At 48.1% G+C, this 57671-nt stretch carries 46 protein-coding genes (2 of these 46 running past the window's edge); 7 read left to right on the top strand and 39 right to left on the bottom strand.

The window, feature by feature from the left end; translation table 11 throughout:
* The 3 genes from AAIH57_RS22725 to uvrB form a co-directional block, all read right to left on the bottom strand.
* A protein-coding gene (locus AAIH57_RS22725; protein WP_430023081.1) for a hypothetical protein crosses the window boundary here: on the bottom strand, nt 1-198 show its 5' portion. Its footprint begins 69 nt before the window's first position; the window shows 198 of its 267 coding nt (coding positions 1-198); it begins with the start codon at nt 196-198; its stop codon lies beyond the left edge, outside the window.
* 9 nt (nt 199-207) lie between these two features.
* Entirely contained in the window at nt 208-3066 is a 2859-nt protein-coding gene (gene uvrA, locus AAIH57_RS22720; protein WP_430023080.1) for an excinuclease ABC subunit UvrA, read from the bottom strand.
* 762 nt (nt 3067-3828) lie between these two features.
* Nucleotides 3829-5820, bottom strand: coding sequence for an excinuclease ABC subunit UvrB (uvrB, locus tag AAIH57_RS22715; protein WP_153980105.1), 1992 nt, complete (start codon nt 5818-5820; stop codon nt 3829-3831).
* A gap of 169 nt (nt 5821-5989) precedes the next feature.
* On the opposite strand from uvrB, the gene AAIH57_RS22710 reads away from it, so the two are divergent.
* On the top strand, nt 5990-6787 hold the full coding sequence (locus AAIH57_RS22710; protein WP_430023079.1) for a flagellar motor protein: 798 nt from the start codon (nt 5990-5992) through the stop codon (nt 6785-6787).
* Entirely contained in the window at nt 6771-7577 is an 807-nt protein-coding gene (locus AAIH57_RS22705; RefSeq protein ID WP_430023078.1) for a flagellar motor protein MotB, read from the top strand. The genes AAIH57_RS22710 and AAIH57_RS22705 overlap by 17 nt, the downstream gene beginning before the upstream one ends.
* Before the next feature lie 99 nt (nt 7578-7676).
* Here the strand turns inward: AAIH57_RS22705 and AAIH57_RS22700 are convergent, their stop codons facing one another.
* The 6 genes from AAIH57_RS22700 to AAIH57_RS22675 all read right to left on the bottom strand — a co-directional run bounded on the left by AAIH57_RS22700 (nt 7677) and on the right by AAIH57_RS22675 (nt 16384).
* Nucleotides 7677-8357 carry a DUF1266 domain-containing protein gene (locus tag AAIH57_RS22700; RefSeq protein ID WP_430023077.1) on the bottom strand — a complete coding sequence of 227 codons (681 nt, stop codon included), beginning with the start codon at nt 8355-8357 and terminating at the stop codon, nt 7677-7679.
* A gap of 16 nt (nt 8358-8373) precedes the next feature.
* On the bottom strand, nt 8374-11007 hold the full coding sequence (locus tag AAIH57_RS22695; protein WP_430023076.1) for a tetratricopeptide repeat protein: 2634 nt from the start codon (nt 11005-11007) through the stop codon (nt 8374-8376).
* A gap of 7 nt (nt 11008-11014) precedes the next feature.
* Nucleotides 11015-12712, bottom strand: a complete 1698-nt coding sequence (locus tag AAIH57_RS22690; RefSeq protein WP_430023075.1) for a molecular chaperone HscC — start codon at nt 12710-12712, stop codon at nt 11015-11017.
* A 344-nt stretch (nt 12713-13056) separates the two neighbouring features.
* Nucleotides 13057-14241, bottom strand: a complete 1185-nt coding sequence (locus AAIH57_RS22685) for an ABC transporter permease (protein ID WP_430023074.1) — start codon at nt 14239-14241, stop codon at nt 13057-13059.
* Nucleotides 14234-15436: an ABC transporter permease gene (locus AAIH57_RS22680; RefSeq protein WP_430023073.1), complete on the bottom strand. Its 1203-nt coding sequence runs from the start codon at nt 15434-15436 to the stop codon at nt 14234-14236. Before AAIH57_RS22680 ends, AAIH57_RS22685 begins: the two co-directional genes overlap by 8 nt.
* 12 nt (nt 15437-15448) lie before the next feature.
* Nucleotides 15449-16384, bottom strand: a complete 936-nt coding sequence (locus tag AAIH57_RS22675) for an ABC transporter ATP-binding protein (protein WP_217506333.1) — start codon at nt 16382-16384, stop codon at nt 15449-15451.
* Nucleotides 16385-16594: 210 nt separating this feature from the next.
* Between AAIH57_RS22675 and AAIH57_RS22670 the strand changes: the two genes are divergently transcribed.
* Nucleotides 16595-17869, top strand: coding sequence for a sensor histidine kinase (locus tag AAIH57_RS22670; protein WP_175394723.1), 1275 nt, complete (start codon nt 16595-16597; stop codon nt 17867-17869).
* Nucleotides 17870-17889: 20 nt separating this feature from the next.
* Nucleotides 17890-18579 carry a response regulator transcription factor gene (locus AAIH57_RS22665; RefSeq protein WP_175394722.1) on the top strand — a complete coding sequence of 230 codons (690 nt, stop codon included), beginning with the start codon at nt 17890-17892 and terminating at the stop codon, nt 18577-18579.
* Nucleotides 18580-18629: 50 nt separating this feature from the next.
* Here AAIH57_RS22665 and AAIH57_RS22660 read toward each other — a convergent pair whose 3' ends face one another.
* The 5 genes from AAIH57_RS22660 to ftsE form a co-directional block, all read right to left on the bottom strand.
* Nucleotides 18630-19955, bottom strand: coding sequence for a PDZ domain-containing protein (locus tag AAIH57_RS22660; protein ID WP_430023072.1), 1326 nt, complete (start codon nt 19953-19955; stop codon nt 18630-18632).
* A gap of 61 nt (nt 19956-20016) precedes the next feature.
* Entirely contained in the window at nt 20017-21489 is a 1473-nt protein-coding gene (locus AAIH57_RS22655; RefSeq protein WP_175394720.1) for a S41 family peptidase, read from the bottom strand.
* A gap of 136 nt (nt 21490-21625) precedes the next feature.
* Entirely contained in the window at nt 21626-22903 is a 1278-nt protein-coding gene (locus AAIH57_RS22650) for a murein hydrolase activator EnvC family protein (RefSeq protein ID WP_175394719.1), read from the bottom strand.
* A gap of 186 nt (nt 22904-23089) precedes the next feature.
* Entirely contained in the window at nt 23090-24007 is a 918-nt protein-coding gene (gene ftsX / locus AAIH57_RS22645; protein WP_430023071.1) for a permease-like cell division protein FtsX, read from the bottom strand.
* On the bottom strand, nt 23997-24683 hold the full coding sequence (gene ftsE / locus AAIH57_RS22640; protein WP_056693908.1) for a cell division ATP-binding protein FtsE: 687 nt from the start codon (nt 24681-24683) through the stop codon (nt 23997-23999). Before ftsE ends, ftsX begins: the two co-directional genes overlap by 11 nt.
* Before the next feature lie 253 nt (nt 24684-24936).
* Between ftsE and AAIH57_RS22635 the strand changes: the two genes are divergently transcribed.
* On the top strand, nt 24937-26370 hold the full coding sequence (locus AAIH57_RS22635) for a VanW family protein (protein WP_430023070.1): 1434 nt from the start codon (nt 24937-24939) through the stop codon (nt 26368-26370).
* A gap of 74 nt (nt 26371-26444) precedes the next feature.
* Here the strand turns inward: AAIH57_RS22635 and AAIH57_RS22630 are convergent, their stop codons facing one another.
* From AAIH57_RS22630 to AAIH57_RS22615, 4 genes are all read right to left on the bottom strand, one after another.
* Entirely contained in the window at nt 26445-28010 is a 1566-nt protein-coding gene (locus AAIH57_RS22630; protein WP_430023069.1) for an MDR family MFS transporter, read from the bottom strand.
* Between the two features lie 72 nt (nt 28011-28082).
* Nucleotides 28083-28775, bottom strand: coding sequence for a hypothetical protein (locus tag AAIH57_RS22625; protein ID WP_430023068.1), 693 nt, complete (start codon nt 28773-28775; stop codon nt 28083-28085).
* 32 nt (nt 28776-28807) lie between these two features.
* A complete protein-coding gene (locus AAIH57_RS22620; protein WP_430023067.1) occupies nt 28808-29533 on the bottom strand; it encodes a polymer-forming cytoskeletal protein in 726 nt (241 codons plus the stop codon).
* 14 nt (nt 29534-29547) lie between these two features.
* Nucleotides 29548-30171 carry a YhbD family protein gene (locus AAIH57_RS22615; RefSeq protein WP_430023066.1) on the bottom strand — a complete coding sequence of 208 codons (624 nt, stop codon included), beginning with the start codon at nt 30169-30171 and terminating at the stop codon, nt 29548-29550.
* Nucleotides 30172-30467: 296 nt separating this feature from the next.
* Here AAIH57_RS22615 and AAIH57_RS22610 point away from each other — a divergent pair, with 296 nt between their 5' ends.
* Nucleotides 30468-31247, top strand: a complete 780-nt coding sequence (locus tag AAIH57_RS22610) for an alpha/beta hydrolase (protein ID WP_430023065.1) — start codon at nt 30468-30470, stop codon at nt 31245-31247.
* 162 nt (nt 31248-31409) lie between these two features.
* Here the strand turns inward: AAIH57_RS22610 and argH are convergent, their stop codons facing one another.
* From argH to argC, 7 genes are all read right to left on the bottom strand, one after another.
* The gene (gene argH, locus AAIH57_RS22605; RefSeq protein ID WP_175394751.1) at nt 31410-32813 is read right to left on the bottom strand and encodes an argininosuccinate lyase; all 1404 of its coding nucleotides are present in this window, start codon (nt 32811-32813) and stop codon (nt 31410-31412) included.
* A gap of 108 nt (nt 32814-32921) precedes the next feature.
* The gene (locus tag AAIH57_RS22600) at nt 32922-34157 is read right to left on the bottom strand and encodes an argininosuccinate synthase (RefSeq protein WP_430023064.1); all 1236 of its coding nucleotides are present in this window, start codon (nt 34155-34157) and stop codon (nt 32922-32924) included.
* Nucleotides 34158-34673: 516 nt separating this feature from the next.
* Complete coding sequence (argF, locus tag AAIH57_RS22595) at nt 34674-35639, bottom strand: ornithine carbamoyltransferase (RefSeq protein ID WP_430023063.1); 966 nt, start codon at nt 35637-35639, stop codon at nt 34674-34676.
* 187 nt (nt 35640-35826) lie between these two features.
* Nucleotides 35827-37083 (bottom strand): aspartate aminotransferase family protein, encoded by a 1257-nt coding sequence (locus AAIH57_RS22590; protein ID WP_430023062.1) that lies wholly within the window; start codon nt 37081-37083, stop codon nt 35827-35829.
* A gap of 279 nt (nt 37084-37362) precedes the next feature.
* Complete coding sequence (gene argB / locus AAIH57_RS22585) at nt 37363-38202, bottom strand: acetylglutamate kinase (RefSeq protein WP_175394708.1); 840 nt, start codon at nt 38200-38202, stop codon at nt 37363-37365.
* Nucleotides 38203-38432: 230 nt separating this feature from the next.
* Nucleotides 38433-39671 carry a bifunctional glutamate N-acetyltransferase/amino-acid acetyltransferase ArgJ gene (gene argJ, locus AAIH57_RS22580; RefSeq protein ID WP_430023061.1) on the bottom strand — a complete coding sequence of 413 codons (1239 nt, stop codon included), beginning with the start codon at nt 39669-39671 and terminating at the stop codon, nt 38433-38435.
* A 117-nt stretch (nt 39672-39788) separates the two neighbouring features.
* The gene (gene argC / locus AAIH57_RS22575) at nt 39789-40838 is read right to left on the bottom strand and encodes an N-acetyl-gamma-glutamyl-phosphate reductase (RefSeq protein ID WP_430023060.1); all 1050 of its coding nucleotides are present in this window, start codon (nt 40836-40838) and stop codon (nt 39789-39791) included.
* 332 nt (nt 40839-41170) lie between these two features.
* On the opposite strand from argC, the gene cls reads away from it, so the two are divergent.
* Complete coding sequence (cls, locus tag AAIH57_RS22570; RefSeq protein WP_430023059.1) at nt 41171-42619, top strand: cardiolipin synthase; 1449 nt, start codon at nt 41171-41173, stop codon at nt 42617-42619.
* A gap of 119 nt (nt 42620-42738) precedes the next feature.
* Here the strand turns inward: cls and AAIH57_RS22565 are convergent, their stop codons facing one another.
* The 14 genes from AAIH57_RS22565 to AAIH57_RS22500 all read right to left on the bottom strand — a co-directional run.
* On the bottom strand, nt 42739-43644 hold the full coding sequence (locus AAIH57_RS22565; protein WP_175394704.1) for a YitT family protein: 906 nt from the start codon (nt 43642-43644) through the stop codon (nt 42739-42741).
* Between the two features lie 126 nt (nt 43645-43770).
* A protein-coding gene (prfB, locus tag AAIH57_RS22560) for a peptide chain release factor 2 (protein ID WP_337033151.1) occupies nt 43771-44884 on the bottom strand; the annotation gives its coding sequence in 2 pieces (ribosomal slippage) (nt 43771-44811 and nt 44813-44884; 1113 coding nt in all).
* 447 nt (nt 44885-45331) lie between these two features.
* Nucleotides 45332-47836, bottom strand: a complete 2505-nt coding sequence (secA, locus tag AAIH57_RS22555) for a preprotein translocase subunit SecA (protein ID WP_430023058.1) — start codon at nt 47834-47836, stop codon at nt 45332-45334.
* An 805-nt stretch (nt 47837-48641) separates the two neighbouring features.
* A complete protein-coding gene (gene hpf, locus AAIH57_RS22550) occupies nt 48642-49205 on the bottom strand; it encodes a ribosome hibernation-promoting factor, HPF/YfiA family (RefSeq protein WP_430023057.1) in 564 nt (187 codons plus the stop codon).
* A gap of 357 nt (nt 49206-49562) precedes the next feature.
* Nucleotides 49563-49760, bottom strand: a complete 198-nt coding sequence (locus tag AAIH57_RS22545) for a cold shock domain-containing protein (RefSeq protein ID WP_024631599.1) — start codon at nt 49758-49760, stop codon at nt 49563-49565.
* A gap of 694 nt (nt 49761-50454) precedes the next feature.
* Nucleotides 50455-50727, bottom strand: a complete 273-nt coding sequence (locus tag AAIH57_RS22540; RefSeq protein WP_430023056.1) for a hypothetical protein — start codon at nt 50725-50727, stop codon at nt 50455-50457.
* A complete protein-coding gene (locus tag AAIH57_RS22535) occupies nt 50724-50903 on the bottom strand; it encodes a hypothetical protein (protein WP_430023055.1) in 180 nt (59 codons plus the stop codon). The genes AAIH57_RS22540 and AAIH57_RS22535 overlap by 4 nt, the downstream gene beginning before the upstream one ends.
* Nucleotides 50904-51039: 136 nt before the next feature.
* Nucleotides 51040-52188 carry an aminotransferase class I/II-fold pyridoxal phosphate-dependent enzyme gene (locus AAIH57_RS22530; RefSeq protein ID WP_430023054.1) on the bottom strand — a complete coding sequence of 383 codons (1149 nt, stop codon included), beginning with the start codon at nt 52186-52188 and terminating at the stop codon, nt 51040-51042.
* 6 nt (nt 52189-52194) lie between these two features.
* Nucleotides 52195-52836: an acetyltransferase gene (locus tag AAIH57_RS22525; RefSeq protein ID WP_430023053.1), complete on the bottom strand. Its 642-nt coding sequence runs from the start codon at nt 52834-52836 to the stop codon at nt 52195-52197.
* A 50-nt stretch (nt 52837-52886) separates the two neighbouring features.
* On the bottom strand, nt 52887-54029 hold the full coding sequence (neuC, locus tag AAIH57_RS22520) for a UDP-N-acetylglucosamine 2-epimerase (protein ID WP_430023051.1): 1143 nt from the start codon (nt 54027-54029) through the stop codon (nt 52887-52889).
* The gene (gene neuB / locus AAIH57_RS22515) at nt 54026-55054 is read right to left on the bottom strand and encodes an N-acetylneuraminate synthase (protein WP_430023050.1); all 1029 of its coding nucleotides are present in this window, start codon (nt 55052-55054) and stop codon (nt 54026-54028) included. Before neuB ends, neuC begins: the two co-directional genes overlap by 4 nt.
* Nucleotides 55055-55091: 37 nt before the next feature.
* Entirely contained in the window at nt 55092-55793 is a 702-nt protein-coding gene (locus AAIH57_RS22510; protein ID WP_430023049.1) for a cytidylyltransferase domain-containing protein, read from the bottom strand.
* Nucleotides 55790-56809: a UDP-N-acetylglucosamine 4,6-dehydratase family protein gene (locus AAIH57_RS22505; RefSeq protein WP_430023048.1), complete on the bottom strand. Its 1020-nt coding sequence runs from the start codon at nt 56807-56809 to the stop codon at nt 55790-55792. The genes AAIH57_RS22510 and AAIH57_RS22505 overlap by 4 nt, the downstream gene beginning before the upstream one ends.
* Nucleotides 56810-56859: 50 nt before the next feature.
* A protein-coding gene (locus AAIH57_RS22500; protein WP_430023047.1) for a motility associated factor glycosyltransferase family protein crosses the window boundary here: on the bottom strand, nt 56860-57671 show its end. Its footprint extends 979 nt past the window's final position; only the last 812 of its 1791 coding nucleotides appear in the window; its start codon lies off the right edge, out of view; the stop codon is at nt 56860-56862.

The following is a 57671-nucleotide window of genomic DNA, read 5'->3' as shown; positions in this document are numbered from 1 at the left end:
AAACACTTTCAATAACACCACCATAATGCTCACTAAGGTGGCATAATTAAATGACCCCTCTTTTCGGAAGAGCAGGGCATTCATCGGAAAATCAATGCCTCGCCCTTCAACAAAAAGAAGGGTCATTGAATATAAATATGATCTACCCTGATCTGCCATGAGCAGGTTGTCAGGATATACATCATGGTTTCCATACATTCATACTGCCTACTCTGTCAATTGCAGCGTCTTGCTTCGTTCCGTGTCGCGTTCCAATACTGGTTTTAGGTACTTGCCTGTATAAGAGGCTTCCACCTTAATAATATCCTCCGGCGTACCCGTCGCAACGATGGTTCCGCCACCACTACCACCTTCAGGACCCAGATCCACGATATAATCGGCTGTTTTGATAACGTCCAGGTTATGCTCAATCACCAAAACCGATTCACCCGAATCCACCAGACGATGAAGTACATTCAGCAAACGGTCGATATCATCGACATGAAGACCCGTTGTAGGCTCGTCCAGAATATAAATGGTTTTGCCTGTACTGCGGCGGTACAACTCGGAAGCAAGCTTCACACGCTGGGCTTCACCACCGGACAATGTCGTTGCAGGTTGACCCAAGTTAATATAGCCAAGGCCTACATCAAGCAGTGTTTGCAATTTGCGATGAATTTTTGGAATGTTCTCGAAGAAATGCGTGGCATCCTCAACGGTCATTTCGAGTACATCGGCAATATTTTTGTTTTTATATTTCACTTCAAGCGTTTCCCGGTTGTACCGTTTGCCTTTGCAGACTTCACAAGGGACATAGACATCGGGCAGGAAGTGCATCTCAATCTTGATGATTCCATCCCCGCGGCAAGCCTCACAGCGTCCGCCTTTGATGTTGAAGCTGAACCGGCCTTTTTTATAGCCACGCACTTTCGCTTCATTCGTCTGGGCAAACAGATCACGGATATCATCAAAGACACCTGTGTACGTAGCCGGGTTGGAACGCGGTGTGCGGCCAATTGGCGACTGGTCAATATCGATGACCTTATCGATATGTTCGAGACCCCGGATCTCTTTATGCTGTCCAGGACGCACACGTGCACGGTTCAGATCGCGTGCGAGTGTTTTGTACAGAATTTCATTAATCAGTGTTGATTTACCTGAGCCGGATACACCCGTGACCGCCGTAAATACACCTACCGGAATTTTCACATTCAGGTTCTTCAGGTTATTCTCTTTGGCACCGCGCACTTCCAGCCAGCGGTCTCCCACGCTGCGGCGTTCAGTTCGTACCGGGATAAACTTGCGTCCACTTAAGTACTGGCCTGTCAATGAGTTTTCGTCATTCATAATCTCTTCCGGCGTACCTTGTGACATGATGGTACCACCATGAATCCCTGCACCCGGACCGATGTCGATAATATAGTCGGCTGCCAGCATCGTATCTTCATCATGCTCAACGACGATCAGGGTGTTACCGATATCCCGCATATGAGCAAGTGTCGCGATCAGACGATCATTATCCCGTTGATGCAGACCGATGCTCGGCTCGTCGAGAATGTACAGTACGCCCATCAGGCTGGAACCAATCTGTGTAGCCAGACGAATACGCTGAGCTTCACCACCGGACAGCGTTCCGGCAGCCCGGCTCAGGGTCAGGTAATCGAGACCGACATTCACCAGGAAGCCGAGACGGCTGTTGATTTCTTTCAGAATCAGTTTGGCAATAGCTTGTTCCTTCTCGCTAAGCTGCAGAGATTCGAAGAAGCGACCTGCTTCCCCGATGGACAGGCTGGTTACATACGCCATGTTGTGATCGTTAATAGTTACCGCCAAGCTTTCCCGTTTCAATCGGTGCCCTTTGCAGGTACCACAAGGCTTCGCACTCATGTAACCTTCAATAAACTCCCGAATCCCTTCGGATGCCGTCTCCCGATAACGCCGTTCCAGATTGTTAACGATCCCTTCAAAGGTAACCATGGCTTCCTTGCGCTGTCCAAAATCATTCTCATACCGGAAACGGACTTTCTCCGAACCTGTACCCATCAACAACTTGTTCATCTGATCAGCTGGAAGATCCTCAACTGGTACATCCTGTGGAATGTTGAAATGTTCGCATACCGATTTCAGGAACTGCGGATAGTAAGTGGACGTACCGCCTGTCCAAGCATCAAATGCGCCTTCCTCAATCGTTTTGCTGCGATCGGGAACGAGCAAATCCGGGTCTACGATCATTTTTACACCCAGTCCATCACAATCCGGGCAGGCTCCGAACGGACTGTTGAAGGAAAACATCCGTGGCGCCAGCTCTTCAATACTGAATCCGCACACCGGGCAGGCAAAATTGGAACTAAAGCGCAGCTCTTCTTCACCCATAATATCAACCAGCAGTTGTCCTCCGGACAGATTAAGTGCCGTTTCAATGGAATCGGCCAGACGGGCCTGTACATCTTCCTTGACTACGATCCTGTCGACGACCACTTCAATGGTATGCTTTTTATTTTTTTCCAGCTGAATATCTTCGGACAAATCACGCAATTCCCCGTTTACCCGCACACGGACGAAGCCCTGCTTGGATACATCCGCAAACACACCTTTGTGCTCGCCCTTGCGGCCGGAGATAATTGGTGCGAGAATCTGCAACCGGGTACGTTCCGGATACTGCATCACGCGGTCTACCATCTGCTCTACCGTCTGGGAAGTGATCTCCACTCCATGATCCGGGCAATGAGGATGTCCCACACGTGCAAATAACAGACGCAGGTAGTCATAGATTTCCGTAACCGTTCCTACCGTGGAACGCGGGTTGCGACTTGTTGTTTTTTGGTCTATGGAAATGGCCGGTGACAGACCCTCGATTGAATCGACATCCGGTTTCTCCATTTGCCCGAGAAACTGACGTGCGTAAGCAGATAATGATTCCACATAACGCCGCTGTCCTTCGGCATAAATCGTGTCAAAAGCCAGCGAGGACTTGCCTGAGCCACTCAGACCGGTCAGTACGACAAAACGGTCGCGCGGGATGGTGATATCAATGTTCTTTAGGTTGTGCGCTCGCGCACCTTTAATGACAATGTTCTCGCTCGCCAATGTGTATCCATCCTCTCAATGTTGTGATTCCAACCTAATCTAACCCTTTTTTAAGGCTTTTCGATCCCACCCAAACCCTCCCTTCCAAGGGAGGGCCCCAAAGGGCGCAGCCCTCTGGACACCCGAAACAGGCGGTGCTTGGTGAGGGGTCGGGTCTTGCTATGTGAAGGTTTGTCGTGTGCCCGCAGCTTCTTCTAAGATCCCGGCCTGCTGCCGGTCTCTTAGAAGGCTGCTCTACTGCGAGAAGACGCTCACGGCTTCGCCTCGTTCGCGGTAGGTCGCCATTGCCTTTGGCTCGGCTCCCCTAAACACCGGAACGCTCACGGCTTCGCCTCGTTCGCGATGGTCGCCATTGCCCTTGGCTCGGCTCCCCTTGAACACCGGAACGCTCACGGCTTCGCCTCGCTCGCGATAGGTCGCCATTGCCTTTGGCTCGGCTCCCCTTGAACACCGGGACGCTCACGGCTTCGCCTCGCTCGCGGTAGGTCGCCATTGCCTTTGGCTCGGCTCCCCTTGAACACCGGGGCGCTCACGGCTTCGCCTCGCTCGCGATAGGTCGCCATTGCCTTTGGCTCGGCTCCCGAGTACACGACTTCCAAATACTTTCCCTATAAACCTTTTAACCAATTTCAACTTTTCTACCAGTATAGACCTGATTCCAGTTTTTCAACATGTCTAATTATCGGTCAATGATTGCTGGTTCTTTACTCAACAAGAGAACGGCCGTCTGGCCGTTCTCTTGTTGCATATCTATTTATCAACTTACTCTGCGCGTAACTCCAGCAAAGCATCGCGAAGTTCAGCCGCACGCTCAAACTGCAGGTTCTTGGCGGCATCTTTCATCTCAGCCTCAAGACGCTGAATAAGCGACTGGCGTTCCTTCTTCGACATCTTCTCGGCAGCGCCTGTAAGATACTCGTTTTTGGATTCGGCAACCTTGGTAGCCTCAATCACATCACGCACTTTTTTGCGAATCGTCTGTGGAGTAATTCCATGCTTCTCGTTATATGCAATTTGAATCTCACGACGGCGTTCCGTTTCCTTCATCGCTTTGTCCATCGAATCGGTCACTTTGTCGCCGTACAGAATAACTCGACCATCGCTGTTCCGCGCTGCCCGACCGATCGTTTGGATCAGTGACCGTTCAGAGCGAAGGAATCCTTCCTTATCGGCATCCAGAATCGCAACAAGCGAAACTTCCGGCAAATCCAAACCTTCTCTTAGCAAGTTGATTCCGATCAGCACATGGAATGTCCCCAGCCTCAGATCACGCAGGATCGCCATACGTTCCAATGTCTTGATCTCGGAGTGCAGATAACGCACCTTGATTCCGATTTCCTTCAGGTAATCGGTCAGATCCTCGGACATTTTCTTCGTCAGCGTTGTAATGAGTACACGTTCGTCCTTGGCAATCCGGTCGTTAATCTCACCAATCAGATCATCAATCTGTCCCTTCGTTGGACGAAGCTCAATAATCGGATCAAGGAGACCGGTTGGACGAATGATCTGCTGCACCATCGTATCCGTATGCTCAATCTCGTAAGGTCCAGGTGTCGCCGATACATAGATAATCTGATTCATCTTCTCTTCGAACTCTTCGAACTTCAGCGGACGGTTATCCAGTGCAGATGGCAGACGGAAACCGTGATCAACCAGAACCGTCTTCCGCGCCTGGTCACCGTTATACATCGCTCGGATCTGTGGCAAGGTCACATGGGACTCATCGACCACGATCAACATATCATCCGGGAAGTAATCCAGCAGGGTATACGGTGTATCGCCACGTTCACGGAATGTCAGCGGTCCGGAATAGTTCTCAATCCCTGAACAAAATCCAACTTCCTTCATCATCTCGATATCATACCGCGTACGCTGCTCCAGTCGCTGTGCCTCCAGCAGTTTACCCTGTTCGCGCAGCACTTCAAGCCGCTCTTCCAGTTCACGCTCAATGTTTACGAGTGCGACCCGCATCGTTTCTTCCTGGGTTACGAAGTGAGATGCCGGGAAGATGGCAATATGATCGCGCTCACCGATCAGTTCTCCGGTTAACACATCAATTTCCGTAATCTTCTCGATCTCGTCTCCAAAAAGCTCCACCCGAATCGCATGTTCACCCTTGGATGCCGGGAAAATCTCAACAACGTCGCCACGTACACGGAACGTGCCCCGCACAAAGTTGATATCATTCCGCTGATATTGAATCTCTACCAGACGGGACAAAATCTGATTGCGCGGTTTCTCCATTCCAACGCGCAGTGACAATAGCATGCTGGAGTAATCATGCGGCGATCCCAAACCGTAGATACAGGATACACTCGCTACAATAATGACATCACGGCGTTCAAACAATGAACTGGTTGCAGCGTGACGCAGCTTGTCAATTTCCTCGTTGATGCTTGAGTCCTTCTCGATGTACGTATCGGAAGACGGAATATATGCTTCTGGCTGATAGTAATCGTAGTAACTGACAAAATACTCAACCATGTTGTTTGGAAAGAATTCCTTGAACTCACTCGCAAGTTGTGCTGCCAGCGTTTTATTGTGGGCAATAATCAGCGTGGGACGTTGCAGCTTGGCAATCGTCTGCGCAATTGTGAACGTCTTACCTGTTCCTGTTGCACCCAGCAGTGTCTGATATCTTTTCCCTTCCTGAACACCCTGCACCAGTTCTTCTATGGCAGCAGGCTGGTCACCTTGGGGAGAAAACTCGGACTCGATCTCGAACGTTTTGTCGCTCATTATAATATCGCTCATTGCCGTATCTCACCCTATCGTCTAAAATAATAGTCACTATATATTGTCGAAGTTCCCCGAATTTTAATATGGGAAAACTTATAGTAATAGGAATATTTGTTCCCGTATAATTATACCTCGTTCGTACATGTGATGCAAACGTGAAGTAAAGACAGGAGTGGGTTAATTTATGGATATTGCGACACTTATCGGCATCATAGCCGGGATTGCCGCAGTGATCAGCGGTTTTTTGTGGGAAGGCGGCCAATTGTCCGGCCTGCTGCAAAAAACGGCTGCTCTGATTGTATTTGGTGGAACCATTGCTGCAGTGGTGGCCAGTTTCCCGGCTCATCGGCTGCGTACCATTCCGGCTGCACTACGCATGGCCTTTGGACGTAATGACAATGATCCAAACAAGTGGATGAAAGAATTAGTCGACATGTCTTCAATTGCCCGCCGCTCAGGCGTGCTTGCACTGGAACGCCAGGTGATGGATCATCCGCATCCTTTTCTGAAAGACGGTATCCAGATGGTTGTCGATGGCACCGATCAGGATGTGATTCGTCAGATCATGGAGCTGGAGATCGATTCGGTGGAACAAAAGCATGAAGGTTATGCCAAAATTTTTGAATCCGCTGGAGGTTACGCTCCAACGATGGGTATCATCGGTACGGTCATGGGACTTATTCAGGTTCTAGGCAGCCTTACAGATCCTACCGGACTCGGCCCAGCCATCGCTGTAGCTTTTACTGCAACCTTATACGGGGTAGCCAGTGCCAATCTTATCTTTTTGCCCATTGCATCCAAAATTAAATCACGGAGTGCCGAAGACATCCAGATGATGGAGATGCTGCTTGAAGGTGTGCTCGCCATCCAGAATGGAGAGAACCCTCATCTCGTACGCAAACGACTGGAGTCCTTCACACTCACCCATCGTCAAATCTCACGTCCCGTAGCGAAGGAGGGATTGGATGAGTCGGCGCAGTAGAAGGCGCGGAAAACGTGAACCTGGCGATCATCGGGATCGCTGGATGATTACCTATGCCGATCTCATTACGTTGCTGCTGATCTTTTTTGTCATCATGTACGCGATGAGCAATCTGGACTCCGGTAAGTACGACGTGGTGACCCAATCGCTCCAAAATACATTTAATCAATCCGACTCTATTCTCGATCTTGGCAATGGGCTGGATGAAACCGCAGGAGAAACGATTACTGAGGTTCCTCCAACCGAGGTTCAGGGCGAAGATCCAACCACTCCCGAACAGGAAGATCAGCCACTGACGGAGCGGGAAGAGCAGTTTCGATCCCAGGAGGAAGAGCTGCAGAATCTGTTCAATGTGATTACCCGGTATATCGAGGATAATAACCTGGAAAATCAGATTTTCGTGGCAGACAATCCGCAGGGAATTTCCATCACACTGAGTGATCGCTTTCTGTTTGATCAAGGACAGGCTGCCCTCAAAAGCGACGCTGCACCCACACTGAGCAAACTAGCGAGTCTGTTCCGTGATCTGAGCACTATTGTCAGTATCGAAGGTCATACCGATAACGTACCTGTCGGGGCCAACTCTTCATATAAAGACAACTGGGAGCTTTCCGGCGAACGTGCACTGTCTGTATTGCGCTTTTTTCTGGACAAAGAGAACCTGGACCCTGACGGCTTTCAGTATGCCGGGTATGCGGACACCCGTCCTACCGGAGATAATACGACCGCAGCCGGAAGGCAAAAAAACCGCCGGGTGGAAATTACCGTCCTGCGTCAACTGCAACCCTAAACATCCTATTCTTCAAACGATGAGGTATCCTGTTTCCTCGCAAAAAAAGCACGTTCCTGCTGAACCGAATTCAGTAGAACGTGCTTTTGTGTTTCTATTTTACTGCAGCGGCAGATACCAGTCTACCTTGTTATAGATGCTGTTCGATTGAGCAAACAAATTACGCACATAATTCACCTGGCGCTGAACCAGCGGCTCGGCCGTTTGTTCCAACCAGTACAGCCTGCCTGCCAAGAAGGCGACCGCGTACTCTTTCCACGAAGAATAAGCCGATTGCGCTTCAAGGGCAGCCTGCAACATCAATTGTTCAGCTTCCACCTCAGTGATAAAACCGACATAAGCACTTTTGCGGCACAAGTTCGCGTATCTTCCCCAATCCCAGGCTGCGATGCCGGCAGGAGGCAGTTTGTACATGTACGTTTTGACCACCAGATACTCATGATATCGGCCAGTTTCCGGATTAAGGGAGTGAATGCACTTCCATTGATCGGCTTCCGACAAGGCATTCATAAAAGTTCTCATTCGTTCAAACGCAATCCGATGTCCGCCTTCCCGGATCCATTCCAAAGCCGACAGGAGCTCTTCCCTGTTATGAATACGCCATTCTTCTTCCAGAGAAGTACGGAATCGATTCCTTTCTTCCTCGTCCTCATCATGCTCATAATTGTTGCGCATATCCAGTCCATTCATCTCGTCCATGATGGCGCTCATGCCCCGAAACCACAACTGTTTATCCGTAATCCCCCGCACAGTCCGGGCCGCTCCTCTGTCCTCTCCCATGTTCTCGCCCTCCTCCCTATATAAAGTGTAAGTCGATAACGTCGTCTGGCATCAGATACTGAAGGGGTACAGTCGAAGGCCACAGCTCATGCGCCGGCTTGGATTTGCGAAGTTTTTTCAAAAAGGAAAATCCTCGTTCTGCAGCACGAGCTGCAATCGCATTACGACGAACAACATAATCCGGATGATTGGACTGACTGTGAAGAGCCTCTTCAGCATAGGCAAGAGCCTGATCCCATTCATTCTTATCGTAATACACCATGCTCAGCACACTGCACACATCCCCTCGCAGGCCTGCGCCATAGGCTTTGCCCAGTTCAAGAACAGCCAGATCCATATCCCCTGCATAATAGGCTGCAATCCCGGAATACAGCCAAATGTGTGGATCGATATCCCCAGGTTCTTCCCCGTCCACATAGGCTTCAACATAAGCGCGGACACTCCCCCAATCTTTGATTTCCACCAGATATCTTGCAATGAACAGCAGACCCCATGTTTCGACTGACTCCATGTTGGACATCATCTCTGCCAGCTTGTTCAAGTGCGTATCCTTCTCCTGGATATCAGACTCCATAATGCAAACGACAGCCATTTTGGCAAGCTCATATACGTTGGGATGTTCGTGTAGACCATTGACGTATGTATTGTGTGCCTGAAACATCTGCCCTTGTAAACGCAGTATATCTCCTTCAATTAACGGACCGTCCTGATCCTCCGGGTCCTCACTGCGAAACTGGCGAATGTCCTCCAGTGCCTGTTCCATCTCACCCAGCCTCGCTCGCGCAATGGCCAGATAATAATAAATGACGGATTCATGCTCATAAGCCACAGAGGTTTCAAGGGAATGCACAGCTTCGGTATACTGCCCCAGTTTCAGATGCGCAAACCCTTTCCGGTACCAGGCATTGGCAAAATCAGGCTCCTTAACCACAACGATCTCATAGTCGGTGAGCGCTTCTTCATAACGACCCATTCTAAAATAGCAAAGTGCCCGCAGCGAATAATATTCATACGGTTCAGAGTTCAGTTCAATCGCCTGACCTGATAGTTCAATGGCAGACTCAAGCTGATCTTCTCTCTGGTAAGCACTCGCCAGCAAATGCCTGACCTCGGCATGGGACGCTTCCAGTTCCACTGCTCGGCCCAGATCCTGTATGGCAGCCGTATTATTATCCATGCGCAAATGCAGTTGTCCCCGTTCAAGCAATATCGGAAAGCTGCTGATTCCTTCTCTGCTCGCAGCTGCTTCGGCATACTGGAGTGCCTCGATTCCTTCCTCGCCTTTGCCGATTCGAACAAAGCCCTGTGCCCAGAGCAGATATAAGGCCGCGTCGAGCTCCTCATTCGTATTAATTTCGCCGAGATACTGAACAAGCTGCTCGTCGTTCCACAATTCGGCGTACCCTTGGGCAGCTTCACGCTGCATGCTGCGACGAATGACCGCATCCGCTTCCTGCTCAGCCGCTCTGATCTTTTGCTCAACCCGTTTCTGTTTCAGCTCCAGCAGCGTAATCTGCATCTCCACATCATGAGGATGCAGCACTACAATCTGCTCAACCATGGTCAGCGCTGTATCCAGTTCACCCTGCTCCTGATAGAACAAGGCCAATCCATTCAATGCATCCAGTTGGTGAGGTTCGCGCTCCAGCACCTTGCGGTACAGCTGTTCTGCCTGCTCCTTTTGTCCTGCGGCATGCAGCAATCTTGCGCTATGCAGCAGTCCATCCACTGCATCTGGCTCCAGTGCAGCCAGACGTTCAAACAATAGCAGAGCTGCGTCTTCCTCCTTGTTCCACAAGCGGAATTTGGCTGCCAGACGGATCAGATCCGGATCATCAGGATACAGTGCCATCCCTGCATCAATATGAACTCCGGCATCGGCAACGTCTCCTTGCAGCATCAGCTGAAATGCCGTATCCCGCAGGCGAATGAAGGTCTCATAGTCCACGTCCCTTCCCGGATCAAACGTATCATAACGCAGCTCCCACGGACGGCCCAGTTCCAGGCCAGGGTACTCTGCGATCTCCTCCGGAAGCACCTCTTTCAACTCTTCCCGCTGTTCGGTCCAGCCAAAAAAGTCATCCAACCGGCCCCAGATGGTTTTCGGTAAAAAAGGGCGTTCAAACAGCATACGCAGCAGTTCCGTTCCCGCATGAAATTTCACGTCCAGCTGCCACAGTTCCTCGCTCTGCAGCCAGTCCTCCCATACCGCCGAATCGGAGCGTTTGAAAACATCCTCTACAATTTTACTTGCCCGTTCCAGCAATCGTGCGGTATCATCCACTGCTTCTGTATCCTGAAGCGAAGTTGCCGCCGTCTCAACAGGAGTATCCCAGTGATCAACAGTAAAGTATACGGGACCATCTTCCGACCCGGAAGCAGATTCCTGCAGAGGGCCCTCCATCTGAACAGAGGCTGTTTCCGGATCGAGCTGTCTCTGTGGGTGCGGATCTTCCTGTGCCGCAAGCAGCTCCTGATCCGGCAGCGGTTCTTTCGCAGCCTTCAGGGCCTGCTCGTAAGCCGAACGCAATTGCTGGAATCCCTCCGGATCGTCTTCCGGATGTGTACTCCGGAGCTGCTTCGCATACGCGCGTCTGATGGCTCCTGTATCCTGCGTCGGTTCAAGTCCCAATCTTGTCCAGATGTCCATTCACGTATCACTCCCGCACTCTTTCAATTTGATCCAGCACTTCCTTCAGCTTCTCTGCTTCTTTCCTGATTTCACGGTCATCCTGACGTTTGAGCGTCTCCTCGAACTGCAGCATGACTTCGGCAATAATTGTACGGTACTCTGCGAGTGATTCTTCATACATCCGTTCTCCGCGAGCCAATAGCAGACGGTTCTCCATCCTGTCCCGCGGATGGATCTTGATGGCTTCCAGCGCTCTGAATCGCTCGGCAATTTCCTCTTTGGACAGGTCGCTTTCCTTGCCCTGAATAATCGCTACCTTCTTCTCTCCTGTCTCCACGGAAGTCACTTCGACTTCCAGGATGCCGTTAATATCATACGTGAAACGGATGTCCACGGCCTGTTGCCCTGCCGGTGCAGGCGGTACCGAGATCGTCAGTTCCCCCAGCTTTACATTGTTTTTCGCCAGACGGCTCTCCCCCTGATAAATATCCGCAGTAATCGATGTCTGATTGTTGTGCATCGTATAATATCGCTCCACTTTACTAACGGGAATAACCGTGTTCCGTTCAATGATTGGAGCAAACATCCCTGATTCGAATCGTCCGTTGCCAAGGGACATCGATACAGACGTCCCCAGCGTGTACGGACACACGTCCGTCAGGATTACTTCCTCCAGATCGGCATGACGTTCCTTCATTGCTGCCTGGATACCAACACCGAGGGCAACAGCCTCATCCGGATGCAGATGATTCGCAGGCAGTCTGCCAAACAATTTGCCTGTAAACGAATAAATAAGCGGCATGCGCGTAGCCCCGCCAACAAGGATAACGGCATCCAGCTCGTTCAATTTGACGGAAGCATCGCGCAGTGCACGCTCGACCGGTTTTTGCAATCGTGCCAATAATGGCTTCGCCGCCTGATCGAATTTTGCGCGGTCAACGCGAAGTTCCCGTACTCCTTCTTCCAGTGTTAGGGACATCATTCCTTCACGCCCATCGACCAGTGCGCGTTTGCATGATTCCGCCTGCTTCCAAAGGGCTGACTGTGCCTTGCTTGACAGCGTATCTTGCTGTATTTGATGCTGTTCGGCAAACAAGTCCACAAGTAGTCGCGTAAAATCCTCGCCACCCAAAAAGTTATCTCCGGCGACCGATTTCACTTCCATAATTTGATCAAACAGTTCCAGGACGGATACATCAAATGTACCGCCACCCAGATCAAATACGAGAAATTTCGTTTCCGGCTGCTGCTGATGCAGACCGTACGCTATGGCCGCTGCTGTTGGCTCGCTGAGCAAGCGCTCTACCTTGAGGCCAGCCAATTCTCCTGCTCGCTGTGTAGCCTTGCGCTGGGCATCATTGAAGTACGCGGGCACGCTAATAACCGCTTCGGTCACGGACTCCCCCAGGTAGGCTTCAGCATCCGCCTTCAGCGATTTCAATATAAAGGCCGACAACTCTTCCGGCAAAAAATGATATGTACCCAAATGGAACGTTCGCCCGGTTCCCATGTACCTTTTGAAGACAGAAGCTGTGCGCTCGGGGTGTGTAATCAGCCGTTCTTTGGCCACTTCACCCACGAGCATCTCACCGTTGTCGTCGACACTGACGACCGAAGGCGTCAGACGGTTGCCGAGTGCATTTGGAATAATAACGGATTCTCCGTTAGCCCAGCAGGATACCAGGCTGTTCGTTGTTCCCAGATCAATACCGATGATGGTCATGAAGTAATTACCCTCTTTCTGTTCAACATCCATAATGGCGCAGGACAGTCCCACAAGCCTTGTTATATGCTGCCATATACCAATCCGGCATAAAGGTGGGCCCAGTCTGATTAACTCCTTACCGAACAATTTATCATACATCAACAACCCGAGGACATAGGTATAACTTCACTGATTTACCCAAAAGCAGGCATCACGAATCAGACCCTTGGCACCTTCCTTACCTGATAACAGCCCTAAAACCGGATACACAAATGTGCACCCGGCCGTTCGGAATTTTTGGAAGTCTTTCTATTAATTAAATGAACCCGATCCTGAATTGAAGCAGCACATTTCCAAAAAGATTATGCGTCTACACCAGGCTGATTGGGACGGAGAATAACAGATCCGACCGTCAGTAATATCGCAGCCATGCCACACAGAATAAGCAGCGGCAGCTTGATGTCGGATAACGTGCCTCCTGCAGAGATCGTTTCGACAGCTTGGATCGTCCATTTCTGCGGGACAAAGTTCGCCAGCTTTTGCATATAGTCCGGCATAATCGACAGCGGCCAGAAGCATCCTCCAATCATGCAGGTTGGTGTGATAATAAGCGAGTTCAACATGTTTGCATTTTTGGATTCGCGGATCAATCCGGCCACGGTACTCGCGATCCCCATGGAAACCAGCATAAAGGCAGCCAGGATGAGGAAGTGTACACCAAACGGAATACCTGCATCATAATGCAGCAGCCAGCGGCTAATCCCCAGTACAAGCACAATCTGGATCATGCCGATTGCAAAACTGCCCAGGAAATTGCCAAGGGCAATTTCATATGCCCGGACTGGAGCCGTGTACACTCTGGCCATCGTGCGCTGCCTGCGGTCTTCCATAATGACGGCTACGGCGCTCGTCAGCAAACCCATCATGAACATGATCGTAAATCCGGTCACGTTGTTCAGTCCCGGTTTGGGATACATCTGCAGATCGGTAGCTTCACCGGAGATTCGATGTTCGCTCGTTTTTTGCAGCAGTTGTTCGAATTTATCTTGTTTCACCAAGGGATCCGGCGCTCCCCCTTCATCTGAAGCAGTGCTGGTTGCCCCAAGCACAACCCTTGCCGACTGATGCAGTCCGGCAGTCATTCCTTCAACTGCAGCCCGCAGGGTATAGGAACTCTCACTGACACGCAGTTCAACCAGCTCAACTTGAACCTGCTTGCCCTGCAGCAGCTCATCCGTATAGTGAGCTGGAATGATGATACCTGAATTCCCCTTTTGCCGGGTAATGGCTTCCCTCAGTTCCGCCTCACTGTTCATGGGCTTGAGGAGATATTCTTCCTTATTGGCGAGTTCATCCACGATCCATGCTCCCGCCGCCCCTTGATCCTCGTTTACATAAGGGATGACTGCCCGTGTGGCCTGCTCGCTCCCAAATAACGCAACCGCGCCCGTGACAACAAGACAGGGAAGCAGAAGGAACGCGATGAACCCCCGTTTGCGTCCAATAGTGCGTCTAATCATTAACCAGGCAATATGCAGACTATTCATAGCGGTATCCCACCTTCCTGTAGATCACAGCTGCGATAGCAAGCAAGACGGCACTCACTACACCGAGCATGACGATGTTGTGCATAATTTCGCTCATCGATGCGTCCAGCATCATTCGCAGGAAACTTTGCAGCGCCCAGTGATTGACCGTAAATTCGCTAATCCGCTGTACAAAATCAATGGCAATCGGCGTGAACCCGCCGCTAATAAACGTCATGGCAATGATGATGCCTTGCATCAGCGCACTTGCGGAGCTCGAACTTTTGCTCACAAGAGCCACAATGACGCCGATTGTCATCGAGGCAATAGTGATCAGCACACAGATCAGAACGATCAGCCAGGGATGTGTCCCCCAATTCACACCGTATAACCAATAGGTCATCAGAACGATGATCATCGCCTGTATGAAGGCAAGCAGGCTGTTGCCTGCAATTTTCCCTGCAAAAATGGCACCATTGCCCAGGGGAGCTGCCTGCAGGCGGATTAAGGTTTTTTTGTCCCGCTCACTAAACAGACTATTGCTTGTCGTCATGCCTGAATACAACATGAACATGGCCAACATGGATGCCGCATAATATTGAGAGGCACTGTAGGAGGTATCGGCTGTTCCAGGATTACTGACGTTAATATAAGACATATTCCCCGAGCCCACATCAGGGCTGGACGCCACGGCAGCACTCGCTTTCGGTCCCAGCACCTCTGCTACTGCAATATGCCTATTCAGTTCATCCGTGAAGCGCGTAAATAGCGTCTCTCCTACAATATTCAACGTACTATCTTTCCCCAGAATCCACTGCAGTTTGGCCTCTTCCCCCTGCATCATCCGCTGTTCTAGGTCCGATGGGACCAAGACTGCAAAATCAAGTTCACCTTGCCTTAGCGCACGTACGGCCTCATCCTCTGTAGACATGTGCTGCACCTTCATCATTTCGGCTACTGCCGGGGTCTTCACAAATGTATTCAAGGCTTCACTGATCGAATCTGAATCAGAATCTGAAACCGAGTCCGAACCCGTCTGGATAACGCCCACTCTCACCTGGTCGGGAACATTGTCCTTCCCCGTCCCCATCGCACTCGATAACGCAGTGCCCAATATAAAGATCAACAGTAACGGCAGAATAAACAGGTTCAGCAGAACGGATCGAATTTTCAATATCCGCCTTAGTTCAAAGATGCAAATATGCCAAATCTTCATCAAAGCCACCCCCTAGTCCCGCAGCGTGCGCCCGGTCAGATTGAGGAACAGGGTTTCCAGATCCGGCTCTTCGACCTTGAGCGACTGAATGGCCATTTCATGTTTGCTGCATATGAAGAGGATATCCTGCAGATCCTGCTGTGCCGAAGGCAGCGTAACGGTTAATATATCTCCTGTCACTTCTACCGCATGTACACGAGGATGGAGCTTCAATTCCTCCACGGCACCGGGTCCGATTCCCGAAGTGGTAAGCACGATTTTTTCTTCGGATGCGACCCGCTCTCTCAGCTCCGCTTCGGTACCACAGGCAATAATGTGGCCCTGATCCATAATCGCTACCCGGTTACTGATCGCCGCAACTTCCTCCATGTAATGGCTTGTATAGATGATGGTTGATCCCATTTTATTGAGTGTACGTACCGATTCCAGGATGTGATTCCGCGACTGGGGGTCAATACCCACCGTTGGTTCGTCCATAATGATCAGATCCGGCCGATGCATAATGGCACACGCAATGTTCAGCCTGCGTTTCATTCCGCCGGAAAAGGTAGAAGGGGCATCTTTCGCTTTGTCCTGCAATCCTACAAATTCGAGCGACTCCTGCACCCTTTCCTTCAGCAGTTTACCGCGCAGTCCGTACAGCCGGGCAAAAAAAGTGACATTCTCCGCAGCGGTCATCGTTTCATAGAGAGCCAGATCCTGCGGTACCAATCCAATCCTGCGTTTGACTTCAAGGGGCCGATCCTTGACCGAGATGCCATGTAGCAAAATCTCACCCTGGTCGATGCTGAGAAGACCAGCAATCATGCTGATGGTTGTGCTTTTGCCTGCTCCATTCGGTCCCAGCAGTCCAAAAATTTCGCCTTTCTCCACACTCAGGTTCAAATGATCCACCGAAAGCTTGCTGCCGTACCGTTTTACGACATGATCCATTTCAAGAATAGCCATCAATTATACGCTCCTCTTCCACTCCAGCGGTGTGACGCCGGATTTCATATCTGTATTGTAACGAATCAAATCATTTTACGAAGGTACGAAAGGTCATAAGATGAAGGTGACTTTAGTCATCTCCTGCTCGGAAAGCAGGCTGTGATATAATCAGGGATGCATTACCGGGAATTTTCCAATCCACTTCAAAATAAAAGGATGTTCTTACCCATGCCGATGCGTTTACTGCAATACGGTTTGATTCTCGTTCCAGCTGTTCTGTACCTGTTGATGGTACCTTTGGATCGCGATGATCTATATACTCTGTATGTCATTATTGCTCTCGGACTGGCCGTCTGCAAAGACTTCGCCCGTCCTGGTGCTGGGCATTTGATGCTCGTTTTGATCGAAATACTCTGGAGCTGTTGGCTGATTGCCTTATACGGTCCCTTTATGTTGTTTCTCTCCTCATCCTTGCTCTATGTGTATATGTATAGATTAGAAGGAAACTTGCGCTGGCTGATGCTTGGAGTTCAGCTTACTGCCAGCAATTTCGCGTTACATTGGCATTTTGCTCCACCCCAGGAGGTGGTTCCGTGGCTTACCGCAATTCAACCCATTGGAACACAGTCTGGAGCTCCATTCATTGAAGAGGCCGCCGGAAGGATCGTCGGTAACCTGATCCTGACCCTCACCGCCGCACTTTCCTGGCAAGGTTCCAGAACAGCAAGCAGCCGCGGACAGCTGGAACAGGTATATGACGAGCTTCGCAGTAAACATTACGAGCTTCAGGAAGCACGTGCACAGCTGCTGCTGTTTACCAAGCAGCTTGAAGGAGTCGCTCAGGCGGAAGAACGTACCCGAATTTCAAGGCAGCTTCACGACGAGATCGGACACCGCCTGATTCGCACCAAAATGATGTCCGAGGCTGCCCTGCTGACCCTTCCTATGGACAACGAACAGGGTACGGAACTGGTAAGACAGATCCGCGATCAATTGGCGGCAAGTATGGATGATATGCGCGCCACTCTTCACAAGTTGCGGCCTAATTCGTATGTATCCGATGCCTATGCACTGGATCATCTCCTGGAGGAAGTGGGCAGGGAAACCGGTGTGAAGACCAGTTATGAAATTCACGGTCCATCCCGTTTGCTGTATCCGAGCATGCAGATCGTATTATACAAAAATGCAAAGGAAGCGCTGACGAATGCCCTGAGACATGGAAACGCCAGTACGATTACAGTAGAAATGGCATTTGGGGAGCGCGAAGTTTGCATGACCGTCAGCAATGATGGGGAGATCCGGAGTCAACCGTCCACCAAGGGACAGCACGCAGGAAAACAGGTTAGCCGGAGCTCAGCAGCAGAGTCAAGCAAACTGGGTATGGGACACGAAGGGATGCGTTTGCGTACAGAGTCCATTGGAGGTCAGCTGGAGATCCGATCCGTTTATCCCTACACAGTCATCACACGTCTGCCGATTACGAATAAAGTGGATTTGATCTGAAAAAGGAAGTGATTGTGCTAATGTCAGAACAAAATGGACCAAGTAACAACAAGGATTCAGATCAGGCCCAGTCCATCGGGTTGATCCTCGCAGATGATGACTTCTTTATCCGCGAGAGTCTCAAGGTACTGATTGGGCTTGATCCCGGCATTAACGTTGTAGGTACAGCTTCAAATGGACGTGAGGCACTCGAACTGCTCGAGGCAGGAACCACAGCCGACGTTGTACTGATGGATATCCGGATGCCGGACTGTGATGGTGTCGAAGGCACTCGGCTCATTAAATCCCACTTCCCTAACGTGCAGGTGCTGATGCTGACGACGTTTGACGATGACGAGTATATTGTCCAGGCTCTGCAAAACGGGGCCAGCGGTTATTTGCTCAAAAATGTGCCCCCGGACCGGATCATTCAGGGGATCAAGACGGTACATAACGGTGATATGTTGATTCACCCTGATATTGCCCGCAAGCTGGCGGGTCTGCTTCGTCCTGCTGCAGCTCCCCAGGCGCATGAATCCCTTGAGTCCTATGGGCTAACCCGAATGGAACTTGCTGTTGCAGAGGCAATATCCGAGGGGCTGTCCAACAAGGAGATTGCCGCTAAACTATTCCTGAGCGAGGGTACAGTCAAAAACTATGTCACCGAAATTCTCGGTAAACTACACTTGCGTGATCGAACGCAAATTGCCATCTTTATGTTGAAAAAATAACAAAAAGGGTACGCCCTCGCTTGTTCAAGCGGTGGAGTACCCTTTACTTATTACATTTCTACCGATCCTTGTTCATTCACCGCAGGAGCTGGCAGAGCCAGTGGAGCCTCGTCATTGCGATTATTTTTTCGACGGGCAAACAACTTGAGCGTGATGAGATGAACCAGGGATAACGGACGCAGCTGCACCGCCCAAACTTCATGATTATCCGGAGCCATAATGACACCGAGCTGATGATGCTCACCTTCATAGATGGCCCGCTGCATAAACTTGCTCTCACCCTGATGATTGCGTACCTCCAGTTTGCAAAAGGCCGGATTCATCCGCAGGGCACGATGCAGCTCTTCAGGGGAATGAACCAACACGCCATTCACCTTGTACAGCGTCTCTCCTGCTTCAATTCCCAGTTCTGCCGCAGGGCTGTCCGGAATGATTCCAAGCACTTTCAAGCCGTGTGCCGGATGAACAAACACCGGACTGCGATGCTGTTCCTCAAAGCCGCTGTACCACACCAGGAATTCATGTCCGATAAATGCTGCCAGAGCAGCAACCACCATAAGCGGGGACCACCAAGCTGCCAGGAGACTGAGCACAAGGAGGCTAGTCCCGTAAAGCAGTAACCGTTTTGCCGAGATCTGTACTTTCTGCCCCGGAAGCATACTCTGTGTAACTTCACCAAATCCAAGCATGATTGGAAGTGCAAACAGCATGTAACCATTGCCTGCGCTCAAAAGCGGACTCCAGGCCAGCTCCGCTCCGCTCCCCGTTACCGGGACCAGAATCAGCAGCGGGATGGGCCAGAAATGCTGGAGCTGGTATCCTCCGACCAGTTTGCCCCGCTTGCCTTCGAAGAGCAATGGCGAAGCCATGGTTACCCCTTGCAAGCGAACCAGCATAGCCTCACCGAGGTGCAGCAATGCAGCCAGTACCAGCAAGGCAGGTATGTCCAGCGCACGCAAAGCCTCCGTCACGCTGCCAAGCCATCCGGTCGGCTGCCACCCTGAGGCCAGATTCAGCCCGAACTGCAATACACCAAGCAGCCCTGCCGCGTATGCAAAACACAGATATCGAATACGGAACAATGACAGAAATAATGTCGCGGCCCATATGCAGATCACGCTGCCGAGTGTTAGATGTGCCCCGAGAAAAATGGATACCACCGAGGCGATCACACCAATGACTATTCCGCCCAGTAAAGCACGAATGGTCTGAGTAATTGAACTCTGCAGACGAACATGGAATAACCTGCGTTCCTGTAATAATTGACGATGATAGATAAGTGCAATCAGAATTACCGCAATATAATAAAACGGCTGAGTAAACAACTGCAGCAATGCTTCCCCTAATGTCGTTAACCACGGCCAAGCCCATTCCATTGTGGCGTCACTCCTCTCCTTCAGCCGGTTCAGAAAAAAAGAAGGCTGATATCAGCCTTCTTTATGGCTTCGACACGGCAGTCGATATATCCTTCGAGACATTTTCGATCGCGCGCTTCAGCTGTGCATCATATTGAGGATTGGCAATGCGTTCAATCAGAGCCGCTTCCAATGATTCAGCGGTTTTCTCGTCAATCTGGCCTGTTGCCTCAATGCCTTTCTGCTTCTGGAATGCCTTGACCGCCTCTTCCGTCTTCTGGTCATAGTATCCATCTACACGATCCGGCTCAAATTCGAGTCCTCTCAGCATCGTCTGCGCACTTTTCACATCCGTGCTATTACTGTCATATTTCAAAGGTAATTTCTCTTTATTGATCGGTGCCACCGAGAAGTAATCCGGCTGGTTTACCGCAATATCCGGTTTGATGCCTTTTTCATGAATCCAGTCTCCATTCGGAGTCAGCCATTTGGCAATGGTGATTTTCAGCAGACTGCCGTCACCCATTTGCTTGTCATAACTCGTCTGTACAGTACCTTTACCGAAGGAGTTTTCACCAACCAGCGTTGCGCCTGCAGACTGCTGCAATGCACCAGCCAAAATTTCCGACGCACTCGCGCTTCCTTTGTTCATCAGTACAGTGATAGGGTAAGACTTGCTGGAACCATTCGATTTGCTCTGCTCACGTTTGCCATTTTTGTCCTCGACCTGCACGATTACTTTGCCTTTTGGAACAAACTGCTCGGCAATATCGATAACCACTTGCAGCACGCCGCCCGGGTCATTACGCACATCAATGACCAACCCCTTCATGTTCTGCTTCTCCAGATTCGCCAGCTCTTCCTTGAAGCGATCGCCGGTGTTCAGTGAGAATTGGGTGATGGTAATGACACCTACACCGTTATCCTCCATATGGGCGTATACGGTCTCCAGATCAATATCATCACGCACAATGGTAAATTCAATCAATTCAGTGGATCCGGCACGTTTCACCTGTACCTTGGCTTCACTGCCTTTTGGACCTCTGATTTTGTTGACAGCCTTGTTTAATTCCAAGCCTTGCAGGGATTCACCATTTACAGACATGATCATATCTTTGGCACGAATACCCGCTTTCTCGGCAGGTGATCCTTTGATCGGGGAAACGACAACGACGTTTCCATCCTGTGAGGATACCTCGGCCCCAATTCCGGTAAAGGAACCTTCAATGGACTCCTCGAACTGGGCAGCTGTTTCCTGTCCCATGTAGTTGGAGTACGGATCTCCAAGGGATTCCATCATACCGTTGATCGCACCATCGATCAGTTTGGTCTGGTCCACATCTTTATAGTAGTTGCTTGAGATCAAATCCATTGCGGTTTCAATCTTCTTCAAATCGTTCTTCTGCTGCGTATTGCCCGTTACACTGGCCAGCAGGCCTTCACCCGAAGTGGTCTGATTGGCCATGCCGGGATAACTCATCAGTACCAGCGTAAGCAGGCTCCCTCCAAGAAGGGCTACAATGGCAAGCAGCAGCGCCGATCTCTTCTTCATCATCCGTTTGCTCACCGCCTTTAGTTTTGAAGCGTGTCAGATTCCATTGCTTTCCTGAATCCATTCCCTGAACATGCCAGCTTAGTATATGTCTAGCTTGTACGGAATATGTTTATTCCATTCCCTTGCGGTTTATCTATTATAGATAATTCATCGGGTTCACTGCCGTACCATTCTCCCGAACTTCAAAGTGCAAGTGAGGTCCTGTTGAATTGCCTGTATTGCCAGATTCGGCAATTAAATCGCCTTTGCTAACCGTATCTCCCTTGCTTACCTTAAATCCGCCTTCACGCAGATGACCATACAATGTCCAAAGACCGCCGCCATGGTCTACGATAACGGTGTAGCCATATCCACTGTACCACTCAGCCATGATTACGATACCGCCTGATGCAGCATGAACCGAGGTTCCCACAGGAACAGCGAAGTCGGTACCATTATGCATTTTTCCTACTTCCCCCGTAATAGGGTGTGTACGGCGACCGAATGGAGAAGAAATACGTCCACCGGATACCGGTTTGGAGAAAATCCCGTTACCCGCTGTATACGCAGTCTCACTGCTGCCTGTGCTGACTTTGGTCGGCGCCTTCGCAGCTGCTGCTGCCTTAGCTGCAGCGGCTGCTTTGGCTTTGGCAGCGGCTGCCGCCTGCTGCTCACGCAGTTTGTTTTTCTCCTGCAGCAGATTTGAACGCTTGCTGGCGATCTGAATCAACACATCTTCCTGCTCCTGCGTCAGCTCTTCGGACTCTTCAATTTTAGCATCATAGGAAGCCAGAAGCACTTGCTTCTCCTGTTCCTTTTCATTTAACTGTGCCTTGCGTTGTTTCTTTTGTGCATACAGGCTCTTGGCTTCAGCATACTGCTTGTCCAGTTCAGCCTTTTTATCGACAACCAGCTGCTTGTCCTTTTTGTGCTCATCCAGCAGATGCTGGTCCTGATCCACAATGGTTTTCAGCGAATCCGCACGCGTCAGGAAATCCGAGAAGCTTGTTGATGACAATAACACATCCAGATAGGATACCGCGCCATCCGTATACATCAGGCGTACACGGGATTCAAGCAGTTTCTCCCTTGCAACGATACGCTCCTCTGCGGCCTGCAAATCTTTTTTCGTTGTGCGCAGATTCTCTTCCGTATTCTCGATTTCCAAGGAAACGTTCGCCAGCTCATCGCTGACAACATTGATCTGCTCCATGACAACCTTCAGGTAAGCATTGGTTTTGTTCTTGTAGTGCTGAGCTTGCTTCTTGTTGGCAGCGGCCTTTTTCTGTTCCTGTTTGGCCGCAGCCGCCTTGCTCTCCAGCTGTTGAATCTGTTGATCTATATCGCTAATGCTGCTCTTGGCATATCCGTCCGAAGGTTGAAGCGTCAAACCGGCCAATAATGTAAAGGCCAGCAGCGAAGCTGTTTTTTTCAAAATGGTGATCCCCCATCCTATGAATTCACAAGAAAGCAACCTGCACAGGTGGTGAACATCATGTTCTATGCTTTCTTCAATCGTATAAAGAGTGCGTCTTCCCTACATATCGTCAAACAGAGTCCAATTGTGAACCTGCTTTGCCATTCTAATTCGACAATTTTTGCATTTCCATGGATGAAATTATTAAACATTAAGCGATTTGCGAATGGACAGTGTACTTCCCAAAATACCAACCAGCACACCGAGTCCGATCAAGAGGATACCAAACAGCAGCCAAATGTCGCTGAGCGGAATCAAATTAAGCATTTGCATGAATACATCCTGACCAATGGTTGCCAGCAGGCGGCTGTAACCGAAGAACAGTACCGCTACCGTAATCACAGAACCGATAAATCCAATGAGTGCACCTTCAATAAAGAAAGGCCAGCGAATGAATGTGTTGGTTGCACCGACCAGCTTCATAATGCCGATCTCCCGGCGACGGGCTAGAATCGTTACGCGAATCGTATTCGAGATCAGGAACATAGACATCAGTGCCAGTCCCCCCACAAAAATAAATCCGATATTCCGGACAAGTCGTGTAAATTTGAACAGTACATCCACCGTTTCCTTGCCGTAGTTCACTTTCATGATCGGCTTCTCCGGGTGTTTTTCGTTCAATGCTTCAATTTTTTGCGCCACAAAAGTGACGGTTTCCGGTTCAATGACCTCAACTTCAATGGTCTCCGGCAGCGGATTATTATCCACATCGAAACCGTCAAGCACGTTATTGGCACTGTCGCCAAGACGTTCACGGAACTCCTTGAGTCCCTCTTCCTTGGAAACAAAGCGAATCTCACTCACTTCCGGCATTGCGCTGATCTCCTGCTGCAGCGTATTGCGCAGGCTCTCATCCACATTCAGCTCCAGAAACGTACTGATCTCTACCTGACTGTCCACCTGATTGGCCATGGAATTCACATTCAGCACCAGCAGCATGAATACGCCAAGGATCAGCAGTGACACGATGATCGACATGATGGATGCCACGGACATCCAGCCGTTGCGGAATACGTTTTTGAAGCCCTCCCGCATATGGCGCAAGAGAGTACTAAAATTCATAACCGTATTCCCCTCTCATCTGATCCCGTACAATCTGTCCACGTTCAATGGCGATAACCCGTTTACGCATCGTATTTACGATATCCTTGTTATGGGTCGCCATGACAATCGTCGTTCCCCGAAAATTAATCTCGTCCAGCAGCTGCATAATGCCCCATGATGTCTCCGGATCGAGGTTTCCTGTAGGCTCGTCCGCGATAATAACCGACGGATTGTTCACAATCGCCCGTGCGATGGCTATACGCTGCTGTTCCCCGCCTGACAATTGCGAAGGTTCACGATTCGCCTTACTACGTAGTCCTACCAGATCGAGCACTTCCATTACCCGTTTCTTGATGTGACGCTTCGGCGCCTCAATAACCTCCATGGCAAAAGCCACGTTCTCAAAAGCCGTCATCTTGGGCAAAAGGCGGAAATCCTGAAACACAACGCCGATGTTACGGCGCACATAAGGAATTTTACGTGGTTTCAATTTACCGATATTAAATCCATTGATGGATATTTGTCCTTTGGTCGGAACCTCTTCCCTGTACATCAATTTCATAAATGTTGATTTACCAGCGCCGGACGGACCGACGATATACACAAATTCATTGCGGTCGATCTTCACCGACACCCCTTGTAATGCGTGGGTCCCATTGGCGTAGGTCTTCCACACGTCCTGCATTTCTATCACATCATCACTTCCTGCTCACATAGTTAGCCATTATCATTTCGACACAATCCCGGCAATTCCTTTAAAAAGACCTGAATTTCATCAGGAGCAATCCATTTCACCCTTATTTCGATCCTCAGGAATGGACGCATAACAAATATATTGTAACAAATTTGTTACCTATTGAGTACCCGAAAGTTTTCCTCCATTGGATCATATATATATAAAGTGTTACGAAATGCGGAACATCAGAAGTATAAAGGAGCGTACGGATATGAAAAAAATACATTTGGCCATCATTATGGTGTTCTCGATCCTCTTCATCGGCTCCGCCTCCTATGGATTGCTGTATATGTATGTGAATCAACCCGCTTTGCCCGGGAAGGTACAGGTTGGCGGCTGGCAGGTTGGAGGAATGAATCGGAGCGAAGTGCTGATGGGACTGGATGAACGTTTGAAAAAGCTGGAGGACTGGCCTGTCACGCTGGAGGTGAAAGAACCTGTATCCCTGACGCTGAACATGACAGCCAGCGAAGCCGGTGCAGGTTACAGTGCCAATGCCTTTCGGTCCGCGGTACATCAGTTGGAGGAAGGAAACGTGTGGGAACGCGCGTATGCCCGTTATCATTTTGGTGAGGAATGGTCTCTCGAGCAGCTGTATGACACCCAACCCCTAAGAACAAGACTGAGTCCTTCCTGGGAAAAAGAAACCTTCGGTACACCCGCGGACGCTGTCCGGCGAATCACCGCAAACGACAAGATCCAGTACATCCCCGAGAAGGGCGCCCGGCGGATCGCCTGGGATGAACTTGCAAACCAGATGCTGGCGAAGCTTCAGCATGACTTCACCATGCTTGATCTTGATGCCAAGCCTGCCTCGCTAATAATCCAGCTGCCGCTGTACACTGAGCAGCCTGAAGTAACGGTAGAGTCTCTGCGCAAGGAAGGCATCGAGCGGAAGATCATCCAATTCTCCACAGGGCTAGGCAGCAGCACGGAAGGGCGCATACATAATGTCAGTGCAGCAGCACAATCCGTGAATGGCATGATTTTGGAGCCTGGAGGCATGTTCGATTACGAAAAAGTCATTCGCCACGCCGAGAAGGAATATGGCTTCCGAGAAGCCCCGGTCATTGTCAACGGCCGGCTCACCCCTGGGATTGGCGGAGGCATATGCCAGGTGTCCAGTACCGTCTATAATGCAGCCTTGTTAACCGGACTCGATATTGTCGAGCGGCGCAATCATTCCATTCCCGTCAAATATTTGCCGAAAGGGCTGGATGCCACCTTTGCCTCCGGCGCGATCAATTTCCGGTTCAAGAACAATACAGGCAAATCATTGCTCATCCATGCCGAAGTGAAGAACAAGCAGTTGACCGTCAAATTTTTTGGCACCTTTCCCGAGAACGTCAGTTACGCGCTGGAATCCCATACGATCGAAACGTTAAGTGCCCCCGTGAAATATGTATCCAGCAATGTGCTGCCGGATGGTGCCCAGCAGGTTTTGCAGAACGGGCAGCCCGGTTATATTGTGGAAACCGTACGCATCAAAAAGGTGGACGGCAAAGTGGTAGAGTCCAAAACCATTACGCGGGATACGTACAAAGCTCAGAATCGACTTATTGCCCGCTCTGGACACAGCAGTCTGCCAGATCCGCAGGAGCCTTCTGTTGTAGAGGACGGCGTAAGTGATACCAAGCAGCCATAATGATCGATAGAAATAAAAAGACACACCTCTGTTATCCATAAAGGAAACAGAACAGTGTGTCTTTGGTTTTTCATTTAGTGCCCTGCCGTATACTCTCCCTGTTCCTCACCTATTACCATCTTGTCTTTTCCCATAAAGAAGGCAGCAATCAGGGCCAGCGCGGCCGGTATGGCAGCCCAGGCAAACAGCTGCACAATAGAGGAAGACAACGCCTGAGTGATCGCCTCCAGCACCTGGGGCGGAATCGCCTGTCTAAGCTCTGGTGAAAGCAAGGCATGCGGATCGCTCAGGTTCAAGCCCTCAGGCATACCGCCGGCTGGAGCTCCAGCTCCCGCCCCGCCTGCTTCAGCAGCGGATCCGGCGAGGGCATCGTTCATTTTGCGCGTAAATACCTGGCTCTGTACAATCCCAAAGATCGTAATCCCCATGGTCATCCCGAGTGACCGCAAAAAGTTAAGTGTGGAGCTCGCAGCTCCGCGTCTTTGCGGTTCAAACGCATTCATGGCAGCATTGCTGAGCACGGAAAACGAAGCTCCGACACCCAGACCGACCAACACCATAAATACACGAATCGTCCAAAGAGATGAACCTTCATCCAGTGTGGTTAATAACCCAAGACCGAGAACCAGCAGCGCCAGCGTCGGGATCATAATGTTGCGATATTTAATCTTGGTCATCAGCACCCCACCCATCGAGGCGGTTACGACTGACCCCAGCATCATGGGCAGCAAAACGAGACCTGAATTGGTTGCCTTGCCGCCGAGCACGCCCTGAATGAAGATCGGAATGTATACCGATGCCGTAATAAATGCCGCACCACTGAACATGGCAATGACATTACTGGACCAGTACACCCGGTTACGGAACATGCTGAAAGAGATGATCGGTTCCTTCGCTCTCGATTCTGCCCACAGGAACAGCAGCGCCAGCACTACAAATCCGGCAAACAAACCGAGGATCTGCCACGAGCTCCAGGCATATGTTTTGCCGCCCAGTTCAAGTCCGAAGATGAGACAGACCACCGCACCAATCAGCGCCACTGCGCCCAGCCAGTCGATTTGTTGAGATTGGTGCTGATGAGATTCCTTGTAGAAAAACGCAATAAATACAAATGCAATCAGACCAAGCGGCAGGTTGATATAAAAGACCCATTCCCACGTGGCGTACTGCGTAATGTAAGCACCCAGCAGCGGTCCAAATACGCTGGACAATCCAAACACGGCTCCAAACAATCCGCCCAATTTCCCCCGTGCCTCTGGTGCAACCACGTCAAACATGATGGTAAAGGCAATCGGTACCAATGCACCTGCACCAATCCCCTGGATCGCTCTGTACATGGTCAATTCCACAATGGATGTAGCTGTTCCACATAACGCCGATCCAAGCATAAACACGATAATACCGAATACAAAAAACTTCTTTCGTCCGTACATGTCGGATAATTTACCGAAGATCGGCATACCTGCCATCTCGGCTACCATGTACGCTGAGGTAACCCATACAAACTTGTCGAGGCCACCCAACTTGCCGACGATATCCCCCATCGCCGTGGCCACGATGGTGTTATCCATCGAAGCCATCAGTATGCTGAGCAGCAGCCCTGCCAGCACCAATCCAATATTGTTTTTACGTGCAACCATTGTACTCAATCTCTCCATTCACGCTCTATTCATATGACTGAAATAGTATATCCGAAAAGCTGCGGTCATTAATCAGTCCAAGGACCGATTGCGCTGGACCAAAACTTCCGATTGTGAATGGATTTGCAAGGAAGAGTTGTATTCCACTGTACCAATCCGGCAGCCTGGGCCAATTTTTATTTTATCCCCCCGGACGACCTCGGCTACCGTGTTCTCCAATTCTATTTCGTCACCTTCAATCAGGTTTGCCATGAGAATGGATTGGTTACCAGTAAACAAACCTTCAAGCAGTTTTCCCCGGCCACTCTTCACCGAGATGATCGAACCACCTATTTCCCTGACCTCGGATGGACCCATGACTTTAATGGTCATTTGCTCTGCGCTGAGCATACCCGCAATCGTAAAACGACCATTCAGCTTGAAATTTTCTGCCTGACAATCACCTGATAGATGAATCTCACCTACTACTTTCATTTTTTCAGCTTTTGCATGCAGGCCAGATACAGGGTTTCCACCCTCACTTTCATAGCCGGCAGCTCGCTCTGTCAGGGTAAGGGTACCCGTAATTTTAATATCTGTTGATTCAAGCGACCCGTAAATGACCGATGTCCCCGTACATTTGAATTGATCACAAAACAGATTGTCATTAAATGTGGAATCCCCCACGACCTTGATCTTGCCGTACGCGCCACCAGCGGAGCTACCCTCACCGATAATGCTGATGTCGTTTTTCTTATCCAATGGACTACCAAAATGGCTATTCACGTCGGTCACATCCCTTTCTCACCCTATCAAGTCTATATTCGCTGACTGCTGCCCACCTTCGCATCCTGATCCACTTCAAGTTCACCCGAATATTCGACCAGCCTGATATTACAACCACGACCGATATGCACCTTGCTGCCGCGAACAATATCCGCCTGAGTATCTTCCAGCACAATTTCATCTCCTTCGATCAAGGATGTCTTAAATGAGGGTGTTCCGCCCAGACCAATGCTTTTCCAAAAACCGCTTTGTTCCCTGCGGCGAATATCAATGCGTTCCCCGCCAATCTCTTTGGCCGAAGAAGAAGTATGAAGCCTGATTTCTACCGTTCCTGCATTCAAAAAGCCACTGATTCTAATATTGCCCTGTACGTTCAGGGACTCACATTGAACATCGCCTTCAATATCGATCATGCCGCCGATATCGATTCGTTCCCCATCCACCCGTCCACGTACGGTACACTTCCCGTTAACTTCGAGTTCTGGGCTACTGAGGTTTCCGTTAATGGTTGACATGCCATCCACACGAACACGGGAGCTGCTCAAGGGGCCGTTCAGCGTACACATGCCGTTAATCGTTGCACTTTCTGCGCTTAAAGCTCCTTGCATCTTCAATGTGCCATTCACATTCAGGGAGGTACAATCCAGGTTACCGTTTACCTTGGCCATGCCATCAATGGATACCCGGTGAAAATTCCCGCCTGCCGTTTGGCTCATACCTGCTACGTTCAGATCATTGCGCAAATTCCGTTCCTCCATCTATGATCCTCTCCTTATCCCAATTTGAGTTTTAACTCTTCCATATACGTCCCCATCGACTGCCTGAGAACCACCTTCACACCGTTGTCAAAATAAAGCTCCGTTCCTGCCGTTACCAGCATGAATGTCGGCACACCCATCTTGCGAATAAGCAACAGTTCACTTGCTCTGCTCGCGAAACGGTAGTAATGCTCAGACATGACATCAATCAGCAAGGAGCCCTCCTGGCGGGTGATATCCCCGCTCATTAGCAGCTTTTCAAGTACATAAAGCATCATGATTTGCTCCAATGCGTACACGGGCTGTTCCCGTCCCGCCTCTCTAACTAGTTCAAGCGAAGACAATGAAACAATGTCTCGGTCTATTAATTGCTGAGCCGACATTTCCACTTCACCCAATGTAGGCGAAAATACGTCTGCCAGCTCATCCAGAGACAATCCATCCTTCATGTTGAGGATCTTGTCAATTCGCGTCAGGATCTGCTGTTTTGGAAAAAAGGTTTCCTGCCCTGTGTACGAAGACTTCCGAATAAACCATTCTTCCGGAATGAGGTTTTTCCGCTTCCAGCGGTATAACTGGCCGTAGGAAATACCGGTAAGGTCCAGCAAGGCTTTCTTGGAGATCAAGTCTTCTGTCATATATGGTCCCCCTTTACGTTGAAAACAGTGTAACATAACATTGTTACGTTGTGAAGTATGGGATGAATTTCGGGCTTTTATTCCGATCCATTCCAAAATAAATCCCTGTGTAGCAGCAACCTGAATTATGGATCCTTTAGTTTTCCTCCAATGGATGTTGTTATTGCAATGAACGGGTTTTGGGTATAACCTGTGTGATAGACACTAAGGAACCATTGCAGGTTCATAACCTTTCATTTCAGACCGGGTATGAACGTTTTTGCGAATGGAATTATGAAAGGGGTTACTTTTGAGATATGGCACTGATTAAATGTGATTTTTATTCCGACGCGCTTGGACTCAGCACGAGCATGCATGTTATTCTGCCACAACAGACCCATACTCAGATCGGAATGGACAACGTCTCGGGTAAGGGACTGCATCCTACGCTGTATTTGCTGCATGGTTTATCCGATGATGATTCCATCTGGCTGCGCCGGACCTCCATTGAACGATATGTAGCCAACCTCGGAATTGCTGTTGTCATGCCTCAGGTGCACCGCAGCTTCTATACGGATATGGCTGAGGGCGGACGTTACTGGACATTCATCAGTGAAGAGCTGCCTGCGCTGGCGCGTTCCTTCTTCCCGCTGTCTCCCAAACGCGAAGACAACTATGTTGCCGGCTTGTCCATGGGTGGTTATGGGGCTTTCAAATTGGCTCTGCGCAAACCGGAACAATATGCCGCAGTAGCAAGTTTGTCGGGGGCGCTCGATATAGCTGCACATATGGACAGAAACGCATCATCAGCGCTGCAGCAGGCCGAGCTGCAGCGAATTTTCGGACCACAGGTAGCAGGCACTGAGAACGATCTGATTCACTTGTTAAAAGAAAGTCAAGGTCAACGGCCTCTGCTCTACCAATGTTGCGGGACGGAAGATTTCCTCTATGAGGATAATCAGTCCTTCCGCCAGGCTTGCGCAAAGACCGATTTCCAGCTGACGTATGAAGAGGAACCGGGTGGCCATGACTGGGCCTATTGGGATACGAAGATTCAGAACGTATTGAATTGGTTGCCTCTGCCTGAACGGAAATAAAGATGAACGCCTTATAAATTAGCTATGACTTATTTCGAATTGAGTAATGGATAAGTTCAATTTCAATTTGATGAAGAAACAGCAAAAAAGCAGACCACAGAGGAAGTCCTCTCTGGTCTGCTTTTGCATTGTATCGCATTGTCTCATATAGTAGCCGTGGCATTAGCCACGGTTTGTTATCCACTGCTCCGTAATCTCCAGCACCTTTTCACTGCGTCCGATGGCTTCAGCCACTTGACCGGAAGCTGTGCCGCCATATACATTACGCGCGTTCACAACCGCTTCCGGCTGCAGCACGTCATAGATGCGCTCATCGAACAGCGGAGAGAACTGACGGAACTCATCGATCGTCAGATCCAGCAAATACTTGCCGTTCTGGATACAGTACAGCACCGTTTTACCGATCACTTCATGCGCCTGACGGAAAGGCAAACCTTCGCCTACAAGGAAATCGGCAATATCCGTAGCATTGGAGAAGTCCTGGTTCACCGCTTGACGCATCCGATCCTTGTTTACTTTCATCGTCGCGATCATCGGAGCGAACAACTGCAATGCACCTTCCAGCGTAGCCACCGTATCGAACATGCCTTCCTTGTCTTCTTGCATGTCTTTGTTGTAGGCCAGTGGCAGAGACTTCAGTACAGTCAGCAAACCGATCAGGTTGCCATATACACGTCCGGTTTTACCACGAACCAGCTCAGGAACGTCCGGGTTTTTCTTCTGCGGCATAATGCTGCTGCCTGTGCAGAACGCATCGTCCAATTCAACGAAACCAAACTCCGTACTGCTCCACAGCACCAGCTCTTCACTCAGACGGGACAAGTGAGTCATGATCAGGGAAGCTGCTGCCAGAAATTCAACGATGAAGTCACGGTCACTAACCGCATCCAGACTGTTTTCGTATACGCCGTCGAAGCCGAGCTGCTCTGCCACGAAATGACGGTCAATCGGGAACGTGGTGCCCGCGAGTGCGCCTGCACCCAACGGAAGAACGTTAATGCGTTTGTAGCTGTCCATCAGACGCTCAGCATCCCGTTGGAACATGGAGACATACGCCATCAGGTGATGGGCGAACAGAATGGGTTGTGCACGCTGAAGATGGGTATACCCTGGTACAATCGTATCAAGGTTGTCTTTTGCCTGTCCGATCAAAGCTTCCTGCAGCGCATGCAGCATGCCTACAAAGCCAACCACACGCTCACGCAGGTACAAGTGCATGTCCGTTGCCACCTGGTCATTCCGGCTGCGGCCTGTATGTAATTTGCCGCCGACAGGGCCAATCGTTTCAATCAGGTTCTTCTCGATGTTCATGTGGATGTCTTCATCCGAAACGGAGAATTCCACTTCGCCCGCACGGATTTTGTGCAGTACCGTAATCAGGCCTTCCTTGATCGTCTCCACATCTTCTGCAGGCAGAATGCCGCATTTGCCCAGCATCGTTACATGGGCGAGACTGCCCTGAATGTCTTCCTCTGCCAAAGCCTTGTCAAAGTTGATTGACGCCGTATATTCCTCAACCAGATGATTGGTTTGTTTCGTAAAACGTCCTCCCCACAGCTTGCTCACGGTGAGTTCTCCCCTTTCGCTCATGGACAAAGCCGCCCCTGCCCGATGTGCAAGAACGGCCTGCCCTGTAAAGTGATATTGGTCATGATATGACGCTATTTTAAAGTATTATTTCTTGTTTTGTTCAACGCCGGAATTAACTTTCAGACGCAGGGCATTCAGGCGGATAAAGCCAGTTGCATCCCCTTGATCATACGCTTGCGTTGGGTCAGCTTCCATGGTAGCAATGTCCGGGTTGTAAAGGCTGACAGGGCTTTTCACGCCTGCGCCAATGATGTTGCCTTTGTACAGTTTCACACGTACGGTACCTGTTACGTTTTTCTGGCTTTCGCTCACCAGCGCTTGTAGTGCCAGACGTTCCGGTGCGAACCAGAAGCCGTTGTAAACGAGTGTGCTGTAACGCGTAATAAGGCTATCACGCAGGTTCATGACTTCACGGTCCATCGTGATGGACTCCATTTTACGATGTGCCGTAAACAGGATCGTTCCACCTGGTGTCTCGTATACCCCGCGGCTCTTCATGCCAACAAAACGGTTCTCGACCATGTCGACACGGCCAATGCCGTGTTTACCACCCAGCTCGTTCAGCTGCTCCATCACTTGAAGCGGGCTCAAACGCTCGCCATTCAGTGCTACGCAGTTACCTTGTTCGAATTCCAGTTCAACATATTCCGCTTGATCCGGTGCATCTTCCGGTGCATTGCTCAGCAGGAACATGTCTTTGTTCTCGTCCGTACTTGGATCGAACCAAGGATCTTCGAGCACGCCGCTCTCATAGCTGATATGCAGCAGGTTACGGTCAGTCGAGTACGGTTTGGCTGCCGATGCAGTTACCGGAATACCATGTTTCTCCGCGTATGCAATCATCTCTGCACGTCCCGGGAACTGGTTACGGAATTCTTCCAAACGCCAAGGCGCAATCACTTGAATGTCCGGTGTCAGTGCAGCTGCGTTCAATTCGAAACGAACTTGGTCGTTTCCTTTACCCGTAGCGCCGTGAGCAATCGCAGTAGCGCCTTCTGCACGAGCGATATCAACCATGCGTTTAGCGATCAATGGACGAGCGATACTTGTACCGAGCAGGTATTGTCCTTCATACAGAGCTCCCGCTTGGAACATCGGGTAGATGAAATCTTTCGCGAACTCATCGCGCAGATCGTCGATGTACACTTTGGAAGCGCCCGTAGCGAGTGCTTTTTCTTCCAAGCCGTCCAGCTCATCCTTTTGTCCGATATCCGCAGTAAATGCGATAATGTCTGCATCATAAGTTTCTTTCAACCATTTCAAAATTACAGATGTGTCCAACCCGCCGGAATACGCGAGTACGATTTTTTCCTTAGCCATGTTCGTTGGTCCTCCCCAGTTTCAATTGCCAATAAGTTAAACAAGCTATCCATCCACTTAAAACTACGAGCCAGAAAACCTTCCGATCGCTGTTATTCCCGTATCCATCGTTCCCCTTTTATATAAGTAACCTTTTAGAATGTTACACTTCAACACTCCGATTGCAGTACCATCTTCCGATCGCTCTTATCCCCAGATTTTCTTGATTCCCCTCTAAAGGGGAAAAATCCGGGGATAAAGGCGAGATTATGCTTACGAAGTAGCTTTCTTTCAGAAAGCTTTTAGCTCCGCTTCTTCAGATTGGTTCTGCACTCTCCGTTATCGTGTTTTATTCAGGTTCAACATATATAAACTCGAAAGACGTCCAAGGATAGATACGCACGGTTCACTTCTTCAGGTCTTTTCTGTCTCTCCGTTTTTGCGAATGCTCCAATTTATCTTATTTTAGATTATAAATAGATGAATCTATCATCGCTAACCCTGCGCCTAAAATCAACTTATTTAGGCAAACAGCGGCTATTCGCTCATTAACGCAGCCATCAAGGCCTTTTGTGCATGCAGCCTGTTCTCCGCCTGATCAAAGATCAGGGAGTTTGGTCCATCGATCACACCCGCGCTTACTTCTTCTCCACGGTGTGCCGGGAGGCAATGCAGGAACATGTAATCCGGCTTAGCGCCCTTCATCAGTTCCTCATCTACCTGATAAGCAGCAAATGCCTGCTCACGAATCTTCTGTTCCTCTTCAAAGCCCATGCTTGCCCATACATCGGTATAGACAATATCTGCATCCTTCACAGCTTCCTGCGCACTGTACGTTACAGTCACCTCAGAACCGCTTTCCTTCGCAATGCTGCGTGCCTGCTCTACCACGGCGCTGTCCGGCTCATAGCCTTCTGGCGTTGCTACAGCAACGTGCATGCCCATCTTCGCTGCACCCAGCATAAGAGAGTGTGCCATGTTGTTCCCGTCTCCGACATAAGCCATTTTCAGGCCAGCCAGCTTGCCTTTGTGCTCCAATACCGTTTGGAAGTCTGCCAGCACCTGACACGGATGAGCAGCATCGCTAAGACCGTTAATCACCGGGATATCGGCATGCTCCGCCAATTCAGTCACATTATGGTGCCCAAAGGTACGGATCATGATGCCATCCAGGTAGCGGGACAATACTTTGGCCGTATCATGAGTCGTTTCCCCGCGTCCAAGCTGGATATCGTTCTTGCTTAGGAAGAGCGCGTGCCCACCCAGCTGGAACATGCCCACTTCAAAGGATACACGCGTGCGTGTGGATGATTTTTCGAAAATCAGTCCGATCGTTTTGCCCTTCAGCGGCTGGTAAGGTACGCCACTTTTTTGCTTTCCTTTGATCTCAATCGCCAAGTCCAGCAAGTAGCGGATCTCTTCGGCTGTGTAGTCCGTAAACTCAATAAAATCGCGGCCTCTAAGATCGACCTTCCGGATTTTCTCCGTTTGTTGTGCTGTCATGTGAATGTAGTCCTCCTTATTTCCGGTTCCCTGCACCCGCTCGGGCAGAAGAGAGCAGCGGGAGCGCATGCTCACCAGGCTATTCTTCCGTTGGTTCTCCGCGCGGCTGCAGGGATTCATTATCTTGTTCCGCCCCGGGGCCATGAAAGGCCCCAAGAGCAGCATGTTTTTTATTTGTCAGAACGTATTAGGCCTTCTTAGCTGCTACGTGCTCTTCAATCAGCGCCGCCACCAGGGATACAGCCTCGTCGATCTCTTCCTTGCTCACATACAGATTCGGAAGCAGACGAATAACATTCGGCCCTGCGTTAACGAACAAGATGCCACGTTTCTGTCCAGCCAGTACGATGTCACCCACCGGTTCTGCACATTCGATTCCGACCAGGAGTCCCAATCCACGAACTTCCTTCACAAACGAATTGCCTGCCAAACGGTTCCGCAGGGAGCTCATCAGATAATCACCCATCTCAGCAGCGCGCTCAGGCAGGCGATCTTCCAGCATCGTTTCAATCGTGGCAATCACCACGGAAGAAGCAAGCGGCGTACCCCCGAATGTCGTTGCATGGCTGCCTGGCGTAAATGCATCCCGCAGGAAACCTTTACCCAGCATCGCTCCTACCGGGAAGCCACTGCCGATCCCTTTGGCTACCGTGAAAACGTCTGGCTCGATGCCATAGTGTTCATGGGCAAACAGTTTACCTGTACGTCCCATTCCGGTCTGTACTTCGTCCACGATCAACAAGAGGCCATGCTCGTCACACAATTTCCGTACATGCTTAACGAATTCCGGTTTGACCGGATATACACCGCCCTCGGCCTGAACCATTTCCAGCATGATTGCAGCTGTATTGGGACCGATTGCCGCTTCCAGCGCTGCTGTATCATGCAAGGGAACCGTCACGAATCCGGCTGGGAGTGGCAAAAATCCTTCTTTTACCTTAGCCTGCCCTGTCGCTGTCAGCGTAGCAAGTGTCCGTCCATGGAAGGACTGGGCAAACGTAATCACTTCATAACGGTCTGTCCCCTTCACCTTCTGGTGATAACGGCGGGCTACCTTAATGGCTGCCTCATTGGCTTCCGCGCCACTGTTGCAGAAGAACACGGCATCAGCGCACGTATTGGCTGTCAGCAAAGCGGCTGCTTTCTCCTGACCCGGAATCTGGAACAGGTTGGAGACATGCCACAGCTCATCAATCTGAGCTTTCAGCTTGGCTCCGACTTTCTCCGGTGCATGGCCTAGGCTCGTCACAGCGAGTCCGCACATGAAGTCGAGATAACGGTTGCCCTGATCATCCCACAACCAGCTGCCTTTACCCTTGACCAGACTGATTGGATATCGTGCATACGTTTGGAAAAGAGAGCTCTCCGTCTGTGCCGCTGCACCCGTTGCTGCTGCCCCCGCTACTGCTGTGCCAGAACCTGGCTGTTCAATGCCTTTTGCCATCACCTTTCACGCTCCTGTTCCTTTTTGTAAGTACACTGGTACTCCTATATAAGCAATCCTACTTAACACGAGGCCACTCCGATTGCAGTACCATCTTCCGATCGCTGTTATCCCCAGATTTTTTGACTCCCTTTTTCAAAGGTTAAAATCCGGGGATAAACGCGAACGCTTGCGCTTCTACAGATTGGTTCTGCACTCTCCGTTTCCGTGTAACGCTCAAATCTACTTATATATAACTCCGTACAGAATATTAATTTGTCTGGTATTAGAATCCACTTTTTATTGCATGCGGATAATTCGGGTTCCGATTGTTTCGCCATTCAGGACGCGGCTCAGGATCTGTGGTTCGCTGCCGTCTACGATGATCACTTCGCGTACTTTACCATGAATACACGCAATGGCTGCGCGTACTTTTGGGATCATGCCGCCGTAGATTTCGCCGGTCTGGATCATGTCCTCGATCTCCTGAACGGAGACGGATGGCAACACTTTTTTCTGGCCGTTCACGGTTTTCATGATTCCAGGCACATCGGTCACGACAATCATCCGACTCACGCCGAGATGGGAAGCTACCGCTCCTGCGGCTGTATCTGCGTTGATGTTATACCGTTGTCCGGAAGCATCCACGCCTACCGGAGCGATTACAGGCATATATCCCATATTCACAATGCCTTGAATAATTTCCGCTTGGACACCCGTTACATCGCCAACCCAGCCGATCTCTGCATGATTAGCTGCAGGCTTGGCCTTGATCAGGCCACCGTCCACACCGGACAAGCCCAGCGCACGTCCACCAACACTTTGGATCAAACGGACGATCTGTTTGTTGATGCTTCCAGCCAGTACCATCTCCACAACATCCAGCACGGGTTCCGTCGTTTTGCGCAATCCATTCACAAACTCGGTTTCGATGCCCAGTTTCGCCAGATTGTCCGATATTGCCGGGCCTCCACCATGCACGATGACTGGCTGAGTTCCCTGGGACTGCAGGTCACGCAAATCCGCAAAAAAGGATTCAGGCAATGCCGCAAGCGTGCTGCCTCCGCATTTCATTACAAACGTCTGCTTCTCCGCACCTTTTTCCACTCCGGCACTCTCATTCTGCAATGTTGAATTCATGAGGAGCACTCCTTTCGTATTTTTATTCTATATAAAATCAAACCTTTTACATTTGCCACTCCGATTGCAGCACCATCTTCCGATCGCTGTTATCCCCAGATTTTTTGATCCCTTTTTAAAGGGTAAAATCCGGGGATAAACGCGAACGCTTCGCTTCTACAGATTGGTCCTGCCCTCTCCGTTACATGTAAAATTACAATATTTAACATTGAATAAAACAAGATAGTTCATTAAGTGCGGTATGCCGCGTTGATTCGTACATAGTCATACGTCAGGTCACAGCCCCAGGCTGTAGCCGTTCCTTCGCCGTGGTGCAGATCCACCACAATGCGAACAGTATCCGTCTGCAGATACGCCAGAGCTGCTTCTTCGTCAAATGCCACCGGACGGGACTGCGCAAGTACGGAGATGTCTCCCAGTCGAATATCAACGGTGTCCGGATTCAATGGCTGTCCTGCACGCCCTACAGCTGCAATGATCCGTCCCCAGTTCGCGTCAGCGCCAAACATCGCTGATTTTACCAGGCTGGAGCCGATAACCGTTTTGGCAATCGCCTGCGCCGATTCATCACTCACCCCACCCGTAACGTGCACCTCGACCAGCTTGGTTGCCCCTTCACCATCACGTGCAATTGCTTTGGCCAGCACTTCGCACACATAGGTGAATCCTGCTGCAAAAGCTTCCCAGTCCGGATGCTCCACGGTCAGTTCTTCATTCCCCGCCAATCCACTGGACATCGCCACGAGCATGTCGTTCGTGCTGGTATCTCCATCCACGGTAATCATGTTAAATGTATGGTTGGTCGCCTGACGCAGCAGGCGCTGCAACGCCTCTGCCCCAATGACCGCATCACTCGTCATAAATGCGAGCATGGTTGCCATATTGGGATGAATCATGCCTGATCCCTTGGCTGCACCAGCAATAGTGACCGTCTTGCCGTTTACAACGACAGATACGCAGGCTTCCTTTTTCACCAAATCGGTCGTCAGGATCGCCTGGGAAAATTGCTCCGCTTCATTTGCATCCTGGCCCAAACTTGCCGGTAATGCGCTGATGCCCGAGTGTACTGCATCCATTTTCAATAACTCACCGATCACACCTGTCGATGCCACAGCAACGTCCTCTTCAGCCACCCCAAGTTCACGTGCAGCGGCCGAACGCATGGCATATGCATCTTTTTCGCCCTGCTGGCCGGTACAGGCATTTGCGTTACCGCTGTTTACGACGACTGCCTGAAGGCGTCCATTGCTCAAGCTCTCGCGAGTGACTTTCAATGGCGCTGCCTGAAATACGTTCGTCGTATATACGGCTGCTGCCGCAGCTGGTACTTCACAACGGATTGCTCCGATATCGTTGCGTGATGTTTTTTTCAACCCACAATGAAGTCCGCCAGCCGCGAACCCGCGCGGGGTTACAATCGTTCCGTTTTTCACTACGGTGTAAGCCTGTTGCTTCACATTTGTTCCCATATGTTATCCCCCGTGTGCGTTCGGCTGCATGCCGATTGACCGCCTGCTTATCCTGAATCCGATGATCCCCGCAATGGTTCCGGACTCGCGTCTGCACGCTCCTCCGATCGCCATTCCTTACGGATATACCGGCGTCATGTTCAGCCCGAGGTTCTCCTCCCATCCCATCATCAGGTTCATATTTTGAATCGCTTGCCCGGAAGCACCCTTCACCAGGTTGTCGATGACTGAAATAATGGTTAAACGTCCTGTTCTGGGATCAACCGCAAATCCGATATCACAATAGTTCGATCCTTGCACTTCTTTGGTAGAAGGCCAAATTCCCGGTTCACGTACTCTCACAAAAGGCCGATTCTCATAATACTTACGATACAGATCCACCAAGTCACGATCACTATGATCCCCTACAAGACTTGCATACATCGTACTCATGATCCCACGTGTCATTGGCACAAGGTGTGTAGTGAACGTCACCGTTACCGGACTGCCGGTAATATTGCCGAGTACTTGCTCAATCTCAGGTATATGCTGATGTTTGTTGAGTTTATAGGCTTTGAAGTTCTCGTTCATCTCTGCATAATGATTCGTCAGACTGGTTCCCCGACCTGCACCCGATACGCCAGATTTGGCATCAATAATAATGGTGGATGGATCAATCCATCCCGCTTCTACCGCAGGAACAAGTCCGAGAAGCGTAGCTGTCGGGTAACAGCCTGGATTGGAAATAAAGTTTTTGCCCTTCACTTCATCTCCGTATACCTCAGCCATGCCATACACCGCTTGTTCCAGCAGCTCACTCGGTGGAGCCGGGTGTTTATACCACTCTTCATACACCGTTCCATCCTTCAGTCTGAAGTCACCAGACAGGTCAATCACCTTAAGTCCTGCTTCGAGCAGGCTGGGAACAAGCTTGGCGCTTACTCCGGATGGGGTAGCTGTGAATACCAAATCTGCACGCTCTGCAATCTCCGCTGGAACTACGCCATCCAGTGGCCTGTGAATCACATCCGTCAAATGCGGGAATCCATCTGCGATGGACTCGCCGCTGCTGGATGAAGAGATCACCGAAGTGATTTCAACCTGCGGATGGTTCTGAAAAAAACGAATCAGCTCCACCCCGCCATAGCCGGTGGAACCGACAATTGCCACTTTTAATTTGTTACTCACTCTCGCTCCCCCAATCCTGTTGTATGCGCTGCTTATACGATGCTCATGCCTTCAAACGGCCTTCACACGGTAATTCCGTCGCTTCTATGCATATTTGTGTATTATTATACGACTCTAGTTATATAAATACAACACTCTACCATCAATTTCACATGGATTCTTGGCAATTCCGAACATATCTTTTCCAATATCTGCGGACGAACCCGAATACTTCTGCTAAAATACGTTTTATAGGAAACATTACATACCAAGGTCTTATTCATAACAATTCTACACGAGGAAGGGTTTATGAATGGGTTCACGATGGTCATTATGAGACATGGGGGACTACAGTGCATATCGAATCCATTTTACTTATGGTACTCCTGGGCCTGAATATCATCTTCGCTGCGGCAGTCGTGTTCTTCGAACGCAAGGATGCCAGCGCATCCTGGGCTTGGCTGCTCGTCTTGAACTTTATTCCTGTGCTTGGGTTCGTACTTTATCTACTAACAGGTCAGAATCTAACCCGCTACCGGCTGTTCCAATGGAAAGAGAGAAAGAAACTCGGTTTGGAAGAACGCATAGCGGCCCAGTTGGAACAGCTGCATGACAATCGAACACCATTCCGCAACCAAGCGACCGAAAGCAGTCAGGACATGATCTACATGAACCTGAAGCAGAACGGCGCTCTCCTGACGGAAGATAATGCGGTAGAGATCATCACGGATGGAACGGACAAATTCCAGCGGTTACTTGATGATATCGAAGCAGCACAGGATCATGTTCACGTGCAATACTACATTTACCGAGGCGACCGACTGGGTAAAAAAATTCGGGACGCCCTGATCCGCAAAGCGCGGGAAGGCATCAAAGTTCGTCTGCTCTACGACGCGCTTGGATCGCGGCGGGTATCGAAACGCTTTTTCAAAGAATTGCGCGAAGCAGGCGGTTTGGTTGAAATCTTTTTCCCATCCAAATTCAGTCTGATTAACCTGCGCATGAACTACCGCAACCACCGTAAGATCGTCATCATTGATGGTAATCTGGGTTATACTGGCGGCTTTAACGTGGGTGATGAGTATCTCGGTTTGAATTCCAAGTTCGGTTATTGGCGCGATACCCATCTGCGTATTCAGGGAAATGCGGTTCATGCTCTCCAAACCCGTTTTCTGCTGGACTGGAATGAAGCTTCCAAGCAGCATGATACCCCTTATGTCCCTGAGCATTTCCCGCATATTGAGGGTACAGGTACGACGGCGATGCAGATTGTCTCCAGCGGACCGGATGCAGAGACGGAACACATCAAGAACAGTTATCTGAAGATGATTAATGGAGCCAAACATTCCATCATGATTCAGACGCCTTACTTTATCCCGGATGCTAGTGTATTCGAAGCCATACGTCTCGCGTGCCTGTCAGGTATAGATGTGCGTATCATGATTCCAAATAAACCGGATCACGCCTTCGTATACTGGGCTACGCTGTCTTACATTGGTGAGTTGTTAAAAGTCGGCGCGAAAGTATTTATATACGATAATGGCTTTATTCATGCCAAAACGCTTATCATTGACAGCATGGTTGCATCGGTGGGTACTGCCAATATTGATTACCGCAGCTTCCGCCTGAATTTTGAGGTGAATGCCTTTATGTATGATGAGGAAATTGCCACGGCATTGGTCAATACGTTCGAGCATGACCTTAAGGTTTCCCGAGAGATGACGCAGGAGGAATACAACAAGCGCAGCCTGAAGATTCGTTTCAAAGAAGCGATCTCCCGCTTGCTGTCTCCGATTTTGTAATAGGGAAACTCCAAATAGTTGCAACTTCAAAAGAAAAAGCAGGGACATCCTCCGCCAGATTTGGCTGGAATAGATATCCCTGCTTTTTTAATTATAGATGGCCCTTAGGAAAAACGTGATTAGACCTCTTCTCGTTTAAAACCTTCGCCGAGCACTTCGTGCGCATTACTGATAATGACAAAAGCACCCGGGTCCACGGACCGGATCAGTGCTTTCAGTCTGGGCACTTCATTTTGCCCAACAACCACCATCAATACGGTACGCTGGTCGTCCGTGTAGCCACCCTTTGCCTCCAGCTTCGTTAATCCACGATCCAGATCCGCAAGAATGACTTTGGTGATCGGCTCCGTCTTGTTGGAGATAATGTATGCAACCTTGGAGTAGCCAAGTCCCATCTCTACGGCATCGATCACTTTCCCGGTAACGTACAATCCAATCAGTGCATAAAGTGACTGTTCCAATGACAATACAAAAGCAGCCATAATAATAACGGTAGCATCCATAATCACGACGCAAAGCGAGTAGCTCAGTCCACTGTATTTCTGTACGATTCTGGCGAGAATACTCATCCCCCCGGTTGAACCTCTTCCCCGGTATACAATCCCAATCCCCAGACCCACGCCTATACCTCCATACAGGGATCCGAGCAATGGATTCGTCGTTGGAATAGCCCAGTCTTTCGTCAGATAAACAAACAGGGGCAGCACAATACTGCCTAGCACTGAACGGATGCCATACTGTTTACCGATGAGTAGAAAGCCTGCGATAAGAAGCGGAATGTTAATGGCCCACTGCGTATATGCGGGTTCTAGCCCCAGCCACTCTTTTCCAAGAATAGACAGCCCGGATACCCCGCCTGAAGCAATCTGATTAGGTAATAAAAATAAGTTAAAGGCGACCGCGATCAGAAACGAACCCAGAATAATGGAGACGGTATCCACTACGTTTCTCCAAGGCCCGTTCAGGGGGATGAGGGAGGTTACCCTCTTTTTGCGGTTAGGAATTAAATGCTGTTGCTGCTGCATGTCGTCGTGCTCTCCTTTTATGTGACTGATAAGTTGCTGATTTCTCTACCCTATTTGGGCTCAAAAAAAAGCCCCTGTATACACCAGCATACGCCTACACGTATCCGGTCCATACAGGAACTTTGATTACTCGGTCTCTACTTTAATCTGGCTGCGCAAATAACCGTCGATGAATGCATCGAGGTCGCCGTCCATCACTGCACCTGTATTTCCTGTCTCTACGCTCGTACGGTGATCCTTTACCATACTATAGGGATGGAATACATAGGAGCGAATCTGGCTTCCCCATGAAATATCCGACTGATCGCCTCGGATTTCATCCAGCTGTTGTTTTTGCTCTTCAATTTTACGCTCATATAATTTGGAACGTAGCATCGTCATCGCACGCTCACGGTTCTTGATCTGTGAACGTTCATTCTGACACGTTACCACGACCCCTGTTGGGATGTGTGTAATCCGCACCGCAGAGTCGGTGGTATTGATATGCTGTCCACCCGCACCACTCGCACGATACGTGTCAATCTTGAGATCCTCTGTCCGAATGTCTACTTCAACCGTGTCATCGATCTCTGGAACAACATCACAGGATACGAAGGACGTATGTCTACGGCCCGAAGAGTCAAAAGGAGAGATCCGCACCAATCGATGAACACCCTTCTCCGCTTTCAGGTAACCGTAAGCATTATGTCCCTTGATGGATAGCGTGACACTCTTGATCCCTGCTTCATCACCAGGCAGATAATCCAGAACCTCCACCTTGAAGCCTCGCTTCTCGGCCCAGCGGGTGTACATCCGCAGAAGCATCTGTCCCCAGTCCTGTGACTCGGTACCGCCTGCACCCGGGTGAAGCTCGAGAATGGCGTTCATTTTATCGTACGGCTGGTTTAGAAGGAGCTGAAGTTCAAATTCCTCAAGCTTGCTTACAATCGCTGTGACGCTGCTGCCAACCTCGGCTGCCAGATCTTCGTCGCCTTCTTCATCAGCCAGTTCAACCATCATCAGGGCATCGTCATAATCTTGCTGCAGCTTCGCGTATTGATCAACAGATCCCTTAACCGCGTTCATCTCGGCAATGACCGATTGTGCTTTCTCATTATCGTCCCAGAAATCCGGAGCGGACATCTTCTCTTCAAAGTTCTCAATCATTTCCTGCTTGAGATCTAAGTCAAAGAGACCCCCTAAGGTTTGTTAGTTTCTTGCCTATTTCACGCAGGTCCTGCTTCACGCTTGGATCAATCATGTGCAATTCCTCTTTTCATTAAGATAAGCTCCCCGCAAACCGGGCACTTCGCCAGATCGAGTGTCAGATGCTTAACCTCGGCGCCTGAGATTACTGTTACAACAGCAGTTCTCTTCACCTTGATCATGGTCACATAGTATAACTATGCACCAATCGCCAGTTATGCATCCTTCAGTTGATCATTTGAAATGCCCGGCTGCAAGGAGCCGTTCATGTATTCTATATGAGTTAACCTAGCAACTGTTACACCATAACCCTCCGATTGCAGTAGCATTTTCCGATCGCTGTTATCCCCAGATTTATTTGATTCCCTTTTATATAAGGGATAAATCCGGTGATAGCATATGCTTCCGATGCAGCTTTCTTTCAGAAAGCTTTTAGGCGAACGCTTCGCTTCTCCAGATTGCTTCTGCAATCTCCGATATGGTGTAAGAGAATATCGTTTAACTATTCTTGGCCGTGGCAGTGTTTAAACTTTTTGCCGCTGCCACATGGACAAGGGTCATTGCGGCCGATTTGGTCGGACACTTTTACCGGACGCTTCTCAGCAGGTTCACCACTCGTTGAGATTTGACTCTCTTCCACTACGGCCTGACGCTCCTGATTGCTCTCGATTTGGGCTCTCATCACATAAGTTGCCACTTCTTCCTGGATCGAAGCAATCATCTGATGGAACATTTCGAAGCCTTCAAATTGGTACTCACGCAGTGGATCTGTACCGCCGTATGCACGAAGGTGGATACCTTGACGCAGTTGATCCATCGCATCAATGTGGTCCATCCATTTGCTGTCGACTGCACGAAGCACAACAACTTTCTCAAACTCACGAACCATCTCTTCACCGATACGCTCTTCACGTGCATTGTACTTTTTCTGCACTTTATCAAACAGGTATTCGATGATTTCTTCGGCTTCCTTGCCCCACAGCTCATCTTTGGTGATCGCACCGTCATCCAGCAATTTGCTGTTCATGTAATCTGCCACTTCCTGCAGTTCCCAGTTCTCTGGAATATCATCACTGCAGTGTGCTTCTACAATGCGTTCAATGGAAGGTTTGATCATATCCATAACGATCTGTTTGATATTTTCGGATTCAAGCACCTCGCGGCGCTGTTTATAAATAATTTCACGTTGTTGGTTCATGACATCGTCATATTGAAGAACGACTTTACGTACGTCAAAGTTATTTCCTTCAACACGCTTCTGCGCCGACTCAACTGCACGGGTAATCATCCGGCTCTCAATCGGTTGGTCCTCTTCAAAGCCAAGACGCTCCATCATGTTCAGTACATTGTCTGCACCGAAACGTCTCATCAGCTCATCACCAAGTGACAGATAGAACTGTGTTGAACCCGGGTCACCCTGACGTCCTGCACGTCCACGCAGCTGGTTATCAATCCGGCGTGATTCGTGACGCTCTGTACCAATGATATGAAGACCGCCCACTTCGGCTACGCCTTCACCCAAGATAATATCCGTACCCCGTCCAGCCATGTTGGTTGCGATCGTTACCGCACCTGCTTGACCGGCACCTGAGATAATTTCTGCTTCTTCCGCATGGTACTTGGCATTCAGCACCTGGTGTTTGACACCACGGCGTTTCAGCATGTCGGAAAGACGCTCGGAGTTCTCGATCGACACCGTACCCACCAGAACCGGTTGGTTTTTGCTGTGACGCTCCACGATCTCCTCAACTACTGCTTTAAACTTGCCATCAATACTCTTATATACAACATCCGCCATATCATCCCGTTTGTTCGGACGGTTGGTTGGAATTTGCAATACTTCAAGACCGTAGATTTTCTTAAACTCTTCTTCCTCGGTTTTCGCTGTACCTGTCATTCCCGCAAGCTTGCGGTACATCCGGAAATAGTTCTGGAATGTAATCGTAGCCAGCGTCATGCTCTCGTTCTGTACCTCGATGCCTTCCTTCGCTTCAATCGCCTGGTGCAAACCATCGCTGTAACGACGTCCAGCCATCAGACGGCCCGTAAATTCATCGACGATCATGACTTCTTCTTCGCTGACTACGTAGTCGACGTCACGACGCATAATTACGTTTGCTTTTAGCGCCTGTACGATGTGATGGTTAAGGGTAACATTGGCGTGATCATACAGGTTTTCAATGCCAAATGCTTTTTCTGCCTTAGCCACACCGCCTTCAGTCAAGGCAACGGATTTCACTTTGATATCTACTGTAAAATCTTCTTCCGGTGTCAGACGTTTCACGAAACGGTCTGCTGCATAATACATATCCGTCGACTTCTGTGCTTGTCCCGAAATGATCAAAGGCGTACGCGCCTCATCGACCAGGATGGAATCCACTTCGTCAATGATACAGAAGAACAATGGACGTTGTACCATTTGCTCTTTGTACAGCACCATGTTGTCACGCAGATAGTCAAATCCGAATTCATTATTCGTTCCGTACGTAATATCGCAAGCATATGCATGCTGTTTCAGCGCATGGTCCATACCGCTTAGGTTAACCCCAACCGTCATGCCCAGGAATTCGTAAATTTGTCCCATTTCCTGGCTGTCACGCTGTGCCAAATAGTCATTGACCGTAACGACGTGTACCCCTTTGGACATCAACGCATTCAGGTAGACCGGGAGGGTTCCCACCAGGGTTTTACCTTCACCTGTTTTCATCTCGGAGATGCGACCCTCATGCAAAGCAATACCACCAAGCATCTGTACGTCATAATGACGTTTGCCCAGAACACGGCGGGATGCTTCACGTACCGTTGCGAATGCTTCTGGCAGAAGCTCGTCCGTCGTTTCCCCATTTTCGATACGGGCACGGAATTCCTCGGTTTTGGCTTTCAGTTGCTCATCAGACAAAGCCTGAAATTGTGGTTCCAGTTTATTGATCACATCGACCGTCTTCATCAGACGTTTAACATCACGTTCGTTCATGTCGCCGAAGATCTTTTTGACAAGTCCTAGCATGGTATACCCCTTTCGTGCAAAACAGAATAGACCCCCTGCTGCCGCCATGCGACACCATCGGATGGATGTACATCCACTTGCCCGGGGGTGACAAACGATATAAAACATTAATATGGATGAATCAACTCCAGGCTTGCCCAGGGTTACTCATGAAGCTGATTCGATATTCACAGGATTCACTCCTCGTATATAAGGGCAAATCCAAACCTTACGAATCATGTTCATGGTGCTGTGCCTGTCATTGATTATGATTACGATCATTCGTTGACAATTCCTCATCAGGACAATGATTCTCTTGCATAAATTGTAACAGTTTGTAAGGGTCGCCGCAACACGCCGCGGCACACTTCTTTGAACTTCTGAAGCCCCTTCGTACACGTTTAAGTGCAAAAAATCATAGCCGTTAGCGGAAGCCTTCTCTTTCACTGCTATATTTTCAGATCATATGGTTAGAATAAGAAAATGTTAGTGGTAAATTTGGAACCAACTCTCAGCTTATCGAATCTATTCATGAGCCTTCACGAATTACGCTGTAGGCGTGTAAATATTTATCCCTTTCGTGAAAAGTCATACGATTTCTTACTATTTATTAGACGCAGCTGTATGGGAAATAGTTTCATCAACTTGCTTCCATAATTATTTTCCAGCTTTTATTTATGCAGAAAAGAGCCCCACCCTGTAAGGATGGAAGCTCTTGTTTAGTTTAATCGTTTAATTCATTCAGGAAACGAAGTGTCCTGTCGTTATTGTAATCGTAAGTACTCATTTTCAATTTGAGGGTTTAGAGTTCCATCTTTCAAGGCGATTAACCTTGCTCGATCAAACCATATTTCCCATCGTTCCGTTTGTACACAACACTGACTTCTTCATTCTCAATATTGGAAAATACGAAGAAATTGTGGCCGACCATGTTCATTTGGAGGATTGCCTCTTCCACGTCCATCGGTTTCAACATAAAGCGTTTCGTCCGTACCACTTCAAAATCATCTTCTTCGGTATCCACATCCAGTTCAGCAGTGGCTACTGTACCTGTCGGATCTTCAACGAAGAGCGTTTTCAAGCTGCCTTCCTGGCGGAACTTCCGGTTTACTTTTGTTTTGTGTTTACGGATCTGACGTTCCAACTTGTCCACCACAGCGTCAATGGAAGCGTACATATCGTCGCTCTCATCTTCAGCGCGGAGCACAATGCCTTTCAAAGGAATCGTCACTTCTACCGTATGCAAGCCTCTCGTCGTGCTCAATGTAACAGCACCGTCAGAGTTAAGGGGTGCATCGAAATACTTCTCGAGTCTACTCAACTTTTTGTCGACATAATCTTTCAAAGCATCGGTAACCTCGATTTGTTGACCTCGAATACTTAAATTCATAGGGCACTCCTCCTTTTCCTTTGCCACTTCATTATAACACGAATGTAAGCGCCATGTAAAAACTCCCGGTGACCGAATCATGACATCTGTTCAAGCCACATCAGCCCACCTACGCGTAACGCCATATTTCGCGATATTTCACCATAATTAGGCGAAATCCTGTATTTACATGATGTTGATATAGGGCGCTTGAAAAAGTAATTAACCGTTTTCTTCTTTCCTCAATCTATTATGTAATATCTTAAAATGACTCTATTAGAAAAACAAAAAAAGACCCCGGAAAACCGGAGTCTATTGCTAGCGATAATTCAATTGGTAACCATCTAACCATATATGTAGGTCGGATTGTCCGGATGATTATAATTTGATTACGTTAGCGGCTTGAGGTCCACGTGCGCCTTCGACGATGTCGAATTCTACGGATTGACCTTCTTCCAAAGTTTTGAAGCCTTCGGATTGAATTGCGGAGAAGTGTACGAATACGTCGCCGCCATCTTCAGTCTCGATGAAACCGTAACCTTTTTCTGCGTTGAACCATTTTACTTTACCTTGCATGCACTAACATTCCCTTCGTCATCAAATGAAGTGAAGCTCTGGCCAAGGCCGTAGCCCACAATTCAGACTATACCATCCAGACTTATCCATTGTCAATTGGTAAAGAAAATGTTTTATTGGAAAATAATGTTTTGATATGGAAAGGAGACTTGATCTAACACCAATATTTTATAATAGAATAAGGGATATCATCCAGTATATATACTTTCTATACTCAAAATAGGAATGTTTGATTTATATTCCACTGAATAGAGATCCGTTTCTGTTGCAATTTTCATTTCTTTAAAACTGATCTCATCTTTACTGGGGAACCTTAACTCTTTATTTTGTATACAAAAATCAAATAATCTTAGGAAGTCTGCACCTAAACCATGACCTAAAGAATTGAAAATTTGTCTATCAATGTTCTTCTCGTTAACTTCATGTAAAAAGAAATTATGGATCTTCTCTTAAAAACTTTTCTTATCAGATAAAGCTATCAATGAATCCTCTATGCCATGAAATGCATGAATTTCACTATTATTAATAAAGTTCCCATATAAGTAATTAAGATCTATCAATTGTTTGTCTTTCACAACATTTTTGGCTATATAATCAAATTCGATCATTTCACCATTTTTACAAAAGATCGCCTAATTCTATCCATATACTTAGGATATAACCAAGCGGAATTGTCAATTACAAGTGTTAGCAATTACGGAGATAATACGTTCAATAAATAAGCTAAATAAGCACCATGAGAGTGACCATAAGCTATAACTTTACCAGCATTAAAGTTCAAATTGTTATCCTTTAGGATCTGTTCAACTATCCCGATTGCTGTTAAATTATCCAGAGCCTGCATTATCCCCATATCATTAAAGTTGTAGAGGCTTTCCGGTAGAGGGCTATGCTGCATAAATTCTAGTCCAAAGTAGTCACATTGAATAGAAACTAAATTATATTCATCTGCAAAAACGGATCTCATTTTTTTATATACCTTGGAGTTTGAATGTCCCCCAATCCAGATATAAGTAGGATAATTCCAGTTTCTTGGTTCACACCTGCATCGGGTTCTGAAAAATAAATCTTTAAGCTTCTTGGAGAATTATTATTATAAATATTAGGATGACCGTGAATGGTTAGATCATACTCTTTAGACATAATAATTACCTACCCTTCAATAATAGAATAGAAATTAAAGAATTAAATCATTTCTAAACTATGTGTAAGCAATCTTTTCTCTATTAAAAATGCTACTAAAGGAGTTGGAATTTGCTCCTCAAAAAATTTAGGTTGCTTAACTAAGAATCTCTCTTAAGTGCCTAATTACTTGCTCCTGCTCATCCTCACTCATATTTGTACCTGACGGCAGACATAGTCCTGTATTATATAAGAACTGGCTAACATCTTGGCTTCCTTCATGTACAAAGAATTCACACTCTTTGAACATGGGCTGTAAATGCATCGGTTTCCATACATTTCTACTCTCTATATTTAAACAATCAAGATAATTGATAATATACGGAATTGAAGTTTTCAGTAACTGCAGATCTATTAATAATGTCGTTAGCCATCTGGTCGATTTCCCGTAGGTCGCTTCTGGCATAAAGCTAACTCCCGCAATTGTATGTGATAATGCTCGATTATAACGGTAGTAAATAGAACGTTTTTGCTCAATTCGCTCGTCCAACACTCTTAATTGCCCTCTCCCAATCCCTGCAAGTACATTACTTAACCTATAGTTGTACCCTATATGACTGTGCTGATAGTATACGGCCTTATCCCTTGCTTGAGTAGCCAGAAATCTAGCCTTGTTCAAACTATCAAAATCATCGGATACCAGCATTCCCCCACCAGATGTAGTGATGATTTTATTACCATTAAATGAGTATACGCCAAACTTACCAATAGTCCCGCTCATACGCCCTTTATATGTAGCACCAAGAGATTCCGCCGCATCTTCAATAATAGGCACTTCATATTCATCACATATTTTTTTCAGTGAGTCGTAGTCGGCACTTTGCCCGTACAAGTTCACTACAATGACCGCTTTGGGTTTTTTTCCTTTATCTGCATATGCCTTCATAGCACGCCCAAGAGCACATGGAGACATATTCCAGCTATCAGGTTCGGAATCAATAAATACGGGCGTTGCTTTCTGGTATAAAATTGGATTGACACTAGCGACAAACGTCAAGGAAGAACAAAAGACAGTGTCCCCTGCCTGTACATTAAGTAATACTAATGCCAAGTGAATAGCCGCTGTACCTGAACTTAAAGCAACAGCCCCCGCACTTCCAACGTACTCCGCGACTTCCTTCTCAAAAGCATCGACATTCGGTCCCAATGGTGCAACCCAATTTGTTATAAATGCATCATTAACATATTGTTGTTCCAAACCGCTCATATGAGGAGAAGCTAAATAAATACGCTTATGCTCAGTCATCTGCTTTCATTCCTTACTCTCTTCGAATTGTTTGATCACTTTAGCTGGACAGCCAACTGCCAGAACGCAGTCTGGGATATTACGAATTACACAGGCCCCCCCACCAATCACAGCAGCTCTTCCAATCTTAACCTGTGGAATTATACTTGCAGCAATACCAACATGTGTGGAGAAACCAATTTCAACTCCGCCCGCCAAATGAACACCTGGTGACAGATGAACATAATCCTTTATACTGCAGTCGTGATCAACTGTCGTGGACGTATTAATAATGACATGTCTACCTATAGTAGCACCAGCATTGACTACTGAGTTAGCCATAATTACGGTTCCTTCTCCAATGTAAGCATCAGCGCTGATCACGGCACTTGCATGTATTGCCTTTCCAAAACGAACATTTTTTTGTTCAAACAAAGTAGTTATTTTTTTTCTCGCAGCATTTTGGCCAATGGCTATAATATATAAGGAACTCGGATACTGCCTGACAATCCGGTCGAGTTGATCCAAACCACCAAGAAGCGTAACACCCCTCCACTCTCCTTCAGGCCATTGATCATCCATAACCCCGATAATATCATCACCGTTTGATCGCAGGTTATCCAATACTACTTTTCCATGCCCACCTGCCCCAAAGATAATATATCCCAAAAAAAGCCCCCCTCATGTTCCTATCAAGGCTAATGATGCTGATTCCCAGATCAATATGTTATTGTTTTTTGAATCAATTTTTCACTATTCTTTATTTTTTTGAGAATATCTACAATTAAGTGACTCGTATTATCTTTTGCATAGACATTTTGAGTCGAGGACACAACCTGCCGAAAATAAGGTGAAGTAGCTTCTGCTAGTGCCCTTTGAAGTGCTTCATCACTCTCATGGATGTCTATTACATTGGAAGAACGTTCCCTACGACCCTGACGTGTGCCAATGTTGATAACAGGAATATGAAAGGAAGCCGCCTCAATAATTCCAGAGGAGGAATTTCCAATTAGGACTTCAGCATTTTGCAACATGACCAGGTAATCAAATGGCTCGAAGTTTGTAACCAATTGAATCCCCTTCGCGTTAGAAAATTGATTGTACACCCCTACAAGTGCATCCGATCCCGCATCAGAGTTAGGCATAATACATATAATGTCATATTCACTATTGGCCAATACATTTAACATACTAGTCATCATCTGTAGATCTGTGGACTCCGTAGTAACAGAATGATAAGCGAATAGAATATAACCTTTAGAATGAATACGGATACTGTATTTATCTAATGTTTTTTTATGGTCCGGAAGAACGGTATTCATCATCGTTTCAAGCCTTGGAGCTCCTACGACATGAACTCTCCAAGGATCTTCACCCAATTTCAGTAACCTTTCTTTACTTTGCACAGTGGCCACCAGATGAATATGAGCCAGTTTACTTATTGCATGGCGGACAGATTCATCTATCGTTCCTGTAACTTCTCCACCGTGTAGGTGCACAAGCGGAATGTTCATATGTGCAGCAACTACTGCTGCTGCAAGCATTTCTCCCCGATCCCCCATTACGATCACTGTATCAGGCTGAATGGATTCCAGCGCCTGTGTCATGCCCAATATAGCCAATCCTATTGAACGGGACATGTTCCCATGCGTCGCACCTTGCAAGAGGCAATCCACCTGCGCAGATATTCGGAATCCATCTTTTCGTATTAGTTCAACGGTATTACCGAATTGAGGGGACAAATGCATTCCCGTTACAAGAAGATGCAGATCTAGCGTCTTTTCTTCTTCAATTGCTTTCAGAACAGGGTAGTATATCCCATAATCGGCACGAGTTCCGGTAATAACAGCTATTTTTTTCATTGAAAGTCCTCCCATGATAAGAGCTGGTCCTCTTCCACATCTCTTGAAAGTACTTTACCAACAAAATCGAAATAGTATTTGGGTGGGATCCCTGTTCCAGGACGCTTGATGACCACATCCTGCTCTTTTACTTGTTCGCCAGCTTGCATAGTTCGCCCCGCAACAAGGCTCTTTCTGGCAACGGACTTTGTGCTTACTTCGGAAGGCATACAGCGCTTAACTCCATCCCCCATTGCTTGTTCAACTGTGCGAATCGCCTTTACCAGAGCAGTAAATTCTTCCGGCTCTAGGGAAGCCTGATGATCTGGGCCAGGCAGAGAACGATCTAGGGTAAAGTGCTTTTCTATTATCTGGGCACCTAATGCTACAGCCGCAACAGAGACTTCGATGCCCTCTGTATGGTCTGAATATCCAATAACTTTCTTGAACTCAACTGCCAATGCCTTAATTGCAAGAAGATTCACGTCTTCAGCAGGAGCAGGGTAATCTGAAGTACAGTGAAGCAAAGAAACATTACTTTTAGTTATAACCTCTAACGACTCTCTGATTTCGATCAACTCTGCCATTCCCGTTGAAAGAATAATGGGACGTCCATATTGATCAACCTTTTTGAGAAAAGGAATGTTATTCATATCTCCAGAGCCTATTTTAAAAGCATCAACTTGGATGGAGTTTAGAAAGTCGGCACTTTCCTCATCAAAAGGAGTGGATAAAAAGTCAATCTGTCTCTTGTCGCAATAACTTTTAATCTCTACAAAATCCGAGTGACTTAGCTCAAGCTGCTGCAACATCTCCAATTGGCTATCTGCTTCTCCGGTGTTTTCCATCTGATACTCTGCTTTTTGAGCATGCCTGGTTACTAGCTTCTTGCTGTTAAAAGTTTGAAATTTAACTGCATCTGCTCCACACAACACAGCTTGGTCAACACATTCGAGCGCTCGATCCAATGATCCATTATGATTGACTCCTACTTCAGCAATAATGTAAACGGCCCCTCCGCTGGTTCTTGATTGAAAATTGCTCATTTCGAATGTCTCTCCCCTCACCACATTTTTTTTGCAGCTATTTTGAGATTTGTATAAGAAATTCGGCCCATTTTAAATCGAGTTCGTTGTCAATGTCAACAGATCGTTCTTGAGGCATAAGATATCCACAATTATTCGAACCCGTCATCGTATTCTGAATCATTAACAAATCTCTTTCGACGATATATATTGCACCGTTCAATACATACAATTCTGATAAGTCCTGCCTCCTAAGATTACCAGCCTCTTCCTTCAAATAAGGCTCGACCTTTCCAAAATTCCACTCTCTTAGTAGATAAGGATGAGTATCAGCTACAGTGATACTTTGTAATGAATCCCCCTCATTATTTATGAATGTTTGGTAAGCTTGATCAATATCATTAGCATCTCGCAACGGTGAAGTCGGCTGAAGCAATATAATATGTTCAAAGGGATATTTTTCATTTTGTTCATAATAATCAACAGCATGCTTTAGAACATCAATACTCCTAGCTTGGTCTGTTGCCAGCTCAACGGGGCGGATAAAAGGAACTTTAGCTCCAGCCGATTTAGCAACACGGGCAATTTCCTCACTGTCCGTAGAGACAACAACCTCATCAATATATTGACTGTTGAGCGCTGCTTCAATTGTGTAATTAATTAACGGTTTATGATTTAATAATCTTATATTTTTATGAAGCAAGCCCTTTGATCCTCCTCTTGCAGGGATCACAGCTAAACATCTGGTTGAGCCTTTCATATCATCACCTTGGAGAAACCCAATCCATTTGTCTCGATCAGATCTCTAATTTCAGATGTATCCATTTGCCTTGCTGTTTTTGAGGAATATTCCTGATGTATGGCTTTTTCGAACCCAGTGTAGTAATGTTCTTTTGTGTTAAAAACGGAAGGAATAATATACATTTGTCTGTTTTCCTGAGCTCTCTCTGATTCTTCCAGTGTCATAAGTTCCTCATATAACTTTTCTCCGGGGCGAATACCTGTTTCAATGACTTTGCCCAAGTAGCTTCTGCCTTCAGACTGTTCATAAGAATCAATCAGGCACTTTGCCAAGTCTGTAATTTTAAGGATCGGCATTTTCAGCACAAACACCTCTCCACCTTGAGAATATTTCGCAGCATCAATTACCAATTGAGCAGCCTGTGGAATTGACATCATAAAACGAGTCATGTCCGAATGTGTTATCGTTATAGGTCTTCCCTCTGCAATTTGATTTCTGAACAGCGGGATGACCGATCCTCTGGAACCCATTACATTGCCAAACCGTACACAAGCAAAAATCGTCCGTTTACTTCCTTTGTAAAAACCCGCTGCAGAAATCAACTTTTCAGATAATAATTTAGTAGCCCCCATGGTATTGGTTGGGTTTACCACTTTATCCGTGCTAATGGCTATGACCTTCTCAACATTGTGCTCAATGGCTGTTTCAATAACATTCTGAACACCAATAACATTGGTCTTTACCGCTTCCATGGGATTATATTCGCATGCAGGAACATGTTTTAAAGCTGCAGCATGAAAAAGAAAGTCCACATCCTCCATGGCATACCCAAGTCTCTGTTTATCTCTTATGTCCCCTATTAGATACCTGATATTATTATTTTCTTTGAGTTCTTGTTGCAATTCAAATTGCTTACTTTCATCACGACTGAAAATTCGAATTGCTTTTGGGCGATATGCTAATAGATTTCGTACAATCTCACTTCCAATAGACCCGGTGCCACCCGTAACCAGCACAACTTTATCGGTAAACATATATAAACCTCCGGTTCAAAAAAATTGATTATTTATTTTGTTTTATGAACCTAGGCATCCATTATATTGTGTATACTAACCATTCTTCTCCTACTTTCCAACAAAAGCTCTTCCAAGTGGGGAAGTTGTGCTTCCAACTCCTCTAAAATTCCACCAAGATATTCCCGTATATAGCTTGCCTTGATAATAATATTTTGTTCAACAACGATTGTAGGCAGCATCCGATCAAAACGTCCCAGCTGCAAAGGAACCAAAGACTCAAATATTGGTGCAAACCACTCTCTGTTTACTATGATTCCCCACTTTTCTTCTATATCAAATATTACATTATGACATTTTAATGGCTTAGTTCTACTAAGCCATTCAATATTGTTTATCAATTTACGAATGACACTGATCTCTGTTTTTAGATGGCGTACATCTGATATTACGAGTTCTATCCTCGCCGTTACACTTGCAAATTGTTTATGGTTTATTTCTACTGGATGATCTTCCATCCAGTTTTTAATTACGTCTTTCTCTACCAATTCACCCTTAAGTCCTTCATAAATTTCGTTTATAGGTTTGAAAGGAGCGCCTTCAATGACAGCTCCAAGACTTGTCGAATTATAGAATTTAATATGGTTGAAATACTTGATTAAACTTTCAATTGATTCCTTCATAAACATAAAACTTGAGTCGGTTGAATTTATACCACCCTGTACATTCTTAATTTGTCTAACAGCCCTTTGAAGCATTTCAACTTTAGTATCCTGAGAAAAGTGCTCCACCCCATCGCTATATACCTTTTGTCCTGGATAAGATAAATCCTGACCGGCAAAAACAACCTGTTTTGCTCCTAAGAAAATAGCACTCTGAATTG

Origin of the sequence: Paenibacillus sp. MABNR03 (genome assembly GCF_050455445.1) — a bacterium.
In the GTDB taxonomy this organism is placed as follows: Bacteria; Bacillota; Bacilli; order Paenibacillales; family Paenibacillaceae; genus Paenibacillus; species Paenibacillus xylanilyticus.
This window is presented reverse-complemented; position numbering and strand designations above follow the sequence as displayed.

Excerpts from the sequence above, each read along its gene's own strand:
- AAIH57_RS22610 (WP_430023065.1), top strand. The coding sequence starts at position 30,468 with ATGGCACTGATTAAATGTGATTTTTATTCCGACGCGCTTGGACTCAGC.
- AAIH57_RS22685 (WP_430023074.1), bottom strand. The coding sequence starts at position 14,241 with ATGAATAGTCTGCATATTGCCTGGTTAATGATTAGACGCACTATTGGA.
- AAIH57_RS22540 (WP_430023056.1), bottom strand. The coding sequence starts at position 50,727 with ATGAGATCCGTTTTTGCAGATGAATATAATTTAGTTTCTATTCAATGT.
- AAIH57_RS22700 (WP_430023077.1), bottom strand. The coding sequence starts at position 8,357 with ATGGGAGAGGACAGAGGAGCGGCCCGGACTGTGCGGGGGATTACGGAT.
- AAIH57_RS22660 (WP_430023072.1), bottom strand. The coding sequence starts at position 19,955 with ATGGAATGGGCTTGGCCGTGGTTAACGACATTAGGGGAAGCATTGCTG.
- uvrB (WP_153980105.1), bottom strand. The coding sequence starts at position 5,820 with ATGAGCGATATTATAATGAGCGACAAAACGTTCGAGATCGAGTCCGAG.
- AAIH57_RS22620 (WP_430023067.1), bottom strand. The coding sequence starts at position 29,533 with ATGGAGGAACGGAATTTGCGCAATGATCTGAACGTAGCAGGTATGAGC.
- hpf (WP_430023057.1), bottom strand. The coding sequence starts at position 49,205 with ATGAATTTAAGTATTCGAGGTCAACAAATCGAGGTTACCGATGCTTTG.
- AAIH57_RS22680 (WP_430023073.1), bottom strand. The coding sequence starts at position 15,436 with ATGAAGATTTGGCATATTTGCATCTTTGAACTAAGGCGGATATTGAAA.
- AAIH57_RS22710 (WP_430023079.1), top strand. The coding sequence starts at position 5,990 with ATGGATATTGCGACACTTATCGGCATCATAGCCGGGATTGCCGCAGTG.
- AAIH57_RS22705 (WP_430023078.1), top strand. The coding sequence starts at position 6,771 with ATGAGTCGGCGCAGTAGAAGGCGCGGAAAACGTGAACCTGGCGATCAT.
- AAIH57_RS22695 (WP_430023076.1), bottom strand. The coding sequence starts at position 11,007 with ATGGACATCTGGACAAGATTGGGACTTGAACCGACGCAGGATACAGGA.
- neuC (WP_430023051.1), bottom strand. The coding sequence starts at position 54,029 with ATGAAAAAAATAGCTGTTATTACCGGAACTCGTGCCGATTATGGGATA.
- ftsX (WP_430023071.1), bottom strand. The coding sequence starts at position 24,007 with ATGAATTTTAGTACTCTCTTGCGCCATATGCGGGAGGGCTTCAAAAAC.
- AAIH57_RS22545 (WP_024631599.1), bottom strand. The coding sequence starts at position 49,760 with ATGCAAGGTAAAGTAAAATGGTTCAACGCAGAAAAAGGTTACGGTTTC.
- AAIH57_RS22505 (WP_430023048.1), bottom strand. The coding sequence starts at position 56,809 with ATGTTTACCGATAAAGTTGTGCTGGTTACGGGTGGCACCGGGTCTATT.
- AAIH57_RS22665 (WP_175394722.1), top strand. The coding sequence starts at position 17,890 with ATGTCAGAACAAAATGGACCAAGTAACAACAAGGATTCAGATCAGGCC.
- AAIH57_RS22535 (WP_430023055.1), bottom strand. The coding sequence starts at position 50,903 with ATGTCTAAAGAGTATGATCTAACCATTCACGGTCATCCTAATATTTAT.
- secA (WP_430023058.1), bottom strand. The coding sequence starts at position 47,836 with ATGCTAGGACTTGTCAAAAAGATCTTCGGCGACATGAACGAACGTGAT.
- AAIH57_RS22510 (WP_430023049.1), bottom strand. The coding sequence starts at position 55,793 with ATGAAAGGCTCAACCAGATGTTTAGCTGTGATCCCTGCAAGAGGAGGA.
- neuB (WP_430023050.1), bottom strand. The coding sequence starts at position 55,054 with ATGAGCAATTTTCAATCAAGAACCAGCGGAGGGGCCGTTTACATTATT.
- argJ (WP_430023061.1), bottom strand. The coding sequence starts at position 39,671 with ATGGGAACAAATGTGAAGCAACAGGCTTACACCGTAGTGAAAAACGGA.
- AAIH57_RS22690 (WP_430023075.1), bottom strand. The coding sequence starts at position 12,712 with ATGACCATCATCGGTATTGATCTGGGAACAACGAACAGCCTGGTATCC.
- AAIH57_RS22655 (WP_175394720.1), bottom strand. The coding sequence starts at position 21,489 with ATGATGAAGAAGAGATCGGCGCTGCTGCTTGCCATTGTAGCCCTTCTT.
- AAIH57_RS22675 (WP_217506333.1), bottom strand. The coding sequence starts at position 16,384 with ATGGCTATTCTTGAAATGGATCATGTCGTAAAACGGTACGGCAGCAAG.
- AAIH57_RS22630 (WP_430023069.1), bottom strand. The coding sequence starts at position 28,010 with ATGGTTGCACGTAAAAACAATATTGGATTGGTGCTGGCAGGGCTGCTG.
- AAIH57_RS22590 (WP_430023062.1), bottom strand. The coding sequence starts at position 37,083 with ATGGCAAAAGGCATTGAACAGCCAGGTTCTGGCACAGCAGTAGCGGGG.
- AAIH57_RS22530 (WP_430023054.1), bottom strand. The coding sequence starts at position 52,188 with ATGACTGAGCATAAGCGTATTTATTTAGCTTCTCCTCATATGAGCGGT.
- AAIH57_RS22565 (WP_175394704.1), bottom strand. The coding sequence starts at position 43,644 with ATGCAGCAGCAACAGCATTTAATTCCTAACCGCAAAAAGAGGGTAACC.
- AAIH57_RS22600 (WP_430023064.1), bottom strand. The coding sequence starts at position 34,157 with ATGGCTAAGGAAAAAATCGTACTCGCGTATTCCGGCGGGTTGGACACA.
- argF (WP_430023063.1), bottom strand. The coding sequence starts at position 35,639 with ATGACAGCACAACAAACGGAGAAAATCCGGAAGGTCGATCTTAGAGGC.
- argB (WP_175394708.1), bottom strand. The coding sequence starts at position 38,202 with ATGAATTCAACATTGCAGAATGAGAGTGCCGGAGTGGAAAAAGGTGCG.
- AAIH57_RS22635 (WP_430023070.1), top strand. The coding sequence starts at position 24,937 with ATGAAAAAAATACATTTGGCCATCATTATGGTGTTCTCGATCCTCTTC.
- AAIH57_RS22615 (WP_430023066.1), bottom strand. The coding sequence starts at position 30,171 with ATGACAGAAGACTTGATCTCCAAGAAAGCCTTGCTGGACCTTACCGGT.
- AAIH57_RS22670 (WP_175394723.1), top strand. The coding sequence starts at position 16,595 with ATGCCGATGCGTTTACTGCAATACGGTTTGATTCTCGTTCCAGCTGTT.